General features: G+C 66.9%; 48 protein-coding genes (1 of these 48 cut by a window edge). 22 read left to right on the top strand and 26 right to left on the bottom strand.

From position 1 onward, the window contains the following. Positions 1–756: 756 nt before the first annotated feature. Positions 757–1,170, top strand: coding sequence for a hypothetical protein (locus AC07RV_RS18300; RefSeq protein ID WP_444814188.1), 414 nt, complete (start codon positions 757–759; stop codon positions 1,168–1,170). A 417-nt stretch (positions 1,171–1,587) separates the two neighbouring features. Continuing rightward, positions 1,588–2,157, top strand: coding sequence for a sugar O-acetyltransferase (locus AC07RV_RS18295; protein WP_444814189.1), 570 nt, complete (start codon positions 1,588–1,590; stop codon positions 2,155–2,157). Positions 2,158–2,603: 446 nt separating this feature from the next. On the opposite strand, the gene AC07RV_RS18290 is transcribed toward AC07RV_RS18295, so the two are convergent. From AC07RV_RS18290 to AC07RV_RS18280, 3 genes are all read right to left on the bottom strand, one after another. Beyond that, positions 2,604–5,201, bottom strand: coding sequence for a YadA family autotransporter adhesin (locus AC07RV_RS18290; RefSeq protein ID WP_444852594.1), 2,598 nt, complete (start codon positions 5,199–5,201; stop codon positions 2,604–2,606). A 3,422-nt stretch (positions 5,202–8,623) separates the two neighbouring features. Further along, positions 8,624–9,664 (bottom strand): ParB/RepB/Spo0J family partition protein, encoded by a 1,041-nt coding sequence (locus AC07RV_RS18285; protein WP_444814191.1) that lies wholly within the window; start codon positions 9,662–9,664, stop codon positions 8,624–8,626. Between the two features lies 1 nt (position 9,665). Beyond that, positions 9,666–10,862, bottom strand: coding sequence for a ParA family protein (locus AC07RV_RS18280; RefSeq protein ID WP_281081777.1), 1,197 nt, complete (start codon positions 10,860–10,862; stop codon positions 9,666–9,668). Between the two features lie 617 nt (positions 10,863–11,479). Between AC07RV_RS18280 and AC07RV_RS18275 the strand changes: the two genes are divergently transcribed. Then, entirely contained in the window at positions 11,480–12,865 is a 1,386-nt protein-coding gene (locus AC07RV_RS18275; RefSeq protein ID WP_444814192.1) for a replication initiation protein, read from the top strand. A gap of 286 nt (positions 12,866–13,151) precedes the next feature. After that, positions 13,152–13,454: a hypothetical protein gene (locus AC07RV_RS18270; protein WP_444814193.1), complete on the top strand. Its 303-nt coding sequence runs from the start codon at positions 13,152–13,154 to the stop codon at positions 13,452–13,454. A 392-nt stretch (positions 13,455–13,846) separates the two neighbouring features. Here AC07RV_RS18270 and AC07RV_RS18265 read toward each other — a convergent pair whose 3' ends face one another. Further along, positions 13,847–14,401, bottom strand: coding sequence for an Rrf2 family transcriptional regulator (locus AC07RV_RS18265; protein WP_444814212.1), 555 nt, complete (start codon positions 14,399–14,401; stop codon positions 13,847–13,849). 453 nt (positions 14,402–14,854) lie between these two features. Continuing rightward, entirely contained in the window at positions 14,855–15,265 is a 411-nt protein-coding gene (locus AC07RV_RS18260) for a hypothetical protein (protein WP_208509565.1), read from the bottom strand. Positions 15,266–15,618: 353 nt separating this feature from the next. Here AC07RV_RS18260 and AC07RV_RS18255 point away from each other — a divergent pair, with 353 nt between their 5' ends. From AC07RV_RS18255 to AC07RV_RS18240, 4 genes are read left to right on the top strand one after another with little or no spacing between them, the layout of a single operon-like run. Continuing rightward, positions 15,619–16,194, top strand: coding sequence for a DNA-3-methyladenine glycosylase (locus AC07RV_RS18255; RefSeq protein WP_444814213.1), 576 nt, complete (start codon positions 15,619–15,621; stop codon positions 16,192–16,194). Positions 16,195–16,216: 22 nt separating this feature from the next. Continuing rightward, entirely contained in the window at positions 16,217–16,519 is a 303-nt protein-coding gene (locus tag AC07RV_RS18250) for a DUF3253 domain-containing protein (RefSeq protein ID WP_444814194.1), read from the top strand. Continuing rightward, positions 16,516–16,845, top strand: coding sequence for a hypothetical protein (locus tag AC07RV_RS18245; RefSeq protein ID WP_408908311.1), 330 nt, complete (start codon positions 16,516–16,518; stop codon positions 16,843–16,845). The genes AC07RV_RS18250 and AC07RV_RS18245 overlap by 4 nt, the downstream gene beginning before the upstream one ends. 23 nt (positions 16,846–16,868) lie before the next feature. Next, positions 16,869–17,249, top strand: a complete 381-nt coding sequence (locus tag AC07RV_RS18240) for a hypothetical protein (protein WP_492713894.1) — start codon at positions 16,869–16,871, stop codon at positions 17,247–17,249. Between the two features lie 81 nt (positions 17,250–17,330). Here AC07RV_RS18240 and AC07RV_RS18235 read toward each other — a convergent pair whose 3' ends face one another. After that, complete coding sequence (locus AC07RV_RS18235) at positions 17,331–18,575, bottom strand: CaiB/BaiF CoA transferase family protein (protein ID WP_444814196.1); 1,245 nt, start codon at positions 18,573–18,575, stop codon at positions 17,331–17,333. A 297-nt stretch (positions 18,576–18,872) separates the two neighbouring features. Between AC07RV_RS18235 and AC07RV_RS18230 the strand changes: the two genes are divergently transcribed. After that, positions 18,873–19,631 (top strand): short-chain dehydrogenase/reductase, encoded by a 759-nt coding sequence (locus AC07RV_RS18230; RefSeq protein ID WP_444814197.1) that lies wholly within the window; start codon positions 18,873–18,875, stop codon positions 19,629–19,631. Positions 19,632–19,685: 54 nt separating this feature from the next. Here the strand turns inward: AC07RV_RS18230 and AC07RV_RS18225 are convergent, their stop codons facing one another. The 4 genes from AC07RV_RS18225 to AC07RV_RS18210 all read right to left on the bottom strand — a co-directional run bounded on the left by AC07RV_RS18225 (position 19,686) and on the right by AC07RV_RS18210 (position 24,239). Next, complete coding sequence (locus AC07RV_RS18225; RefSeq protein WP_444814198.1) at positions 19,686–20,672, bottom strand: tripartite tricarboxylate transporter substrate binding protein; 987 nt, start codon at positions 20,670–20,672, stop codon at positions 19,686–19,688. A 107-nt stretch (positions 20,673–20,779) separates the two neighbouring features. After that, the gene (locus AC07RV_RS18220) at positions 20,780–21,397 is read right to left on the bottom strand and encodes a TetR/AcrR family transcriptional regulator (protein ID WP_422098474.1); all 618 of its coding nucleotides are present in this window, start codon (positions 21,395–21,397) and stop codon (positions 20,780–20,782) included. Between the two features lie 73 nt (positions 21,398–21,470). Next, positions 21,471–22,433, bottom strand: coding sequence for an NAD(P)-dependent oxidoreductase (locus AC07RV_RS18215; RefSeq protein WP_444814199.1), 963 nt, complete (start codon positions 22,431–22,433; stop codon positions 21,471–21,473). A gap of 108 nt (positions 22,434–22,541) precedes the next feature. Further along, positions 22,542–24,239 (bottom strand): sigma-54 interaction domain-containing protein, encoded by a 1,698-nt coding sequence (locus AC07RV_RS18210; RefSeq protein WP_444814200.1) that lies wholly within the window; start codon positions 24,237–24,239, stop codon positions 22,542–22,544. A 170-nt stretch (positions 24,240–24,409) separates the two neighbouring features. On the opposite strand from AC07RV_RS18210, the gene AC07RV_RS18205 reads away from it, so the two are divergent. Beyond that, complete coding sequence (locus AC07RV_RS18205; RefSeq protein ID WP_444814201.1) at positions 24,410–25,315, top strand: TRAP transporter substrate-binding protein; 906 nt, start codon at positions 24,410–24,412, stop codon at positions 25,313–25,315. A gap of 19 nt (positions 25,316–25,334) precedes the next feature. Here AC07RV_RS18205 and AC07RV_RS18200 read toward each other — a convergent pair whose 3' ends face one another. Then, positions 25,335–26,594 carry a porin gene (locus AC07RV_RS18200; RefSeq protein ID WP_444814202.1) on the bottom strand — a complete coding sequence of 420 codons (1,260 nt, stop codon included), beginning with the start codon at positions 26,592–26,594 and terminating at the stop codon, positions 25,335–25,337. A gap of 369 nt (positions 26,595–26,963) precedes the next feature. Here AC07RV_RS18200 and AC07RV_RS18195 point away from each other — a divergent pair, with 369 nt between their 5' ends. From AC07RV_RS18195 to AC07RV_RS18145, 11 genes are read left to right on the top strand one after another with little or no spacing between them, the layout of a single operon-like run. Beyond that, positions 26,964–27,743: an enoyl-CoA hydratase-related protein gene (locus AC07RV_RS18195; protein WP_444814203.1), complete on the top strand. Its 780-nt coding sequence runs from the start codon at positions 26,964–26,966 to the stop codon at positions 27,741–27,743. Between the two features lie 19 nt (positions 27,744–27,762). Then, positions 27,763–29,445, top strand: coding sequence for a class I adenylate-forming enzyme family protein (locus AC07RV_RS18190; protein ID WP_444814204.1), 1,683 nt, complete (start codon positions 27,763–27,765; stop codon positions 29,443–29,445). Then, positions 29,442–30,209 (top strand): enoyl-CoA hydratase/isomerase family protein, encoded by a 768-nt coding sequence (locus AC07RV_RS18185; RefSeq protein WP_444814205.1) that lies wholly within the window; start codon positions 29,442–29,444, stop codon positions 30,207–30,209. The genes AC07RV_RS18190 and AC07RV_RS18185 overlap by 4 nt, the downstream gene beginning before the upstream one ends. Further along, positions 30,209–30,949, top strand: a complete 741-nt coding sequence (locus tag AC07RV_RS18180; protein ID WP_444814206.1) for an SDR family NAD(P)-dependent oxidoreductase — start codon at positions 30,209–30,211, stop codon at positions 30,947–30,949. The genes AC07RV_RS18185 and AC07RV_RS18180 overlap by 1 nt, the downstream gene beginning before the upstream one ends. A gap of 1 nt (position 30,950) precedes the next feature. Beyond that, on the top strand, positions 30,951–32,117 hold the full coding sequence (locus tag AC07RV_RS18175; protein ID WP_444814207.1) for an acyl-CoA dehydrogenase family protein: 1,167 nt from the start codon (positions 30,951–30,953) through the stop codon (positions 32,115–32,117). Between the two features lie 40 nt (positions 32,118–32,157). After that, positions 32,158–33,033 carry a 3-hydroxyacyl-CoA dehydrogenase family protein gene (locus AC07RV_RS18170; RefSeq protein WP_208510844.1) on the top strand — a complete coding sequence of 292 codons (876 nt, stop codon included), beginning with the start codon at positions 32,158–32,160 and terminating at the stop codon, positions 33,031–33,033. Positions 33,034–33,036: 3 nt separating this feature from the next. After that, complete coding sequence (locus AC07RV_RS18165; RefSeq protein WP_444814208.1) at positions 33,037–33,702, top strand: 3-hydroxyacyl-CoA dehydrogenase family protein; 666 nt, start codon at positions 33,037–33,039, stop codon at positions 33,700–33,702. Then, a complete protein-coding gene (locus AC07RV_RS18160) occupies positions 33,699–34,841 on the top strand; it encodes a CaiB/BaiF CoA transferase family protein (protein ID WP_444814209.1) in 1,143 nt (380 codons plus the stop codon). The genes AC07RV_RS18165 and AC07RV_RS18160 overlap by 4 nt, the downstream gene beginning before the upstream one ends. Next, entirely contained in the window at positions 34,838–35,980 is a 1,143-nt protein-coding gene (locus AC07RV_RS18155; protein WP_492713887.1) for a Re/Si-specific NAD(P)(+) transhydrogenase subunit alpha, read from the top strand. The genes AC07RV_RS18160 and AC07RV_RS18155 overlap by 4 nt, the downstream gene beginning before the upstream one ends. A 32-nt stretch (positions 35,981–36,012) precedes the next feature. Then, complete coding sequence (locus AC07RV_RS18150) at positions 36,013–36,342, top strand: NAD(P) transhydrogenase subunit alpha part 2 (RefSeq protein WP_093350473.1); 330 nt, start codon at positions 36,013–36,015, stop codon at positions 36,340–36,342. Further along, entirely contained in the window at positions 36,339–37,766 is a 1,428-nt protein-coding gene (locus AC07RV_RS18145; protein ID WP_431513305.1) for an NAD(P)(+) transhydrogenase (Re/Si-specific) subunit beta, read from the top strand. Before AC07RV_RS18150 ends, AC07RV_RS18145 begins: the two co-directional genes overlap by 4 nt. 100 nt (positions 37,767–37,866) lie before the next feature. Here the strand turns inward: AC07RV_RS18145 and AC07RV_RS18140 are convergent, their stop codons facing one another. The 9 genes from AC07RV_RS18140 to AC07RV_RS18100 form a co-directional block, all read right to left on the bottom strand. Further along, complete coding sequence (locus tag AC07RV_RS18140; protein WP_492713884.1) at positions 37,867–38,961, bottom strand: helix-turn-helix transcriptional regulator; 1,095 nt, start codon at positions 38,959–38,961, stop codon at positions 37,867–37,869. A 212-nt stretch (positions 38,962–39,173) separates the two neighbouring features. Then, positions 39,174–41,264 carry a carboxypeptidase regulatory-like domain-containing protein gene (locus AC07RV_RS18135; protein ID WP_492713882.1) on the bottom strand — a complete coding sequence of 697 codons (2,091 nt, stop codon included), beginning with the start codon at positions 41,262–41,264 and terminating at the stop codon, positions 39,174–39,176. Positions 41,265–42,219: 955 nt separating this feature from the next. Further along, complete coding sequence (locus tag AC07RV_RS18130) at positions 42,220–43,218, bottom strand: ABC transporter ATP-binding protein (protein ID WP_492713880.1); 999 nt, start codon at positions 43,216–43,218, stop codon at positions 42,220–42,222. Positions 43,219–43,226: 8 nt separating this feature from the next. Next, entirely contained in the window at positions 43,227–44,300 is a 1,074-nt protein-coding gene (locus tag AC07RV_RS18125; RefSeq protein ID WP_492713878.1) for an ABC transporter ATP-binding protein, read from the bottom strand. Then, positions 44,297–45,223, bottom strand: coding sequence for an ABC transporter permease (locus AC07RV_RS18120; protein ID WP_492713876.1), 927 nt, complete (start codon positions 45,221–45,223; stop codon positions 44,297–44,299). Before AC07RV_RS18120 ends, AC07RV_RS18125 begins: the two co-directional genes overlap by 4 nt. Positions 45,224–45,226: 3 nt before the next feature. After that, entirely contained in the window at positions 45,227–46,183 is a 957-nt protein-coding gene (locus AC07RV_RS18115; RefSeq protein ID WP_492713874.1) for an ABC transporter permease, read from the bottom strand. Positions 46,184–46,198: 15 nt separating this feature from the next. Further along, a complete protein-coding gene (locus AC07RV_RS18110) occupies positions 46,199–47,812 on the bottom strand; it encodes an ABC transporter substrate-binding protein (protein WP_492713872.1) in 1,614 nt (537 codons plus the stop codon). A gap of 206 nt (positions 47,813–48,018) precedes the next feature. Further along, entirely contained in the window at positions 48,019–48,768 is a 750-nt protein-coding gene (locus tag AC07RV_RS18105; RefSeq protein WP_492713870.1) for an isochorismatase family protein, read from the bottom strand. Between the two features lie 205 nt (positions 48,769–48,973). Beyond that, positions 48,974–49,741, bottom strand: a complete 768-nt coding sequence (locus tag AC07RV_RS18100) for a TraX family protein (protein WP_492713868.1) — start codon at positions 49,739–49,741, stop codon at positions 48,974–48,976. Positions 49,742–49,900: 159 nt separating this feature from the next. Between AC07RV_RS18100 and AC07RV_RS18095 the strand changes: the two genes are divergently transcribed. Next, positions 49,901–50,494: a hypothetical protein gene (locus AC07RV_RS18095; protein ID WP_492713866.1), complete on the top strand. Its 594-nt coding sequence runs from the start codon at positions 49,901–49,903 to the stop codon at positions 50,492–50,494. Positions 50,495–50,578: 84 nt separating this feature from the next. On the opposite strand, the gene AC07RV_RS18090 is transcribed toward AC07RV_RS18095, so the two are convergent. The 6 genes from AC07RV_RS18090 to AC07RV_RS18065 all read right to left on the bottom strand — a co-directional run. After that, entirely contained in the window at positions 50,579–52,426 is a 1,848-nt protein-coding gene (locus tag AC07RV_RS18090) for a type IV secretory system conjugative DNA transfer family protein (RefSeq protein WP_492713864.1), read from the bottom strand. Between the two features lie 22 nt (positions 52,427–52,448). Then, a complete protein-coding gene (virB11, locus tag AC07RV_RS18085) occupies positions 52,449–53,594 on the bottom strand; it encodes a P-type DNA transfer ATPase VirB11 (protein WP_281076892.1) in 1,146 nt (381 codons plus the stop codon). Beyond that, entirely contained in the window at positions 53,557–54,897 is a 1,341-nt protein-coding gene (gene virB10 / locus AC07RV_RS18080; protein WP_492713862.1) for a type IV secretion system protein VirB10, read from the bottom strand. Before virB10 ends, virB11 begins: the two co-directional genes overlap by 38 nt. Further along, entirely contained in the window at positions 54,894–55,733 is an 840-nt protein-coding gene (locus tag AC07RV_RS18075; protein ID WP_492713860.1) for a TrbG/VirB9 family P-type conjugative transfer protein, read from the bottom strand. Before AC07RV_RS18075 ends, virB10 begins: the two co-directional genes overlap by 4 nt. Next, entirely contained in the window at positions 55,733–56,461 is a 729-nt protein-coding gene (locus tag AC07RV_RS18070; protein WP_208507269.1) for a VirB8 family type IV secretion system protein, read from the bottom strand. Before AC07RV_RS18070 ends, AC07RV_RS18075 begins: the two co-directional genes overlap by 1 nt. Before the next feature lie 168 nt (positions 56,462–56,629). Then, positions 56,630–56,714 carry the 3' portion of a TrbL/VirB6 family protein gene (locus tag AC07RV_RS18065; protein WP_208507270.1) on the bottom strand. 962 nt of this gene lie beyond the right edge of the window, so only the last 85 of its 1,047 coding nucleotides appear in the window; the start codon falls outside the window, past its right edge; the stop codon is at positions 56,630–56,632.

Below are 56,714 nucleotides of genomic sequence, written 5' to 3'. Positions count from 1 at the left end.
GGGGAGGCGTCGAGACACGGCACGCTGGATCGCCGGCTCGTTCAGCGCCCATGGTCGGAAGAATCCAGTCAGTCGGCGGGGGCAGTGGCTCGCGTTTCGGCCGCCTTCTGCGGAGGGCGCAGGCGCCGACGGCCTCTTTCCTCATGGACAGGTCTCGCCGAAGGAGGTGCCAGTGTCGTCTTGGGAGGCGATTGGCGAAGATGTTTCGCCGCACATGGGAGCCCGCCGCGAGGTTCGGCGTGTTCGCGCCCGATGACCCCTGGTGTGTTCCCGGCGGCTCGATGCGAGCTGAGCTCCACAGGCAACCGATCGATTGCTCGCCTCGTCGAGCACCCCTGCCGGCTGTTCGAACGCCGACGAGTCCCTGATGCCCGCGCTTTTATGAGTTAGTGCTCACCTAGTTCTACTCCCCGATGCCCGATCCGACGCACTTGTTCCAGCCCCACGCCACGATCGCCTCGTCCGCTTGCATCCGCGCGATCAGCGCAAAGTGTTTCTCCGCTTGTCGCCTTGAGCGAGACGACGTCCGACGGGCGAGCGGGGCAAGCGACATTGCGCCGAACCAATTCGGCATCGTAGGCCAGCTGTGGAGGATGATGCGCGGCGCGGTTGTGCGGGCACTTTGGTTGTCGCGACCCACTACGCACGCCAAGCGGCCCTCGGAACGCCTTGCGGTTCGGCTGGCTTAGGATCTGGTCCAGATCTGATATCACCTGGTCGCGAAGTGCTATGCCGCACGCTGAGGACGCCGAATCCATGCTCCGTTACACAACCATCCAGTTCGGCCTTCCGTCCACCGACACTGCTGACATCGGCCACGTCGACAACGCTGAAGCAGCCATCACTCTGATCAGATCCGTCGATTGGCGCAATGTCATGAGCGCGTGGCACGAAACCCAGGAAGGGCCGTTGCCGGCCATCGTTTTTCAGGCTCCGGCTGCCAAGGCCGAGTTGCGCGTGAGCCATGTGCCGATGGATGCAGCGCCGTACGATCAGCTGCACTTCGTGCAGATTGAGAAGGCCGGCTGGCTCCGCTCACGAAAGATCACCATCACCGCAGAGGTGCACTCTCAGTCTCTGCTTGCGCAATGCCTTGCCGAGTGGGAATCCGGACGCTGGGAGTCGCTCGTGCAGCTCTTGCGCGACCAGGGGGTGAACGTGCTGGACTGAGGTCGTGCCGACTCCTCAGTACGAGAGGCCTACCTTCCAACGCGATCCGGCCGGGCCGCGGTCCGAAAACCTCATCCGGGAGGTGGCCGGCAGGCATGAGAGCGCCCCCACCCGGCAGGTAACCGTGATGGCCACGCATCGCACGCATCGCTGGGCCTTCGCCCAGACGCTCGTGCCTTTTGGGGGCGCCGACCTTTTTCGCACTTTGAGGCCGACCTTTGAGTACTTCGGGAAGGGGCCAAGCGCACAGGGAGACGTTCGCGCCCTTAACGCCGAGATGAAGGCTGTCCTCTCCTTCGATCGGCCGGTTGACTGCGCCCGGGCTCCTACACCAACAGCTGCTCCGGGCGCTTAGGCTTGCCTTCAGCCGGCCATGGCCTGCATGGCTGGCGCGACCGACGACATGGAGTGCCTTCGATGAAATCCGAGAAACAGAAGATGCTGGCCGGCGAGCTTTACGACGCAGGCGATGCCGAGCTTCAGGGCGACCTGGCGGCAACCCGGGAGTGGCTGGTGCGCTACAACGCCGCGCTGGGCATGGCCACCGCCGATCGACGCGTGCTGCTGGCCGAGCGGCTGGGCTCGGTGGGAGATGGCTCGACGATCCGGCCGCCCTTTCACTGCGACTATGGCTACAACATCCATCTTGGATCGGGCGCGTTCCTCAACTTCGGCTGTGTCATCCTGGATGTGGTGGAAGTCTACATCGGGGACAAGACGCAAATCGGGCCCAACGTGCAGATCCTGACCGCGGACCACCCGCGCACCGCTGCGGAACGCGAGACCGGCCTCGAGTTCGGCCGCCCTATTCGGATCGGGCGCAACGTATGGATCGGGGGCGGCGCCATTTTGTTGCCCGGCATCACGGTAGGTGATGATGCGGTCATCGGAGCCGGGAGCGTGGTCACCCGCGACGTGCCTCAAGGCGCGACGGTGGTCGGGAACCCCGCGCGCATTAAAGCCCAGACCTCGCCCGCTCGCTCATAGCCCTGGCGGGCATCCGGAGGTCGAGTGCATTCGCAACCGATGCCATGACTGCGGCTTTGCGCAAAGCCAGAACGGTCACGGGTGCACGTCGTCTCGAAACGCAGGCCGCTATTGCGGAGCGACACCGCCCTCCGCCAACTTGCCATCAAACTTTTCTCAGCCCGCGCGAGAGTCCGCCGAGGGCACTCTATCGTGCCGGCTGGGCGCGGCACGATGCGACCTGAATCCAGAACCGGCCTCAAGCCGTCATTGCATCAGTCTTCGCAAAGCAGCATCAACGTCTCGTTGTCGCTGGGACTGCACCTTCGCGCCCCTCTTCTCCCGTTTGGGGGCATGCGATTGGTATGTGGCCATCTTTGCAGGCGCTCTACCAACCATGATGGAGCAGTGAGTCACGGCGAGACGGTGTCGCATGCAAGACGCACTGCGACACCGTCAAGCATTGCTTACCAGGCGTAGCCGACCTGCACCCGCGTGGCCACGTGGTTGGCGCTGCCGCTGGTTCCGGTCGACACGCCCAGCCCCAGGTTCAGGCGCTCGCTGACCTGGTAGCCGAAGGCCATGCCCAGCGCGGAGGCGCCCGCGTAGTTGCCGACCGCGGCGCCCACCCAGCGCTGTCCAGGCGCGAGCATGGGGATGCTGGGCATGGCCAGTGCCGACGCGATGCCCTGCGCGGCGAAGCTGCGGACTTCGTTGGTCGCGGTGGCGACGGCCTGCTGCATCTGGCCGAGGTTGACGGCATCGCCGGGCAGCACGCCCGGCGCGACGTTGGTGATGGTGCGTGCGAGCCCGGTGGCCTGGTTGCCCACCGACACGCTGTTGTCGCGCGTAGCGACCGACCCCTGGCCCAGTGCCACGGCATTGCGGCCGGTGGCGAGCGTGTTGGCGCCGAGCGCGACCGAATCGTTGCCGAGGGCCTGGGCATTGTTGCCGACCGCGGTGGTCGGATCGGCCAGCGCGCGCGCGCCCGCGCCGATGGCGACCGAGCCCGCATGGCTGGCCTGCGCGCCGTTGCCGACCGCCACGGTGTCGTTGCCGTTGGCCTGCGCATTCGGGCCGAAGGCGGTGGCGCCCTGGCCAGTGGCGCTCGCGCCCGTGCCGCAGGTGACGTTGCCGCCCGAGAAGCTGCACAGCCCGTTCGAGAACGCCTGATTCATGAGCGTCTGCAGTGCCATGACCTGCTGGCTGGTGAAGTTGTTCGCGCTGGTGATCGCGCCTTGCTGGGCCTGCTGCACTTGGCCCACATTGGCCGCATCGGTGAGCGCCGCGCCGGCACGCACGTTGCTGATGGTCGAGCCTGCGCCGCCGTTGGCGTTGAGTTGCAGGTTGGTTCCGCCGGCGCTGTATTGCGCCGAGTTGTTGGCCACGCCCAGGGCGGTGTTCGCAGTCGTCTGAGCTGCGCCTGCAGCTGCAACGCCTGTGTTGGCCGTCGTTTGTGCTGCGGCGGCCGCGCTCACTGCGGTGTTCGCAGTCGTCTGTGCGTTGGCAGCCGCAGCCACGCCTGTGTTTGCCGTCGTCTGTGCAGCAGCAGCAGCGGCAACGCCGGCGTTGGCAGTTGTCTGCGCAGCGGCAGCCGCAGCCACGCCTGTGTTTGCCGTCGTTTGCGCAGCCGCAGCAGCAGCAACACCGGCGTCAGCCGTGGTCTGTGCGTTGGCAGCCGCGCCCAGAGCCGTGTTCGCGGTTGTTTGGGCATTGGCAGCAGCGGCCACGCCTGTGTTGGCAGTCGATTGTGCAGCCGCGGCCGCGCTCACCGCCGTGTTGGCCGTGGTCTGTGCATTGGCGGCAGCGCCCAGTGCGGTGTTCGCGGTCGTTTGTGCGTTGGCAGCAGCGGCCACGCCTGCGTTGGCCGTCGTTTGTGCGTTGGCAGCCGCGCTCACCGCCGTGTTGGCCGTGTTCTGTGCGTTGGCGGCCGCGGCAACCCCGCTGTTCGCCGTCGTCTGTGCAGCGGCGGCAGCGGCAACGCCCGAATTCGCGGTCGTCTGCGCGTTGCCGGCTGCAGCGAGGGCGTTGTTCGCAGTGTTGTTGGCCGTGTTTCCCACGCCGAGAGCCACGCCAGCCAGGTTGTTGGCCGTGTTGGCTGTCTGCTGGGCACCGAAGGCTGCCTTGTCTGCCGTCATGGCGGCAGCAAACGCGCTGTCGGCAGTGGACTGCGCGTTGGCGGCGGCGCCCTGAGCTTTGCTTGCCGTCGCCTGTGCGGCATCCGCGCTGGACTGCGCCACCCCTGCCGCCGCCGACGCGCCTTGCGCGGTGCTCAGCGCATTGTTTGCCGTATTGTTCGCCGTATTGCCAACGCCGAGGGCCACACCGGCGAGGTTGCTGGCGGAGTTGGCTGTTTGCTGCGCGATGAACGCGGCCTTATCAGCCGCTTGCGCCGCTGAAACAGCGCCGTCAGCGGTACTTTGTGCATTGCCGGCCGCGCCCAGCGCTTTGCTGGCGGTGGCCTGGGCGTTGTCCGCGGCAGCTTGCGCCGTGCCTGCTGCCGTCGTTGCTGCCTGCGCCGTGCTTAGCGCATTGGTGGCCGTGGTCTGAGCCTTGTTGCCGACGTCCAGTGCAATGCCCGCAATGGAGTTTGCTGCGTTAGCAGACTGCTGGGCTGCATTGGCATCTTTGCCCGCCTGACCCGCAATCGCCGACGCAAATTCGGCTGTGGCCTTCGCCTCGTTCGCGGTCTGCTGCACGCCGAACAACTGACCGCCAGTGACGGCGTCCGTGCTGCCACTGGCAACGTTTCCTGAAGCGACATTGGTGAGTGTACGGGTCACACCATTGCCACCAACCGACACGGTGTTGGCTGCGCTGGCCACGGAGCCGGCCCCCAAGGCCACGCTGTTGGTCGCAGCCGCAGTGACTTGGCTGCCAGCGCCCAACGCAACGCCGCTGGCGGCCGCGGCGCTTGCGCCACTTTGCGTTCCAGACGCGCCACCAATCGCCATGCTCGATTCGCCCGAGGCGACTGCACCTTGTTTTCCGCCAGACGCACTTCCAATCGCGATTGCCGACGCGCCGCCAGCCTGCGCGCCGGATGCAGAGCTGCCGCTGCCCACAGCAATAGATCCTGTTCCAGCAGCAGCAGCACCTGCACCGCCAGCGGCCGCTGTTCGACCATTCGAACCTGCGTCGCCCGATCCTCCCGCGCCGATGGCCGTCGCTCCAGCGCCGCTTGCCACGGCACCAGCTCCTCCGTTGCCGCCGGTTCCGCCGGTAGTCGCACCGCCACCGTTGCCTCCGGTGCCGATCGCCGTCGTGCCCAACCCGCTTGCGGTCGCGCCTGCGCCCCCAAGTCCGGCGGTTGCCCCATTGCTTGCAGAGCCGCCTGTGCCGCCAGCACCGATCGCTGAAGCGTTGGATCCAGCGCTTGAGCCGCTGCCACCCGAGCCAGCAACCCCACCTGAAGTTGCCGATCCTCCATTGCCCCCGGCGCCTATGGAGGTCGCAGCATCCCCTGCCACAACAGCCGCGGAGCCGCCCGCGCCTGCGGCGCCGCCGCTGTTTGAGCCGCCAGCAGTACCGGCTGCACCCAAATTCAGACTGGCGCCGAAGGCAGTGCCGGAAGCCAGCAGAACGGCGAGAACGGCGGATGCGGCAGCGGTGCGGCGGAACTTCGAATTAGTCATGTCTCTTCAGTTGTAAATGTTTCAGAAAGATACATCATAAAACACATACATAGAACTTTGGCGCTAATCGGAGGACAGCTGTGAGAAAAACACAGAGAACCTTCTCTGCCCTGCCGCGGCGCCCGTGTGCCTGTGGTTCGGAACCACAGCTGGTCAATGACAGCTAGCGAGCCTTGGCTTAAAGGGCTGTGGCGTGCTGCCCACGGGCGCGCGGGTGCATTGCCAGTCCGCGGGATGTGTTGGGGGAAGCCTCGCGTCACGAGGGCGCTTGCGCGTGGAGCGACCAGCTACATGATCGACACCACAGGCAGCGCTCTGAATTGGCTCGGGCTCTTGCACCACGGCTGGCCCGACGAAGATGAGCTGGTGAGCATGGGGGAGCCTTTTGCGCGCGCGGACCGCCTTGGGCACAAAAAACACCGGTCGAGAACCCGCAGGCGGTCCTGACTGTGGCGCGCTGTGCGACGGTCAGGTAGCGCTCATAGCGAAATGAACGCTGGTCCGATGCTGGGTGCATGGGTTGACGGGCGTTGGGTGACTACTGCCTGTCCTGATCACTGGCCACCGGGGCTCGGACCCGCTAGTGGTTACTGACTGAAAACGCCAAGGCGCGATCTCGGCGGGCTCGCCCTAACCGCCGGCGCCGTCGTGGCCTACACAGTGGATTCAGCGATGCGGGCGCCGCACTCGCATGCGTACAAGCGTGCAGTCGCTGAGCTTCAGCCACGGCTGAGAGCGTCTATGCCCTGTCAGCTGTCCTTGGGAGCTGCGCGCCACGTCCAATAATCATCCGTGCTATTTTTCGATGCACAAACCCCTCATGCAAAAGCAGGTTCACCGAATCTCCAGGTAAATCAATGACTTAGCGCCCACTTTTGATGCCGACGAGTGGCGGCTCACTTTGTCCCGATTCACCATCAAGGCCGCGCTTCGCGTTCCGTTGAATACTTCAGGACGAATCAGCGCGGCGCTGCATGGCGAGTCATTTTGGCTTTACCGATGGGAATGTGGCCTAGCAGAGCGGACGTCCCATCCTCGAGGTCCACGGATCACTGCGCCAAGTCTGCTGCGCTCGCTCGCTGTGATCGAACAATTGCACTGACGGCCGGAGACGTCACGGCTCTCTCGCGCCACCAGGAATCCGCGGCTGACTTGCCTAAAGAGTAAGTGCACACTTTAATGCTGGCAATGGCGCTTAGACATGACGGATGTGCGCCAGGGAGCGCTTTCCGTCCAGAAACTAGTAGCTGCTTGGACACGACGCCATTGGAGCTCGAGCAGGAAATGCCGGTGCTAGCTACTCGATGCGCTTGCACTTGACAGCAATCAGCGTCTCTAACCGTCTATATCCCGATCTCACGGCGACAGTCAGGATGAAGGTTTCGCTCCGCGCAACTGGATGTCAGAGGCGTCGGGGGATTGAGTCAAGAGGCGATGCAGTGACTCGGTTGTGACTTCGACAGCTCCGAATTAAGGGGAAAAGTATGCGGCGACCCATGAACTTGTGCCCGCCGACCATGTTTGGGGCCCACCCCGAAGAGAGCGGGAGCAGCTACGCCACGACAGCAGTTCAGGGCCGAGTAAAGCACGGACGGTTTGTTCGCTCTCGCCCCTCATGGGTCGGAACGCGTCGCGGGCTGCGATGTGGCTTCGAGGTATTGCTGGCGAGCCTCCAAGTAGGGGCAAATGTTCGGCAAAGCACCGATCTGCGAGATCGTTCAGCGCGTAAAGAAAGTTGGACGCTTCACACCCCGAGCTAATCCGTCATTGGGTTTAGGGGGTGTGGTTCGGAACCACACCCCACCATGGCTGCTTGGAGCGGCGCTCGATCTACAAAATTGAGGGGTTGGAGGCGGCTCGTCCTAGCAATTGCGCAGTCGGCTCCTTGCGCAGCGTGCTCCGCAGCGGGTGCGGACGGGCAGGCAAGTCACCGTGGATCTTGTTTTCCGCGAGGGAAAGTCGCATGCCTGCAACTAGGCGATCGGAGCCAAGCTTCGCCATGTCTGGCGGTCTTCGTATGGCTCGGCAGCCGTGCGAGCGATGCAGCCAGACTTAGTGCCGAGGCGTATGAGCTGGTACCGGGCACTGGGTTAGAGTCGCGCACACGTTGCAATGTTCTAGAAATCGCCTTTCAACCTGGTGCAAACAAGGGGTGTGGTTCGGAACCACGCCCAAGGGATTGATCGGATTATTTGGCGGCATCCCGGGGTGCGTGAATCTCGGCCGGAGAGCGGCCTGAGGAACGCCTGTGTCCCATGACAGTTTGGGCTATGACAGGTCCGGAAATCCCGAAAAAAATAGAACCGACGCGGCTTCGCACCCCCGGGGCGAACTCCCACAGATCGGCGACACAGGGCATTTCCGGATCTCCCTGACCCCCGGGAGAGCAAGAAGGGCTGCCGGTACACCTAAACCGTGGTCCCACGAAATCCTCTTGGTCGCAAGGTCGAGGGGGTGTGGTTCCGAACCACCCCCCTGAACTCTGATCGATTGAATTGGAGAAGTCGAAGCGGGTGCTCAGTTCGACAAGTCGATCGCTCCCGAAACCTAGTGGCTGTGCCCCTGCAGACCAGCGCTTACGTTGCGTGGTTCAGAACAATTAGCGGACAAGCGAGCATTCCCAACACTCATCTGTGCGTACGTCCAGCCCCAAACGTCGCGGCCCTCGCCCACAGCTTCGCCCCGCGCCCAATTCCGCTCTACCCTTCACGATCAGAAGGCATTGCACTGAGACATAGCTGGTTGCCGAGGCGAACCGCGGAGGCGCAAAGCGCAAGAGGCAAGAAAAAAGGGGGGTGGTTCCGAACCACACCCCTTTTTCTTTCCGGCGTTACTGCCGCTGGGCAGTCTGTTTAGGCGTTATCCAGAAACTCCGCCAACAGCTTCTCCAGGGACGCGCGGCGCTCGGCAGACAGGGGCACGTGGATGCGCACGTTCGCCCGGCCGTCCGCATCGAAGCTCAGCGTTGCTGCCTTCTTGTTCTTGACCGTCAGCGTGTGGGGTTTCGCATCGACTTGGAGTTGGGTGTCGGCGACCAGAAGCTTGGCCAGCACTTCCTTGGCGGCCGGTCGCGCCGATTGGGTCAACAACTTTTCGGCCCGGGCCCGCACGCCTTCCGCGTCCGACTCAAGCGCGCGATTGAGCAAGGGCGCCCAGCGCAGTTGGATCTCGAGTGGCGAGCGGAAGGCAGCGACTACTTCGTCCGGAAGCCGCGCCAGCGCGAGCGACTTGCCCACGTTGCTGTGATCGATGCCCAGCGCCGTGGCCAAGGCGCGGTTCGAGGTGAAGAGGCCCAGGTCCAGCGCGCGCCGGTACATCATTCCCTGCTCCCACGGCGACAAATCCTGGCGCTCCCGGTTCTCGCGCTCCATCTCGACGAAGAGCGATCGATCATCGAGGTTGTCGATGACGGCCAGCACGGGAAGGCCGAGCTGCGTGCACGCCTCGAGACGGCGGTGGCCGAAGACCACCTCGTAGTCGAACTCGCCGCCCGGCTTGCTGGCAGGACGCACCTTGATCGGCTGCACATTGCCGCCCGACTCCTGGATCTCGCGCTTGAGCCGTTCGAAATCTTCACCCACAAAACTGCTCTCATGCCGGTTCGCGTACCGACTGCGCCCAATGCGCTTGGGGTCCAGGTGACGCGTCGCGCGAGCGCCCTCCCAGCCTTCGAGCTCCGTGCGGACTTCCTGTAGCTGTGCCTCGAGGCCCGCAGCCTTGTCCGCGGCTTCCTTGAGCATCTCGTTCTCGCGCAGAAGGTCCGATCGCGCGTCGTTCGCGAAAGCCATCATGGCGCCAGGCGCCGTTTTGGGCTGCTTGGTTTCGGGCGTCACCGAAACGGGGGCAGTCAGCGAAGCAAAGTCGATCTTGGAAGCTTTGTCTCTCAAGCCCATATCAATCTCCTGCCACCAGCATGGCGTTTTCGGACAGCTGACGTGCCCAGACTGCCCGTATCTGTTGCTCCACCAACTCGCACATCCTGTCGTACGCATCGCGCGCCCGCGCGAAGGTCTTCGAACTCACTGACCCACGCGGAAGGTCGTACACGGTACCGAACTCGGCGCTCGCCGTGGCCGCAACAGCCGTCTTCGGAATCTCGATGGGCAGCACCTTGTCGCCGTAGCCCTCGAGCACCCATTGCCGGACCACCGAACTTGCGGCATCCGAGGCTTCCACCCGCGAGAGCAGCACGTCGATGAACTCGAAGCTCTTGTTCTTGCCACGGCTGCGGATCAGTTGATTGCACAGGTCGGAGAACAGGTCCCAGAACTGTGCGGAGCTTGCGAAGTCCAGTGCAGACGGGGGCAAGGGCATGATCACGCCATCGGCCGCCATGAGCGCGTTGATGGTGACGTAACTCAGCGAGGGTGGGGTGTCGATGACGATTACGTCGTAGGCCTCGCGTAGGGTGTCAAGACCACGGTCGAGCACGCGCCAGAACTCGAAGCCCGGGTCCTTGGCTTGCCGTGCAGGCAACACGAACTCGGCACCGTAAAGCAGCGGGGCCGCACAGACCAGGTCGATGCTTGGCCAGTAGGTCGTACGGATCGCATACGCCAAGTCGTCCTCATCGCCCGCAAAGAGTGGCATCGCGGTGTGCTCGGTGTCGACCTCGGCATCGGGCAGCACGCCGAAGAGCGTGGTGGCCGAGCCCTGGGGATCCAGATCGAGTAGCAGGACTTTGTGACCCCGCATCGACAAACCCTGGGCGAGGGTCACGGCGGAGGTGGTCTTGGCCACGCCACCCTTGAAGTTGGCCACCGTGATGGTGATGCCGGCGGCACCCTTGGGTCGCATGTGCTCACTGCGGAAATCGCGCGACCACAGTTGAGCTTCACCCATCGACCATTCGCGGCGATTGCCTTGAATCGACCCTGCAGGCAGATCACCGCGGGTGAGGCGATAGGCGATCTTCGATTTGTCGACGCCACACAGGTCAGCCAGTTGCGCAGAACCCAATGCCGGTGCAAGCTTGGTGGCGGTCGGCGCCAGCATCGCGGTGCGGATGTGATCCATCATGCCTGCGATGCGTTGCGCCTGTGCCTCGATATCTTCGAGGGACTGACGTTTGATGGTTTGTTTGATATCCACGAGCGAAACTCTCAAAGTGCTGATGTCATGCGATTATGCCCAGCACCCGTCGAAATTCGAAGAATCTGCAATCCATCAGAGAAGGTTTCGCTGAAGTTCTCTCTGATTGTGGACAACTTCTCCCGAGTTTAAGAAGGTATTAATACCTTTAAAGAAGTTAGCAGCTACTCTTATTCGGATTTTTCCCTTTAAAATCAACAGCTTACGATGATTTTTAGAGGCGAATTGTCTGTACTTTACGCGGATGCGTCCGCGATCTACTCGGATCCGTCCGTGCCCTGCTCGGAAGTCGTCCGTGGTCTAACGGCACCCCCGCCGGGTTGTCCACAGGACGACGGGGTGGCCCCCAAGCCGCGTTTTTAGCTCGCGTCCGTGATCTAACCAGGGGCGAATCGACCCAAAACAGGGGGGAAGCGGTCTCGTGTCCGCGTTTTACTCGCCGGCGTGAGGTGCTGGACTGTCGTCGAATTCGCCCCGCGTCCGTGTTTTACTCGCGCTGAAAGTGCATCGCCGTGCGAAGTGTCCGCGCTTTAACCAAGCTTCGGACACTTGCCACCGCCAAAATCGGTAGGCGGCCCAGCTTGGTGTCCACGTCGACTTGGACATATGATCGCGAGATGACAGCTTCCAGCCCGCTTTCGTCCTCGGCGCCCACCCGCGTCGTGGGCACGGACGGGCTCGAATTGCGCAAGCCACACGAGATGATCGTGATGGTCCCGCGTTCCGCGCGGGTGACGTTGACCGCTCGCCGCATCTACACGGTGCTGCTGCAGGTGTCACAGGCTCGCCTCACCGCCATGGCCTCGATGCCGTTGGCAGACTTCATGTTCGAGGCACCCCTGGCGGCCGTGCTGCGCACCACCGGGTCCGATGGCGCCGACCGTACGGCCGCCAAGCGCTACCTCGGCGAAATGAGAAGCCTGGAGGTCGACTGGGAATCCACGGCGCCGGGTGACGGGGTCAAATGGCGCGGTTTCTCCATGCTGTCAGAAGTCGCGCTGGAGGTTCGCCGCGGCGAGACCTGGGTCAGCTGGTCCTTCCCCCCGTCCATCATGACGGCGCTGCGCGAGCCCTCGCGCTGGGCCCGCATCGAGCTCGACGTGCTTGCCCGCTTGAGCACCTATGCCGCGATCGCGCTGTACGAGATCTGCGTGCGCTACCGGGACAATCCCGGCGGCGTGACGAGCCGCAAGCCGGTGGGGTGGTGGACCGACGCGCTGAGTAATCTGCCTGGTGGCGACCGCCGCGAATGGCGCAAGTTCAAGAACGAGCGCGTGAAGGAGGCGGTGGCCGAGATCAACCAGGAGACGGATCTGGAGATCGAGCTCATCGAGCATCGCCAGGGCAGGGTGGTCGACGAAGTGCAGTTTGCGGTTCGCCGCCGTGCCCGTTCGCCCTTTGCGACGAGCGCGGACAAGCCGGTGGACGCCAACCTTGTGCTTCGCGCAGAAACATTGGGCATTCGAGAGATCAAGCTCGATGGCCTGATCAAGGAGTTCGGCGACGACCGTGTGCGCGAGCAACTCGACGCATTGGAAAGGCGTGCGGCCAACAACTCGCTGCGCGCCGTGGACAACGCCTATTCCTATCTTCGCTCGTTGCTGCGCAACGAGCGCGAGGCGCCTGCGCCGGCGGACGCAGACGAAGAGCCGGATCTTGAGTCGCCGCCCGCACAGACCGCCGCGGAGGCTGTCGCACCCTCGGTCGCAGCTGCCAGCACGACGGCCGCCACGGTCGCCACACAGTCCGCCACTCTCACCACTCCCGCCGACTCCGCCGGCGAGCGGATCCGCATGATGCGCCGGGAGATCGAGGCGTTGCCGCAGGCACAACGTCAGGTGTGGGTGGATCGCGCGCTGCAGGCGCTGGCCGCCAAGGGGATGTTGACCGCGATCGTGAGTCGGCGCGCGGCGCAAGGTGACGTGATGCACGGCCTGCTCGGCTCGATGGTGGTCCAGACCTATGCGGCCGCCACGTACGGCGCCGACTGGAACACGGCGTAGACGCTCCTGAGCTGCTCGCCGTGGCTGCGTCACGCGGCCGGTGCTGCAAAGCCGAGCAGACACCTGGCCGTCAGATCATTTGATTCGCCACAGCGCGCGAGGATGAGGTCATGCTGGGGATGGGAAACGCCGGGCAAGCGGCGTGGAAAGCATCGGGTCCGCTACGATGCCAAGCAGCCGCCATCGGCCAGGCGCAGTCACTTTCAGCACCCCGACCTCGGCCAAGGCCCGACAGCGAACTTCTACCTTCACTGGTGCCAGTGATTCATCAACTGCCTGCAGAAATATGTCTGATGCCTGGGCTTTCGAAGATGCCCCGAACGTTGCCTGCTTCACTGTGAAGTCCATCATGAATGGGACTGTGCCAATCCTGCAGGTGTTCCACGACGAGGACGACGGCGCTTGGCAGATGCTGCCCGGCAGCGGTGCCAAAGCGTCGGAGGCGATGATCGTGGGGCTGGGCCAGTTGGTGCAGTTGGACCAGACGCTCGTAGAACTCGCGAACCTGCCGCTGGGTTGGGTTGCTTGGCGCGAACGCAAGAACTCGCCCTGGCTGCGCCGGCCAACGTCGCAACTGCCAGCGGCCTGAACGGCGTGTGTGGTGCGCCCGTTCGAGCGCTGATTGCGTCGCGGCAGATGCCTGAAAGGGCTGGCGCCCCCGCGCACATCGCATTGCGTTCCGCGCAGCTTGTTCAGCGCGTCCCGTGCTTGCTCGTGAAGGGCGATGACCCTTCCACTCGCGGCCAGCCGGGCCGCGGCCTCTCATTCAAAGGACGCAATCAGCAAGGCCATCGCGCCCACTGACGCCGCAGTGAGCGCTCAGAGCCCGCACCCCCGAGTAGCTGCGCGGCCCCATAGGGGGATGCTCGTCGACGACACCTGCCTTCAGATCGCGACGCGTTCAAGGGCGACGGTGAGGCGCCTGAAGTGAAGCTTGTGATGGTGGCTTGCACCTGGCTAGAGATGCCTCGAGTGACGGCATCAGTGCTTGGACATCGCATTGGCCAGCGCGAAGACCGAATTGGGGGCGCGGGTGCGCACAGGCTTGACGGGGGCAGGCGAGGTGATCGCACTCTTGGCCGGAGTGGGTGCTTCAAGTTCTACGCCCTTGGCAACTTGGTCTTCGACGAGCTTTTGCAAAGTGACCGTTCGCAGAAAATCAAGCATGCGCTGATTCAGCGAGGCCCAGAGTTCCTCGGTGCTGCGCGCCAGTGAGGTCGGCGAGGCGCCTTGCGCACCCAAGTCGTCTGCATCATCCGCATCGTTGCCAAGGGCGGCTCGCTCATCCACCGCCGCAATGATGTCGGCCACCGAGATGTCGGCGCTGTGGCGCGCGAGATGGTAGCCCCCGCCAGGCCCACGGACCGACACGACGAGATTGTGCTTGCGGAGTTTGCCGAACAGCTGCTCGAGGTACGACAGCGAGATCTGCTGCCGTTGGCTGATGGCGGCCAGGTTCACAGGTCCGAGTCGTTGGCGCAGCCCGATGTCGATCATCGCGGTCACCGCAAAACGACCCTTGGTGGTCAATCGCATCGCAAGCTCCTTCTCATCGATCCGGTTCGTGGGAACACGTCGCGTCGGCAGATGGACCGTCGCGCCTTCCCGGAGGCCGACGTCGGTCCGGTTGCACCAGCGCGACTTCTGCCAACGACGGTACTTGTGCTCGGGGTGCAGGACCCAAGACATCGGCGGGATCAGCCGTCAGATGAGGCGCTACGGGCTTTCCCGTGCAAAGCTGGGGACCAAGCCGACATGCACCTGTCGGTGTGCTCCGGACATGGCGCTCGGTCAACGTCGACGATGGATGCGGGCCGAGGGAACGCTATCCCCTACACGCCGTTAGCATATTTTCGAGCGCTCTGTTCGGCGGGATTGAGCGGCTGAGAACAGGTTGAAGCCACAAAAGAATGCCCCGCACAAGGCGGGGCAGGAGGGCAGGGGTACGCATGATCGCGTACCTGCTTGTATTGCCGTCTGGAGAGGGGTTTAGCCCTTCATCGCCTTGATGTCGGCCTTGGCCTTGTCGTGATCAGCCTTGGCTTGGCTCACGCAGGCGTTCTTGGCATCGCCCGACTGGTCGTCGCACTTTTCCTTGGCAACGTCGTAGGTCATGTCGGCCTTTTCCTCGGCGACCTTCTTGGCGTGTGCGGCGCTGGGCTTGTAGTCCTGCTCCAGCTGCGCCTTCGCCACATTTTCGGTGCCCTTGGCTTCCTTCTCGCAGACGTCCTTGGCGTTGTCCTTGAGCGTGTCGCACTTGGCCTTGGCGACCTTGTAGTCGGCCTCGATCTTTTCCTTCGCCACGTTGTACTGGTCCTTGGTCATGCCTTCGGCAGCGCTTGCGGCGTTCATGGCGAAGCAGGTCGATGCGATGGCGAGAACGAGAAGATGTTTTTTCATGAGTAAGTCCCCTGAACTTGAAGTTGGTGGAGCTGCCCTGTGCGTCTCCAGTGAGCGTGAATCTACGAACCCGCTCACGTGCGGCGGGTAGGACGACGGCGGGCGAAGCATTCGGTCCAAAGCGCGGCGGCGTGCAGGGCCATGGCATGCCGGCATCCAGTCGCGATGCAACGAGGCGCCGCAGGTGGCGTGCGCACGGTCATGCCCTCAGCGTCATGGACCGCTGCGCGGTCTGCGGGCGCCGCCCTGGGCGGAGAAGTGGCCGCAGTGTTCTGCGCCGCTGGACGCGCGCCTACATGCACTGCGTCTCGATCGCCGACATGCGCCGTGCGTGCGAATATCAAGATGAGGGCATGCTGAGCGCTGCTTCCGCTCCCATCCTCGTTGACTTCGATGCGTCCTCGCCCGAAGTAGCACGTGCGCTGATCGGGGCGCACTTCCGAGTGGACGGTGTCGGTGGGCGCATCGTCGAGACGGAGGCTTACGACGTCCTCGACCCTGCATCCCACAGCTTTCGCGGTCCCTCTGTGCGCAATGCGACGATGTTTGGTCCTTCGGGATGCGCCTACGTGTACCGGTCCTACGGTTTGCACTGGTGTCTGAACTTCGTGTGCCGTGAGGTCGGCCATGGCGCGGGTGTTCTCGTTCGCGCACTGGAGCCGCTCGAGGGCATCGAGGTGATGCGGGACCGGCGCGGCGTGGCCGATGCACGACTCCTTTGCGCCGGGCCCGGACGGGTCGCGCAGGCGCTCGCGATCACAGGGGCGCACGACGGGCTGCGCCTCGATCAGGCGCCCTTTGTGCTGGAGATGGCGTCCACGCCGCAGGCGCTGGCGGTGGGTGTTCGCGTCGGCATCTCGAAAGCGCGGGATGTTCCCTGGCGCTTCGGGCTGAAAGGATCGCGCTTTGTCAGTCGTCCCTTCCCCTAACCCGGTTGGCGGAGACCGTGCCATGGACGAGCTGGACACCGGCAGAGTCACCGATGCGCGCATCGAGGCGCACATCTTTGCCCTGTTGGCGGACCGAGAGCCAGGCGCGAGCATTTGTCCGTCTGAAGTTGCCCGCGCGCTGACAACGCCGACCCGCTGGCGGGCGCTGATGCCGCGGATCCGGGGCGTCGCAGGCCAACTCGCCGCTGTCCAGCGGCTGCGCGTGACGCGCAAGGGCCTGGAGGTGGACGCGCACAGTTTGGGTGGACCGATCCGCCTGGCGCTGCCGACTCCACGCGGGGCCGCGCCTTCGCGCCGCGGATGAACGCGTCCCCGATCGTGACGCCGGATGGCCGCTATCTCGTGGTGCGCGGGCGGCTCTGGCGCGCCGCCAATCCCAATCTGCCGCCGGAGGAGAAACACCTCCTTGTCCAGCGGCTCATGAAAGCACGCCGGGCGCTGCGCGGCGGGGGACCGATCGAGGCGCGCATTGCGGCGCGAGCGCTGGTCGATGACACGAAGCGTCGACTGGGCGAGCGTGGTCCGCCCTGGTGGACCGACGGCGCGCCAGACCTCAATCGCAAGCTGATCAAGAACACGCCTTACGCTGGTTGGTACGACGACCAAAACGCGCTGAGTACAACGCCCTGAAGCCTGGCGCTCGACCGCGCCCGATGTTTGAGACGTTGGTGGTTGCAACGCCGGTCAGCGATACGCGCATGTCGTTCTGGCTGGTGGAGATTCCTACGGGCGCGGGCGAAAAAATCCTTCACTTAGGAACCACATGCTTGAATGCCAATCCACAGCCACGGGATACGTGCTCCTTGTTCACGAGGCGTTTGCTGATGTCAAACTTTGACGAAAAGCTGTTTGAGGACTGGGCTGCGACCGAAGCGCAGGTCTACGCACTGCTCGGGCGCCTGGGTCCTGCCACCTCTTTGAGCCGACTGCGGGAGCTCGAGCAGCTCAAAGCCCAGGCGGACCGCCAATTCATGGCGCTGTGGGAATCGCCCGAGCATCCGACAGCGGGTCATCCAACCGGCCCGCCACCCTGAGCGCCACTCGTCGTTGCGCAAACACGTCTCTACCGACGGGCAAGCGTCGTCGCGGCTTTTGCGCAAGCGCGATCGGGCGTGTCAAACCACCTGACGGGCGCGCAGCGCTTCGATGTGCGCAGGGTCGACGTCAGCCCACTGCGTGAGGATTTTCACCGTGTCGGCGCCCAAGGCCGGCGGTGGCCGCGTCGATCCCTCCGACATCCCGTCAAAGCGGATGCCCAGGCCCATCTGCGGCAGCACGCCCCGCTCGCTCTCGACCGCGTAGACAAATCCTCGCGCGCTCAATGCGGGGTCGTTGGCCACCTCGTGAACGTCCTGGATCGGTCCCGCGGGCACGCGCTCGCGCGCAAAGATGGCAAGCCAATGCGCGCGCGGCCGGGTGGCAAGAAGATCGGCGATTTGTCGGACCAGTGCTGCGCGATGCGCGCGCCGCAGTGCGTTGGTGGCGAACGCGGCGTTCTGCGCCACCTGCGGTTGCCCCACGGCTTTCCAAAACCTGCCCCACACCGCGTCGTTGCCCAGCGCCAGCGTGATGGGCTTGTCCGCCGTGTCGAAGACCTGGTAGATCGCGATCACGCTGTCGCGGCCGCCCGAGCGCCGCGGCAGGTCCCCACCGCCGAGGTACGAAAGAATGCGCGGGGACATGAAGCGCGTCATGCTCTCCACCATCGAAATGTCGATCGCGCAGCCAGCCCCGTCTCGCCCACGTCGGTGCAGCGCCGCAAGCGTCGCGAGCGCGGCATCCTGGCCGGCCAGCAGGTCCGCCGCGGGAGTGCCGATCTTCTGAGGGGGCGAATCGGGCTCTCCGGTCAGTTCCATCACGCCCGAATAGCCCTCGGCCACCAGGTCATAGCAAGGCAGGTCGGCACGCTCGCCGTCGCAGCCGAAGCCGGTGAGGGACACATGGATCAGGTCGGGGTTGAGGGCCGAGAGTGTCTGGACGTCCAAGCGCAGTTTTCGCTGGATGCGCGGCACAAGGTTCACGATCACGACATCCGCCTGGGTCACCAGCTTCTGAAAGATGGCATAGCCCTCGGGCTGCGCGTGGTCGAGCGTGATGCTGTGCTTGTTCCGATTGACGCTCAGGTACCAGAGTGACTCGCCGTTCAGGAACGGTGGGCCCCATGCGCGCACGTCGTCACCCTTGCCCGGTGGTTCGACCTTGACGACGGTGGCGCCCATGTCGGCCAGCAGTTGTGCGGCGTAGGGGCCCGCGATGGACGAGGTGAGATCGAGAACACGGATGTCCTTGAGCAGGTCCAGAGAGGGGGTGTTCTTGCGCGGCACCGTGTCGATCAGTGCCGGAGGTGGTTCGAGTGACATGCCCGCACTCCGCAATGGGCATGCCAACTGTCGGATCCATCGTGGCGCTGCGACAGCCCTTCGAGAACGCCTTGACGTCGAGGCGAGCGCACTGCCTTTCGTACGCACACTGCGCGCCTTCCGGTCGATCGATGACCGCCATGGCGACACAGTGCGGGAACGGAGAGGCCGATTTCACAAGGACCGCATTGTCTTGCGCATGGCACGTGCATTGCGCAGCACGCGATGGCGGCCGAGGTCTCGTGATCGCATGAGGCATTGGCAATTTCTGGAATCGAATCACTGGAGTTCATAGACATGGATTTGCAACTGTCCGGCCGAACGGCGCTCGTCACCGGCGGATCGAAAGGCATCGGCTTCGCCTGCGCGAAGGCATTGGCCGCCGAGGGCTGCCATGTGCGGCTGGTCGCGCGCGACAAGGCCGCGCTCGTCGAAGCGCGGGACGCGCTGCGCGCCGCACACGACGTGTCGGTCGAGATCTTCGAGGCCGATCTCTCGCGCCTTTCCGACAGCCTCCTGGTCGACGCCTTCCCCGAGGTCGATATCGTCGTCAACTCCGCGGGCGCGATCCCGCGCGGCGGCCTGCTCGACGTCGACCCCGGCGCGCTGCGCGAAGGCTTCGAAGGCAAGCTCATGGGAACGGTCGCGCTGTGCCGCGCCTTCTACCGCCGCATGCGCGAGCGCCGGCGCGGCGTGATCCTCAACATCATCGGCATCAGCGGGCTGCGCCCGAATCCGAAATCGATCGGCACCTCGTCCGCGAACGCGGCGCTGATCGCGCTGACCCAGGCACTGGGCGCGGAAAGCGTCGATCACGGCGTGCGCGTGCTCGGCGTGAACCCGGGCCTCGTGCGCACCGGCCGCACCGCCTCGTTGCTGAATCCCACGCAGGCCGCCGACAAGGCCTACGACGCATTGCTGGCCTCGCTGCCCTTCGGCCGCATGGCCGAGCCCGCGGAAGTGGCCGACCTCGTGAGCTTCCTGGTGTCGGAGCGCGCGTCCTACCTCAGCGGCGAGGTGATCTCGATCGACGGCGGCTCGCGCTTCCGCTTCTAGCCCGGGCATCGCCCCGTCGGCACGCGCAGCATTCGGCGTGCCGACGGGGCCGGCTCATTCGAGCTTCACGCCCACCTTGCGCACCACCTCGCCCCAGCGCGCGGTCTCGCCCGTCACGAAGTCCGCGAACTTGGCTGTGTCCATCGCGGGCGACTCGGCCCCGATCTCCGCGAGCCGCTTCACCATCGCCGGGCTCGCCATGATCCGTCGCACCTCGGTGTTGATCCGTTCGACCACGGCGCGCGGCGTGCGCGCCGGCGCGAAGAGGCCGTACCACTCGTTGAGGTCGAAGCCCGGGTAGCCCGACTCGGCCAGCGTGGGCAATTGCGCGAACGCCGCCGGCCTGCGCGCACCGGTGGTCGCCAGCGCCCGCAGCCGCCCCACGTTCACGAAGGGCATCGCGCTCACCGGGCTGTTGATCAGCACCTGGATGTTGCCCGCGGCCGCATCCGACAGCGCGGCCGACCCGCCCTTGTAGGGCACGCTGACGATGTCCACGCCCGCGACCTGCTTGAGCAGCTCCATCGACAGGTGGCCCGACGAGAGCTGGCCCGCCTGTCCGTAGGCCAGCGCGCCAGGCTTGGCTTTCGCGAGCGCGATGAGTTCCTGCACGTTGCGCGCCGGCACGCCCGGATGCACGGTGAGCAGGCCCGGCATCAGCGCCACCATCGCGACCGGCGCGAAGTCCTTCAGCGAGTCGTAGGGCAGTGCCTTGTTCACATGCGGATTGATCGCGTGGGTGCTGATCAGCAGGCCCAGCGTGTGGCCGTCCGGCGTGGCGCGCGCCAGCGCGTCGGTGCCGATGATGTTGTTGCCGCCGGGCTTGTTGTCGATGATGACGGGCTGCCCGAGCGCTTCGGCCAGCTGCTGGCCGACCGCGCGCGCGAGCACGTCGGCCGAACCGCCCGGCGCCAGCGGCACGATGATGCGGATGGGCTTCGACGGATAAACCTGTTGCTGTGTCTGTGCCTGCGCGCCGCCGGCTGCGAGCAGCAATGCCGCGCCTCCCGCGGCCAGAAGAATTCGTCGCTTGTCTCTCATGATGTTGTGCTCCGCAAAAATCGCAAAGGCGTGGACCGATCGCCACGCCTGCGAACCGCAAGCAACATGCCGAGACCGATCCGATACGAGCCGTATCGAAAAAAAGCTCAGCGTTTGGGTGCGCGCGACGGCGGCTTCACCGAGATCCCGTCGAGGACGATCTGCAGCAGCGTGTCGATGAAGGCGACGTCGAGCGCCGCGTGGCCGATGATCAGGCGGTGGAACAGCGGACCGTAGATCGCATCGATGACGCGTTCGAGGTCGAGGTCGTCACGGAACACGCCGTGCTCGACGCCGCGCATCAGCGCCGCCTTCGCCACGCCGCGGCGCGGGTTGAGGTAGCCGTCCGACAGCAGCTGCATCGTGCCTTCATCGGCCAGGCCCGAGCCGATGATGGTGCGCAGCGTCTGGCCCTTCTGTCCGCGGTACACGCGCGCGAGCCGATGCACCTGCACCTCGATGTCGCGGCGCGGATCGTCGGTCACCGGAAAGGCGATGCTCGGCGCCACGGCCGTCAGGTAAGCCTCGACCGCGAGCGCGCCCTTGTGGGGCCACCAGCGGTAGATGGTCGCCTTGCCCACGCCCGCACGGCTCGCCACGCCCTCGATCGACAGCTTGCTGTAGCCGAGTTCGTCGAGCAGTTCGTGCGTGGCGGCGAGGATCGCTTCGTGCGCGGCGGTGTCGCGCTGGCGGCCCGGCGAGCGGGGAGTGGCGGAGGTGGTCATGGCGTGGAGGAGGGGAGCGAAGGCATCGTAGCGTCATCCCCGCGCGCCGCCGCCCGGCACCCCGCGCCGCGCGTCAGGAGGGCAGGGGCAGGGCGGTGGCGTGCAGGTCGGCCGCGCGTTCGAGTTGGCGGATCACGGTGGTCATGTCGGCATCGGGCCCCTCGATGCTGGCCGCGCGCCGGTAGCTTTCGATCACCGCGCGCGCCACCTCGACCGGCACGCCCGCCGCATCGGCGTCGCGCAGGAACTGCGCGCCATCTTTCAGCACGATGCGCAGCGCGGCGCCCCAGTCGAAGCTGCGTGTGAGCACGGCCGCGGGAATCTTCGTGAGCGTCGCGCTGTTCTGGCCGCTGCCGCGGTTGAACACCTGCACGATCATCGCGGGGTCGAGCCCGGACCGGGCGCCGACCACCAGCGCTTCGCAGGCCACCGCGAGATTGGCGGCCGAGACGATGTTGTTGATCAGCTTCATCTGCTGCGCCGCGCCGGGCCGTTGCGACACCACGATCAGGTGGGCCGAGTAGCTTTCGATCATGGGCCGGCAGGTGTCGAGGGCCTCGGTGCTTGCCGACACGATGGAGGTCAATCGGCCTTCGACCGCGTTCGCGGGACCGCCGGTGACCGGGGCATCGATGGTCATACACCGCGTTAGTGTATTTTCGAACTCCTCCACCAGTGCCGAGCCGGTGGTGCCGAGATGCACGTAGTGCGTCATGCGCCGGCCCTCGCGCAGTCCGTCTGCGCCGAGCACCACGGTCCGGTAGGCCTCGAGGCTCGGCAGGCAGCAGAACACCACCTCGCAGCGTTGTGCCACCTCGCGCGGCGATGCCGCCGACTGTGCGCCGAGGGCCGTCACCGCCTCGGGGCTGGTGTCGTGCACCACCAGCGCATGGCCGCGTGCCATGAGCCGTTGCGCCATCGGAAAACCCATCGCACCGATGCCGATGAAACCCACCGGCGCCGCGCCGCTTGCCTGTATCGCCAATTGCCTTCTCCAGATGCCTGTGGCGCTCGAAGGGTGCAAGCGTTGTGCCATCGCGAAGCAGGGGAGGGAACGCCACGGTTCGTGCGCGTGGTGTGCACGGCGCGGGCAGACTGTCGTTCGCCGCGGCACGCGCGCAGACAGAGGCGGACAGCGCGCGCTTCACAGCGGTCCCATCTCCGCGAGCCGCTTGTAGAGGTACGAGCGGGAGATGCCGAGCTCCGACGCCACGCGCAGCTTGTTGCCCTTGAAGCGCGCCATGCCATCGCGGATCAGCGACATCTCGAGGCTGCTGACCGCTTCGCGCACCGGGCCCGTCGAGATGGTCGACGCGACCGAAGGCAGCGGCCGTTCGCCCGGTCCGCCCGGTCCGCGTGGCGCGAGCAGCGAGGCCACCGCCGAGCCTCCGATCTCGCCCTCGCCGAGCAGGCCGAGGTCGCCGGGACCGATCTCCTCGCCCTCGGCGAAGATCACGCCGCGCTCGAGCGTGTGGATCAGCTGGCGCACGTTGCCGGGCCACGGCTGGCGCACCAGCAGCTCCATCGCGGCGGCGCTCACGCGCTTCTTTGCGGTGCCGTGGCGCTGCGCGAAGTTCTCGAGTGCGTGCTCGACCAGCAGCGGAATGTCGTCGCGGCGCTCGCGCAGCGACGGCACGTGCAGCGTCACGCCGCTGATGCGGTAGAACAGGTCGAGGCGGAAGGACTTCTCGGCAATCATCCGCTGGAAGTCCACGTTGCTCGCCGATATCAGGCGGAAGTTCGAGCTGCGGCTGCGCTCGCTGCCCACGCGCTCGAAGGCGCCGTCCTGCAGCACGCGCAGCAGCTTGACCTGGATCTCCAGCGGCATGTCGCCGATCTCGTCGAAGAACAGCGTGCCTTCGTTGGCCTGCTCGAACTTGCCCTTGCGGCCCTTGCGTTCGGCGCCGGTGAAGGCGCCGGCCTCGTAGCCGAACAGCTCGCTCTCGACCAGCGTCGCTGGCAGGGCCGCGGCATTGACCAGCACCAGCGGGTTGTCGCGCCGCATGCTCAGCAGGTGCAGCGCATGCGCGACCAGCTCCTTGCCCGTGCCGCTTTCGCCGACCAGCAGCACGGGCACGTCGAGCGGCGCCACCTTCACGATGTCGTCCTTGAGCTTGCGGATCACCGCGCTGTTGCCCACGATCTGCTCGAGGCCGAGCGAATTGGTGCGCCGGTTGGTGAGCTCGCGCCGGTAGAAGGCGACCTCGGTGCGCAGCTGGCTCAGCTCCGCGTTCATCGACTGCAGGTGCTCGGGGCCGCGAAACATCACCTGGCCCACCGCCCCCACCAGCTCGCCGCCGCGCGCGCGGATCGGCACGCGCGAGACGATGCGCGTGGCGCCGCGCATTTCCTGCGTCTGGCCGATCTCGGCCTTGCCGGTGCGCACCACGGTGTCGAGCCGCGTGTTCTCGATCACCTTGGTCACATGCTTGCCGATCCAGTCGGCGCGCTCCATGCCGAAGAACTTCTCGTGCACCGGGCTCAGGTAGCGCACCACGCCCGCGCTGTCGACCACGGTCATGGCCTCGTAGGGACTGGTCAGCAGGTGGCGCAGGATGTCGCCCGCGAAGGGCACGGCGTTCACGAAATTGAGCAGCTCGTCGTTGCAGCCGTCGCTCAGGGCGAAGAAGGCGCAGGCCTGGTCGGCCTGTGTCGCCAGCACGCACAGCGACATGTCGCCGCTGCGCACGCTCCACAGCGCGCCCAGCGCGTCCTCGGCGCGGCGCCAGCGCTGGATCACCGCGGTGGCCACGGCCGCGCGCGACATCACGCCCGAGGAGAAGACGATCGTTCCGCCCTCGTCGACGACGAGGACACCCATCATCCCGTGCTGTTCGGTCATCGTTTCGTCCTGTCATGTGGCGTCGGCGCGCCGTTGGCTTCCGCTCGATACGCCACGGTCTATTGCGTTTCGAGCCGTATCGTATCGATAATATCCGCCACTGTCGCTGGCGAATGCACCCGATGCGGGTAAACACGAAGGTGCCGGCGACGCCACCGAGGCAACGGGACATGCACAGCGAAATAGAACTCAAGGCGGTGACCGACTTCCCGCTCGCGCATCCGCGCGCGCCGTACTTCGAAGCCTTCGCGCGCCGCTTCGCGCAGCTCGGTGAAGGCAACGCGCGCATCCGCCTCGAGTCCGACCCGCGCCATGCCGAGGCCGCGGGCCTGCAGCGTGTGCGCGAGGGCGAGGCCGACCTGGCTTGGGTCAGCGTGGCCTACATGGAGCAGCTCGCGCCCGCGCTCGGCGCGGCCACGCTGCCCTTCGTTCTCACCGACAGCGCGATGGCGCGGCCCGGTGCGCTCGCGCGCGCGATGGCGGTGTTCAACTGCGTGCTGGCGCCGCAAGGCCTCGCGCTGCATGCGGTGATGCGCGGCGCCGAGCAGCTGATGGTGTTTCGCACGCCGCCCGATGCGCGCGGCGCGCGCGAGGCCGACCTGCATTCGCTGCGGCTGCGTGTAACAGGGCCCGGCCATCTTGGCGAACTGGTGCAGGCGCTGAATGGCGAGCCGGTGCCGATGCCGATCCACCGCGTCGGCGCGGCGCTGCGTTCCGGCGAGATCGATGGCCTGATGTCGTCGCCCGGCGTCTGGCTTACCGTCGCAGCGCAGCAGGCACCGGTGGCCTGGCGCGTCGAGGAGATGAGCCTGCTGACCTACTGGCTGGTCGGCCGGGCCGAAACGCCGGGCCCGGCCGAAATCCGCGCGTGGCTGCAAGGCGCCGCCGACGAGGCGGTGAATGCGCAATGGAACGCGCTGCGACAGGACGACGAACGCGTGCTCGCCGACCTGGCCGCGCGCGGCCTCGTGCTGCGCACGATCACCGACACGGCGGCCTGGCGCGCGCGACTGGCGCCGATGGCGCGGCGCTTCGAGCGCGCGCACCCGGGCGTGATCGCCAGCCTGCTCGAGTGACGTTGAACGTGGCGCGTCGTCAGAACGCGTGCCGGATGCCGAAGTCGTAGCCGCGCGAGGACCGCGGCTGGTAGTTCGCATTGTTGATGAAGGCCGGACCGTTCACGACCAGGGCCGCGCCGTTGCGGTTGTTGACCTGCGCGACGGTCGCATAGAGCGCCGTGCGCTTCGACAGGTTGTGCACGTAGCCCAGCGCGATCTTGTGGGCACGCGGCTGCGGCTGCGCGAGACCGGGGGCCGTGCCGAGGTCGTACTTCACCGCCGAATAGCCCGCGCGGATCAGTCCGGGCCCGATCGGCGCGCTCAGACCGAGCGAGTAGCCCTGGACCTCGACATCGGCGCGCCGCGCCGCGAGTGGCGTGAAGTCTTCATGCGAGCGTACCGACGTGGAACGCGAGTATTCGGCGAAGAGCTTCACCAGACCGAAGTCGTACGACGCTCCCGCGTTGAGGTTGCGCACCCGGTCCGTGGTGCCCGCGTAGTAGCTGTCGCCCGTGACGAAGGAGGCGGCCGAGATCGCCACGTCGAGCGGCCCCGAGGCATAGCCGAGCCGCCCGGCCACGTAGCTGCCCGCGCGCACCGACGCCACTGCCCCGGGGTTGACCGCGCCGTTGGCAGCGAGGCCCGGCGGCGTGGTGCCGCCCGGCGAGAACTTGTCGCGCTCGTGGAAGGCGTACTGGAACTGGCCGTAGACGCCGCCCAGCGTCGGCGGCAGGAAGTACGAGATCGAGTTGCCGATGCGCGTGTAGTTCGCGTTGGCGCCGAAGCCGCCCGCGGCGCCCGAGGGCTCGAAGATGTTCGCGGTGTAGATCAGGGTCGTGCCCACGCCGTTGACGCCGAAGGGGTCGAAGGCCGAGTCGTTCCAGAAGGTGGTGGTGTAGTCGCGGCCGATGCGCACTTCGCCGAAGGCGCCCGACAGGCTCACGGTCGCGCGCCGCGCGAACGAGGCGATGCCCTGCTGCCCGTCGTCGTTGGTCACCGGTGCCTCGAGCCAGAAGCCCGCGGCCAGACCGCCGCCCAGGTCCTCGGTGCCGCGAAAGCCGATGCGGCTGCCGTTGTAGCCCGAGTTGCGCAGCTCGGTGCGACTCACGCCAACGCGCTCGGGCCGCAGTGCCAACGCAGCCAGCGTCGGCGAGCGCGCATCGGAGCGGCTGCTGTAGCCGCTGAGCGTGGCGTCGATCACGCCGAAGACGGTGACGCTGGATTGCGCGAACGCGCCGCCGCAAGGCGCGGCCAGCACGGCGAGGAAGGGAAGGTGGGCGCGAAGGGTTCTTTTCATGTCTCGGATTTCCTGGTTGATGGTGCGGAGCTGAAGGCCGTTGCGACGAGGCGCGAGGCCGTCGAGACCTGTTGGGGGCAAGCTCCATGCCACGCGGGCTTCGCTGCATCGACGCCAGTGACGGCACCACGCGCCGTGGCGCGCGCACTGTCGGTGGCGAAGACAGGCGAGCGGCGATCTGTCCGGCCTGAATGCAGTGGCGCGCAACGAAGCGCACGCGTCGCGGGTGATTCGAGACCCTGCGTCTCGGTGAAAGCCGCTGTCCTCTCCGAGGAGAGCGCCTGACCTCCGGCCTCTCGCGGCGCGCATGCCTCGCTCGTGGCACGGCGATTGCGGAGACAGCGCACGCAACCCATCGGAGACAGATCAATGGCCTTTGAAGAAATCACCTACGCGGAGGACGGCCCCGTCGGCACGCTCACGCTCAATCGCCCGCACGACGGGAACATGTTCACCGAGCGCATGTGCCACGAGATCCGCGACTGCATCAACCAGGTCCGGCGCGAGACGCACACCCGCGTGCTGGTGATCACCGGCGCGGGCGAGCGCTTCTTCTGCCTCGGCGGCCGCAAGGACGGCATGGAGGACACGCTGCTCTATGCGGGCGTGCTGCCCACGCTCGAGATGTACGAGAGCATCGACCGCCTGCAGAAGCCCGTGATCGCCTCGGTCAACGGCCTGGCCGTGGGCGGCGGCAACGTGCTGCAGATGGTGTGCGACGTCACCATCGCCAAGGCCGGCGCGGTGTTTCGCCAGGTCGGCCCGATGGTCGGCAGCTTCGATGCGGGCTATGGCACCTGGTACCTCGAGGACCTGGTCGGGAAGAAGCGCGCCAAGGAGATCTGGTACAGCAACCCGAAGATCCCGGCTGCCGAGGCGCAGGCCATGGGCCTGATCAACCGCGTGGTGCCCGACGACACGCTGCAGCAGGCCACGCGCGAGTTCGCGCTCGAGATCGCCGAGCGCGGTGCCTTCGCGCTGGCCTCGATCAAGGCCGCCTTCAATGCGCGCCACGGCGGCGTCGGCGGCCTCTCGCGCATGGCGCACGACCTGCTGCTGCGCGGCTACCTCAACACCGACGAGCATGCCGAGTTGGCCGACGCCTTCGCCGCGCGGCGCAAGCCCGATGGCTCCAAGTTCGGCCACTGACCCGCGCGTGGAGCCCAACGTGACCCAGATCCTCACGCTGCACGACCCCGAGACGGCACGCGGCCACTACCTGTCGGGCGTGTGGCAGTCCGACACCCTCTACGGCCTGCTGCGGCGGCATGCCGAGCTGCGCGGCGCCGCGCTCGCCGTGCGCGACCTGCACCATCGCTTGAGCTGGAAGGCGCTGCACGAGTGGGTCGACGTGCTCGCCGACGAACTCGACCGCGCGGGCCTGCGCGCCGGCGACCGCGTCTCGGTGTGGATGCCCAGCCGCGTCGAGGCCGTGGTGGTTTTTCTCGCCTGCTCGCGCAACGGCTATGTGTGCAATCCCTCGCTGCACCAGAACTACACGCTCGACGAGGTCGTCGGCCTACTGGAACGCATCGGCTGCGCGGCCTTCTTCACGCAGGCGGGCTATGGTGCCGATGCCGCGCGGCACGATGTGCTCGCGCGCGTCACGGCGCTGCCCAGCCTGCGTCGCACCTGGTGCGTGGCGCCGCCGGAGCCCGGCGCGCCGCAGGTGCCGCCGGCCCATGCCTTCCCTGCGCGCCCGCGCGAGCGCGAACGCAGCCGCTGGGGCCGCGCGCCGCACACCAACCCCGACAAGGTCGTCTACCTCGCCTTCACCAGCGGCACCACCGGCCTGCCCAAGGCCGTCATGCACAGCGACAACACGCTGCTCGCGAATGGCCGCGCCATGGTGGCCGACTGGGGCCACGACGAGTCGACGGTGCTGCTGAGCCTGAGCCCGCTGTCGCATCACATCGGCACCGTGGCGATCGAGCAATGCCTGGTCAGCGGCTGCGAACTGGTGCTGCACGACCCGGCCGCGGGCCTGTCGCGGCTCGACTGGATCGTGGAGTCGGGCGCCACCTACGTGATGGGCGTGCCGACGCATGCAATCGACCTGCTCGACGACATGGACCGGCGCGATATGAAACACCTGGGCCGCGTGCGCATCTTCTACATGGCGGGCGCGCCCATTCCCGAGGAGGCCGCGCGGCGCTTCCTCAAGCTCGGCATCCAGCCGCAGAACGTCTATGGCATGACCGAGAGCGGCTCGCACCAGTACACGCGTCCGGCCGATGGCGTGAAGGTGGTCACCGAGACCTGCGGGCCGGCCTGCCTCGGCTACGAGGTGCGGCTGTGGTCGCAGCAGGACCCCGACCTCGAGGCGCAGCCCGGCGAGGTCGGCGAGATCGCCGGGCGCGGCGGCGTGCTGATGCTCGGCTACTTCGGCGACCAGGACGCGACCGAGCGCTCGTTCAACGCGCACGGCTGGTTCATGAGCGGCGATCTCGGCCAGCTCGACGCGGCGGGCAACCTGCGCATCGTGGGCCGCAAGAAGGACCTGATCATCCGAGGCGGCCACAACATCCATCCGGCGCGCATCGAGGACCTGGCCTACCGCCATGCGGCGGTGAACAAGGCCGCGGCCTTCGGTGTCGCCGACGAGCGCCTGGGCGAGAAGGTCTGCCTCGCGCTGGTCTGCGCGGGCGAGCCGCCGAGTGCGCAGGAGATGCTCGCGCACCTCGATGCGCAGGGCCTGTCGAAGTTCGACATGCCCGAGTACTACCTCGTGCTGCCCGCGTTTCCGCTCACCGCGAGCGGCAAGATCCTCAAGCGCGAACTGGCCGCCTGGGCCAGGGCCGGCAGCGTCGTGCCGCAGCCGGTGCGCTTCGTGGCCGGAGGCACGCGATGATCGCGCTCGATCGCGAAGCCGAGTTCGCGGTGTTGCGCATCGACCGGCCGGCCGCGCTCAATGCATTGTCCTTCGACCTGATCCGCGACCTGGGCGATGCGATCGCGCGCGCCGAGACTTCGGGCGCACGCGCGCTGATCGTGACCGGCGCGGGCGACAAGGCCTTCTGCGCCGGCGCCGACGTACAGGAACTGCGCGGGCGCGACCTCGTGGCGCAACGCGAGGGCGCTGAGCTCGGTCAGGCCGTGTTCGCGCGCCTCGACCGGCTGGCCATTCCCTCGATCGCGCTGGTCAACGGCTATGCCTTCGGCGGTGGCATGGAGCTCGCGCTGGCCTGCACTTTCCGGCTCGCGCAGCCGCATGCGAAGTTCGCGCTGCCCGAGATCAAGCTGGGATTGATTCCCGGCTATGGCGGTACGCAACGGCTGCCGCGGCTCGTGGGCGTGGGGCGTGCGCTGGAGCTCGTGATGAGCGGGCGCAGCGTGGGCGCGGACGAAGCCTTGTCCATCGGCCTGGTGCAGCGCGTCGTCGCGCGCGAGGAGGGCATCGACGCCGCCATCGCGTTCGCGCGCAGCTTCAGCGGCTTCGGCCTGCGCGCGCTGCAGTTCGCGCGCGACGCCGTGCTGCGCGGGGCCGAGACGCCGCTGGCCGAGGGTTTGCGCATCGAGGCCGACCTGTCGACGCTGGCCTACCGCACCGCGGACGCCGAAGAGGGCATGCGTGCCTTCGTCGAGAAGCGTTCGCCCGTTTTCCAGGATCGATGATGAACCACACCAAGCAATGTATCGTGGTCACGGGCGCGAGCCGCGGCATCGGCGCCGCCATCGCGCGCGCGATGGCCGAGGCGGGGCACGCCGTGGCCTGCGTCTCGCGCTCGGGTGCGCTGCCCGAGGCCAGTACCGCCAGCGCCGCGCGACTGTTCGGCGTTCGCGCCGACGTAGCGCAGGCTGGCGCGATGGCCGAGGCCTGCCGCGAGATCGCGGGGCGCGGCCATCGCATCGCCGGGCTGGTCAACAACGCCGGCGTGCACCTCGAGTCGCCGGCGGCGCAAACACCGCTCGATCAATGGCATGCCGTGATGGACACCAACGCCACCGCCACGCTGCTGGCCGCGCAGGCGGTCCATCCCCACCTGGTCGAGGCGGGCGGCGGGCTGATCGTCAACATCGGCTCCTTCTTCGACAAGCTCGGCGTGAAGCGCAACGTCGCCTACTGCGCCTCGAAGGCCGCGGTGGGCGCGATCACCCGCTGCCTCGCGGTCGAGTGGGCAGCGGCGGGCATCCGCGTGATCGACGTCGCGCCCGGCTATATCCAGACCGATCTCAACGCCGAGATGCTCGCTTCGGGCCCGCTGCGCGCCTACCTGCAGAAGCGCATCCCGTCCGGCGAGCCCGGCACGGCCGAGGACGTCGGCCGCTTCGTCGCCGCGCTCTATGCGCAGCCGGGCGGCTTCCTCAGCGGCGAAACCATCTACCTCGACGGTGCCCAGGGCATCGCGCACTGACATGAACCTTCTCCAACGACTGGATGCCGGCATCGCGCTGGCCGATGACGAGCGCATGCTGCTCGACAGCGTGCAGCAGCTCGCGCGCGAGGCGATCGCGCCGCGCGCCGAACACCACGACCGCACGGGCGAGTTTCCGGCGCAGAACCTGCGCGACATCAACCGGCTCGGGCTCAACGCGATGTTCGTGCCGGCCGAGTACGGCGGAGCGCCGCTGTCCTACCTCTGCTACCTGGCCTGCGTGCGCGAGATCAGCAAGGCCTGCGCTTCCACCGGCATCGTGTGGGCCACCAACTACCACGCCATGAAGCCGCTGATCGACTGGGGCAGCGAAGAACAGAAGCAGCGCCTGCTGCCGCGCATCGCCGAAGGCGGCCTGGGCGCACTCGCGATCACCGAGCCCGGCGCCGGCTCCGACGCCACCGGCATGCGCACCACCTTCCGCGAGGAGAACGGCCAGATCGTCATCGACGGCGGCAAGAGTTTCATCACCAACGGCGATGTCGCCGACCTCTACCTGGTGTTCGGCAAGTGGGCCGGCATCGCCGATGCCAAGGCCGCGATCTCGGTGCTGGTGCTCGAGAAGAACACGCCGGGGCTGTCGGTGGTCCGGCTCGAGGACAAGATGGGCACGCGCGCGTCGAGCACCGCCACGCTGGCTTTCGACGGCTGCCGCGTGCCGCGCGCCAACCTGCTGGGCGAGCCCGGCGACGGGCTGAAGATCCTGTTCGCCTCGCTCAACAAGTCGCGCCCGAGCGTCGCCGCGCATGCGCTGGGCATCGCGCGCGCGGCCTTCGAGGACGCGGTGGCCTACATCAACCAGAGGCGCCAGTCGGGCCGGCGCATCCTCGAATTCCAGGGCGTGCAGTTCATGGTCGCCGACCTCGCGGCCGAGATCGCGCTGGTGGAGTCGTGGCTGTGGTCGCTGGCGCAGCGCGTGGACGCGGGTGAACGCGACTTCGGCATCGAGGCCTCGGTGCTCAAGCTGCGCGCGACCGACCTCGCGATGAAAGCCTCGACCGATGCGGTGCAGCTGCTCGGCGGCTACGGCTACTGCAAAGACTACCGCGTCGAGCGGCTGATGCGCGACGCCAAGATCACGCAGATCTGGGAGGGGACCAACCAGGTCCACCGCCAGCTCATCGGCCGCAGCTTCCTCGAGCGCTAGGCGAATGCACGGCGCAACGCGATCAACCCAAGGACCAACGATGAGCGAGATCAAGACAGTGGGCGTGGTGGGATGCGGCACGATGGGTGCCGGCATCGCCATCGTGTGCGCCCGGGCGGGCTTCAGGACCCGCGTGTTCGACCTGCGGCAGGACGCGCTGGACCGCGCCCGCGAACAGACGCGGGTCTTCCTGGAGCGTTCGGTGAAGAAGGGCAAGTTGCCGCCCGACGCGCCCGGGCGCATCCTCGAGGGCTGGCAGGGCACCACGGAGCTCACAGACCTTGCCGACTGCGACCTCGTGATCGAGGCGGTATTCGAGGACCTCGGCGCCAAGCACCGGATCTTCGAGCAGCTGCATGCGGTCTGTGCGCCGCATGCGATCTTCGCCTCGAACACCTCCACCATCTCGATCACCGAGATCGCCGGCGGCAGCGGCCGCTCCGACCGCTTCGTCGGCATGCACTTCTGCCTGCCCGCGCAACTGATGAAGCTGGTGGAGATGTCGCCGGGCCTGAACACCAGCGAGGCCACCTTCGAGCGTGCATGGGCCTTCTGCGAGGCGCTCGGACAGAAGCCGGTGCGCACGCAGGACTCGCCGGGTTTCATCCTCAACTACTTCCTGATCCCGTTCAACAACGATGCCATCCGCCTGGTGGAGCAGGGCGTGGCGAGCGCCGAGGACATCGACACCGCGGTCAAGGCCGCGCTCGGCTATCCGATGGGCCCGCTCGAGCTGCTCGACCTGATCGGCCTGGACACCCAGCGCCTGCTGTGCGAGGCCATGCACGGCCTTACGCACGAGGAGCGCGCGGCCTGTCCGCCGCTCGTGCGCCGCATGATCGCCGCCGGCCGCCTGGGCAAGAAGTCGGGCCGCGGATTCCATGCCTATGCCGACAACGCGCTTCACGGAGCCTGAGCCATGACAACCACTTCCTATCGCATCGTCCATGGCGGTGACAGCCGCTCCTTTCCCGCGCCCCATGCCTTCCTCGAGGCCGCCACGCCGCAGGGCGAAGCGCGCGTGTTCCTCGGCGCGCAGGCCGGCGCTGCGCTGCACGGGGCCCGGCAAGCACACTCGCTCGACGCCTGTCCCTTCGTCGCGGTCGAGCTCGGCAGCGAATGCCTGGGCGTGCACGGCGGCGAATCGCGCGGGCTCGAAGGCTCCAACCTCGTGGGCTTCGCGCGCTTCCGGCTCGGCGACGCGGCGCCGTCGAACCTGGTCGAGGTGGTGCGTCAGCCCGGCACGCAGGCCGAGTCGCTCGCGGCCGCCTGCGAGGCCTTCCGCGCCGCGGGGCTGGCGGTGGCCGTGTGCGCCGACTTCCCCGGCCGCATCGTCGATCGGCTGCTGCGCCCTTACCTCAATGCGGCGCTGCGCCGGCTCGACGAGGGCCTGGCGAGCGCGGACGATCTCGACAAGACCTTGCGGCTCGGCCTCGGCTATCCCGAGGGACCGATCGCGCTGCTCGAGCGCACCGGCCTTGCGGCGCACTTCGAGGTCACGCAGGCGCTGCATGCGGCGCTCGGCCAGGCCGCGTATGTGCCCGCGCGCCGCGCACAGGTCGCCGCGCAGCGCGCCGCCGCATGATGCCGCCGCTCGAGGGCATCCGCGTGCTCGACCTCAGCACCCTGCTGCCGGGGCCGCTGTGCACGCTGCTGCTGGCCGATGCCGGTGCCGAGGTCATCAAGATCGAGCGGCCCGGGCGCGGCGACGAGATGCGCTCGTACGAACCGCGCTTCGGCGGCGACAGCGCGAACTTCGCGCTGCTCAACCGCGGCAAGCGCTCACTCGCGCTCGACCTCAAGCAGCCCGACGATCGCACTGCCTTCCTCGAACTCGTGGCGACGGCCGACGTGCTGGTCGAGCAGTTCCGCCCGGGCGTGATGCAGCGCCTGGGTCTCGATCCCGCGGCGCTCGCGCGCGTCAATCCGCGGCTGGTCTATTGCTCGATCACCGGCTATGGCCAACACGGGCCGCTTGCCGAGGTGGCGGCGCACGACCTCAACTACCTCGCGCAAAGCGGCATGCTGGGCCTCTCGGCGGGCGCGGACGGCACGCCGCCGCTGCCGCAGGCGCTGGTGGCCGACATCGGGGGCGGCTGCTATCCGGCGGTGATGAACATCCTGCTGGCGCTGCGGCAGCGCGACGCCACGGGCACCGGCTGCCATCTCGACGTGGCGATGGCAGACAACCTGTTCACGCTGATGTACTGGGGCCTGGCCGAGGGGCAGGCCACCGGCCGATGGCCGCGGGCCGGGCGAGGCCTGGTCACGGGCGGCACGCCGCGCTACCAGGTCTATGCGACGCGCGACGGCCGCCATCTCGCGGTGGCACCGCTCGAGGACAAGTTCTGGCACGCCTTCCTCCAGATCATCGAGGCGCCGCGGCTCGAGGATCCCGCGCTCGATCCGCAGGCCACGCGTGATGCGGTGGCGCACGCGATCGCGCAGCGTACGGCCGACGAATGGCTGCAGCGCTTCGAGGGCCGCGATGTCTGCGTGGCGCTGGTCGCGACGCTCGAGGAGGCGGTGACCCATCCGCACTTTCGCGCGCGCGGCCTGTTCGATCGCCGCGTGCGCAACGCCGATGGCGCCGAGATCGCGGCGCTGCCGCTGCCGGTCGACGCGCGTTTTCGTGCGGGAGGCACGAGTGCGTCCTACCCGACGCTGGGCGAGGCCCGACCCCAGGAGTTTGCCGACACACCCGACGCAGAGAGGTTCCGATGAAGATAGGCGTGCCTGCCGAGACAACGACAGGCGAAACCCGAGTGGCCGTGACCCCGGAGACGGCGAAGAAACTGGTGGCGTTGGGGCACACGGTGCGTGTGCAGAGCGGCGCGGGAGTGGCGGCCAGCGTGACCGACGCGGCCTATCAAGCGGCCGGTGCCGAGATCACCGACCAGGCCGGTGCCTTCGGCGCCGAGATCGTGCTCAAGGTGCGCGCGCCGAGCGACGCCGAATGCGCGCTCGCCAAGTCCGGCAGCGTGCTCGTGGGCATGCTCAACCCCTTCGATGCCGCCGGCCTGCAACGCGTGGCCGCGGCCGGCCTCACCGGCTTCGCGCTCGAAGCCGCCCCGCGCACCACCCGTGCCCAGAGCATGGACGTGCTCAGCTCCCAGGCCAACATCGCCGGCTACAAGGCCGTGATGATCGCCGCCGACAAGTACCAGCGCTTCTTCCCGATGCTGATGACCGCCGCCGGCACCGTGAAGGCCGCGCGCGTCGTGATCCTCGGCGTGGGCGTCGCGGGCCTGCAGGCCATCGCCACGGCCAAGCGCCTGGGTGCGGTCATCGAGGCCTCGGACGTTCGCCCCAGCGTCAAGGAACAGATCGAGTCGCTGGGCGGCAAGTTCATCGACGTGCCGTACGAGACCCAGGAAGAGAAGGACGCGGCCGAAGGCGTGGGCGGCTATGCCCGCCCGATGCCCGCGAGCTGGCTCACGCGCCAGCAGGCCGAGGTCGCCAAGCGCGTGGCGCTGGCCGACGTCGTCATCAGCACCGCGCTGATCCCGGGGCGTGCCGCGCCGACCCTCATCACCGAGGACATGGTCAAGTCGATGAAGCCGGGTTCGGTCATCGTCGACATCGCCGCGGGCAAGGGTCCGGTCAATCCAGATGGTGGGGTGGGCGGCAACTGCCCGCTGTCCGAAGCCGACAAGACCGTCGTCAAGCACGGCGTGACCATCGTCGGCGAGACGAACCTCGCCGCGCTGGTGGCGGCCGACGCCTCGGCGCTGTACGCGCGCAACGTGCTCGACTTCCTCAAGCTCGTGCTGACCAAGGAGGGCACGCTGAAGATCGACCTCGAGGACGACATCGTCGCCGCCTGCCGCGTCACGCAGGACGGCCAGGTCACGAAGAAGTAAGCGAACCGCCGAACACGCGAGGAGAAGAAACCATGGACATCGTCTCTCACACCGTCATCAACCTCATCATCTTCGTGCTGGCCATCTACGTGGGCTACCACGTCGTGTGGACCGTCACGCCCGCGCTGCACACGCCGCTGATGGCCGTGACCAACGCCATCTCGGCGATCGTCATCGTGGGCGCCATGCTGGCCGCCGCGCTCACCGAGACCGGCCTGGGCAAGACCATGGGCGTGCTGGCCGTCGCGCTGGCGGCGGTCAACGTCTTCGGCGGCTTCCTGGTCACGCGGCGCATGCTGGAGATGTTCAAGAAGAAGGAGCGCAAGGCCGCGCCCGCAGCCGCCGAGGGAGCTTCCAAGTGAGCATGAACCTCGTCACCCTGCTGTACCTGCTGGCCAGCATCTGCTTCATCCAGGCGCTCAAGGGCCTGAGCCATCCCACCACCTCGATCCGCGGCAACGTCTTCGGCATGACCGGCATGGCGATCGCCGTGCTGACCACCGGCGCGCTGATCTACAAGCTCGCCAGCGGCAACCTCGAGGGCCTGGCCTACGTGCTGGTCGCGCTGGTCGTGGGCGGGGGCCTCGGGGCCTACATGGCCAACAAGGTCGAGATGACCAAGATGCCCGAGCTGGTGGCCTTCATGCACAGCATGATCGGCCTGGCGGCCGTGTTCATCGCGGTGGCCGCCGTGGCCGAGCCGCATGCCTTCAACATCGCGCTCAAGGGCGACCCGATCCCCGCGGGCAACCGCCTGGAGCTGTTCCTGGGTGCGGCCATCGGCGCCATCACCTTCAGCGGCTCGGTGATCGCCTTCGGCAAGCTCTCGGGCAAGTACAAGTTCCGCCTGTTCCAGGGCGCGCCGGTGCAGTTCGCGGGCCAGCACATGCTCAACCTCGTGCTGGGCCTGGCGACCGTGGGCCTGGGCCTCGTGTTCATGGCGACGGAGAACTGGACCGCCTTCTTCGCGATGCTCGCGCTGGCCTTCGTGATGGGCGTGCTGATCATCATCCCGATCGGTGGCGCGGACATGCCGGTGGTGGTGTCGATGCTCAACAGCTACTCGGGCTGGGCGGCCGCGGGCATCGGCTTCAGTCTGAACAACGCGATGCTGATCGTGGCGGGCAGCCTCGTGGGCAGCTCGGGCGCGATCCTGAGCTACATCATGTGCAAGGCGATGAACCGCTCGTTCTTCAACGTGATCCTGGGCGGCTTCGGCGGCGACGCGGCCGCGGCCACGGGCGGCGCGAAGGAGCAGCGCCCGGTCAAGAGCGGCAGCGCCGACGACGCGGCCTTCGTGCTGGGCAATGCCGAGACGGTGGTGATCGTGCCGGGCTACGGCCTGGCCGTCGCCCGTGCGCAGCACGCGGTCAAGGAGCTCGCGGCCAAGCTCACCGAGAAGGGGATCACGGTGAAGTACGCGATCCATCCGGTGGCCGGGCGCATGCCGGGGCACATGAACGTGCTGCTGGCGGAGGCCGAGGTGCCGTACGACCAGGTGTTCGAGATGGAGGACATCAACGGCGAGTTCGGCCAGGCCGACGTGGCGATCATCCTGGGCGCCAACGACGTGGTGAACCCGGCCGCGCACACCAAGGGCAGCCCGATCTACGGCATGCCGATCCTGGAGGCCTACAAGGCCAAGACGGTGATCGTGAACAAGCGCTCCATGGCCGCGGGCTACGCGGGCCTGGACAACGAGCTGTTCTACATGGACAAGACCATGATGGTCTTTGGCGATGCCAAGAAGGTGGTCGAGGAGATGGGCAAGGCGGTCACCGATTGAGTGCATCGACCGCGGCGGTTCAGGGCGTGTTCAACAAACTGGCGAGGCTACGCGACCGACGGAGTGATGTGACCCGAGGCGGCCATCGTTGCGCGGTCCCCTATGAACTGCCGCGCACATTCATCGCCATCCTGACAAGTTCCACCTGCCGCTTGCAGTCGAGCTTTCCCATCAGCATGGCGATCTGCTTGCGTACCGTGTGGATCGAAATTCCCCGGCGCGCCGCGTAGTCAGCGGCCTTCATACCGCTTGCCAGCGCGTGAAGCACTGCAGCCTCGGCGCCTGTGACGCTCAGCGCACCGGCGAGTGCCTCCGGGCTCGCGAGCAGCGGCTCCTCTTCTTGGCGCATTCGAACGAAGAGCAGCGGCTCCGCCGCCAGCCGCAGGATGGGATTTGCCTTCGTCACGTCGATGCTCAGCACGCCCGCGCCCGCCGCCATGGGAAAGGCCATGGTTCGAACGACGCCATCGGCACACGCCGCGGCTAAGCAACCGTCCAGCGTGGCCTGCAGGCGCGCATCCGTGGCGGCAAGACGCCCTTTGCGCTGCAGCAGACCCCTGCGCTCATCGAGCAAGGCTCGCGCCCTGGGCGAAGCATGTACGAGCAGACCATTACGGTGCACGAGACAGCTTGCCTCATCCAGCGCATCGAAGGCCACGTCACTGACGCTCAGCCAGGAGAAGGCGCGTGCCCTGCGCAACGCCATGGCGTCCTGCAAGGCTTTGGAATATCTGCAAATCCTCGCTCCTCGAAGTCTCTCGCTCAGCGTGTCGGATGCGATCTCCCGCTGGAAACCCAGACTCACGCGCCGTCCCGGCCCGTTCTCGACCATGTAGGAATAGAGCTGCCGCATCCGATGCCTGGACATGAAGTCCACGTAATAGGCGTTGCGCTGCCGAAGCGGCTCCGGAATTAGTTTTTGCGTGTCCAGCCAGGTCCCGGGATCGCGCACGACACCTGGCAGGGTCATGACGTCCTGCGCGTGAAAGTGGTCTGCGTAGTCGCGCATGGCACCAAGGTCCGCGCCGAAATTCTGCATGTCGACAAGGCCGTCTCCGTCATAAACGATCATCACCGCGGCATCGCTCTCCACCAGTCTGTTCGCGGTCGATAGGACATCACGCCAAGGTACCTGGACATCGGTGATGGCTCGAACGGCCTCCAGTGCACGCATCAAGTCGACATCTTGTCGCATGGGACTTCTCCTCCGGCAAGCGATGATGCGCCTGGGAGATCGATTCGTCCATCCAGGGCCGGCCTGCCCCATCCGTGCGGCCCCAGCCTTAGGGAATGCTGGCAAGGAGGGGGAGGACTCTTTCTTGCCGGGAGTGTTGAACATTCACCGTGCGGCCACATCACTCAAATTGAGTATGCAGCAGCTACGGGGAACTCAAATTCGGCACGCGACTAGTGCAATTTGTACAGCGCGATGGCCGCGCTGAATTCCGCCTGCTTCTGGTTTGTCGCCTGCAGCAGGAAGGAGTTGAAGGTTGTGTTTTTCGCATACATGGTGGGATCGGTGGTGTCGCAGTGCCTGTCTGCAGAGGTCTGTCGTGAGCAGTACACGACGGCCCTGCGGGCGCTGCTCGGAAAAGTGGCGGAGTCGTTGAAGCCCGCGCCGCTCGTACCCGGTGTGGTGCTGCCAAAAGGCGCCGTGCCGAAGACATTCAGTTGGGTCGGCGCGGGCGCACCGGCGGGTACCGACCAGCCGTCCTTGTCGCCGGGCGGCGAACTGAAGTTGACCCAGATCGGGTTGGCAACAAGCAGGTAGCCACCGCTTGCCGAGCTCGTTGTCAGGAAGTCCCTCAACCCGTCTGACAGCTGTGCCAATGGTTGTTGCCGCAACTCGGCCATCGTCAGCGTGCGCGAGAGTGTCCGTGCGGTCTGAATGACGTTCGGCTTCGTCGCATCGGCGTGGTGGAACTCCACGGTCCAGATGCCCTGGTCGGTGATCGCGCGGATTTGTGCGTCATCGAGTTGCGGTTGCGCATAAGTGAGCGATGTCTCTTTCGCTGCGGGATTGCCGGGCGTCGCCGCGTTTTGATACTCGCCACGCAGCCTGTAGACGGAGCTTCCGGTGATGATGCCGTCGGCCCGAGCGAACCGCAGTGTCGAGTAGCCTGCGCTCGGCAAGAAGGTCAACGGCGTGCCCCACGGCGTCGTGACCACTGCCTTGGCGAAGATGGGCTGGCCTTCGCCATCGGTCAGATTCGGGATCGTGATGTCGTATCCCGTGCCGTAGTTGTTAAATGCCGGCGTGTTCAGGAACTCGCGAAGCTGCGCGTAGGGCTGTACCGTGGCCCGGTACGCGTTGCCGTTGCCGACCAGCTTGAGCGTGTTGCCGACACGGCGTGCGCCCAGTAGATCGAAGGCAGTGTTCCCTTGAGGGTCCCTCGTGCGGTAGCTCAGCACCATGTCTCCGTTGGCGCGGAAGAATTCCACGCTACCCTGCTCCCAGCGAAGTCCTTTCGCGCTCGCGCGAAACAGGCTGGCGTACGCACCCGCGTTCGAGGACGAACGACCCACGTTCGTGCCATTGCTGTAGAAGGTGGATGGATCGTCGTCGAGGAAGAGTTGCCGACATGTCGGTGCCGCGACTGCGGACGGACCGCCGACCGCGTCCGTGTCATCGTTGGACGCCGTGCTGACGCGCTGCGTCAGCGGCAGGGCGTAGCAATCGGTGAATCGCCGGAGCAGGTCCGCCACCAGTGCGGGAGGCGGTACAGCCGCGACCTGCACGCCCGCACCGATCGGCGGAATGCTGCCGTCGCTGCTTCGGAATTGGACGGAGACAGGCGTCCCGTCGGCCGTCTTCACCGTGATCTCGATGTTGGCCGCCCCGCCCTCGGGTCGGACGCTCACGCTCAACACATCGAGCAGCCTGTCCTGCCCTGTGCCGTCGGCCACCAGTGCGTCGAACAACGGGTGACCGATGGCCAAGCCCAGACTGTCCAGCACAGGCTGCAAGGCCGCCTTGAGTTGCGCAATCTGCTGGGAGATGCTGTCGGCCGTGATGATCTCGGGCCGGCTAGACAGCACGCCCGCGAGCTGGGCAGGGTTGCCCGCGGGAGACAACCGGGTGACCACGATGTTCGTGAGCGGCGTGACATTGGCGATGCCCGAACTCTGGACCGCTGCGCTATAGAGCACCTGGTCGTCGCGCAGCGCGCGAATCACCAGCGGTGCCTTGGCCGTCGCTGGCAGCGTGCAGGTGTAGGCGCCGCCGGTATCGGTCTGCGCCGAGCAGACCATGGTGCCGCTGGCATCGGTGACGGTGATCTGCGCGCCGGCGAAGGCTGCTCCGGTCGCTGCCACGCCGCTCAGCGTCGTTCCGGTGGAAGGGTTCGGCGCCGGCGCCGGCGGTTCCCCTGTCGACCCGCCCGTCGGCCAAGGAAAGCCTCCAGCCCCGCCCCCTCCACCCCCGCAGCCGGCCATGACCAACAACACGGCCATCGCCAGATACGACAGCGGCCCCGCCTTCCTCATCGATATTGTCATGTTCTCTTCCTTCGCAAATGTGGCTCGGCCCAGGATGACCCTGGCGCCTGCGAAGGCAGTGTTGCGTAGACCGTGCGCGACGGCATCACCAACTTTAAGTAAGGCGAAACCGCATCTGAGGTGTTTGCGCACCGAGCGTGCGATGGCGGATCGCCAGCCAGAACCGACGCACTGGCTTGTCTTGAACCTGACAGCCTTTGCGGCTCCCGGGGGCGCACGAAGCAACAAGCTCTACGGTCTCGCGCGCCTGAGCTACCCGACGAAGCTGCGGATGTCCCCTAGGACAAATTCCGGCTCGATCAAGAGCGCGAGACTTCGGATCACCATCGCGTCGGCTTGGCTCACACAGACAGCGCCGCTTGGTGCAAGCTGAAAAAGCAAAGGATCGTCATCAAGGTCCCAAATCACCCAGCTCTTCCATTTCGATGAGTCTTCTCATCACAACAGCTTTATCGGCAAGCCAATCTACTGCGATGAAAAGTAGCGCACCTGTCACTTCTGCCTCTGCGGAGGTCCCTGACGGAGCAGGCCCGGGCAGGTATCGCGGGATTACAACTGGCGGCGTCTCGCGTCAATGCGTGCCTGCATGCGATCAAGCACTTCGTCCACAGGATGCGAAACACCAGTTCGTAGATATTCCTGCCAGGCGGCCTCCCCACGCGCGTAGAACCCCGTCGGGGCGCGGCGGAAGTCGACGGCTGGACGCACCGTATCAGCCACGACGGTGCTGATGGTTTCGTCCGCACCCGGGACCTCTTCGAGCCCAGCATGCAGTTCCGGCTCCACGCGAGCGACATGCAAGATGCATGATTTCATGACCGAAGTTGTAGCACGTCTGTAAGGCATTCACCACCGCGGCCCGTCGTGCTTTGCACGCATGCGCACGGCGAGAGCGTCGCCGACCGAACCGAGACCGAACGCCAGGCCAAGGCGAACTGGGGCGCCTCGCGCCGCCTCAGGCCGCGAGCCGCACGCAGCGCGCGAGGTGCGCGCGTCCCACCTCGAGATTCGGCGGCACGCCCATCGCGCAGCGCGGCTGCACCCGGGCGCAGCGCGGCGCGAAGGCGCAGCCCGGCGGCAGGTCGTTGAGGTCGGGCACCGAACCCGGAATCGAATCGAGCGGGCGGCCACCGGTGCCGCCATGCACCGTCGCGCGCAGCAGGCCCTGGGTGTAGGGATGGCGCGGCGCGTCCATCACCTCGGCCACCGGGCCCGATTCGACGAAGCGCCCCGCGTACATCACGGCGATGCGGTCGGCGACTTCGCAGGCCACGCCGAGGTCGTGGGTGACGAAGATGGTGGCCATGCCGAGCTCCTGCTGCAGCTGGCGCAGCAGCAGCAGGATCTGGATCTGCACGGTGGCGTCTAGCGCGGTGGTCGGTTCGTCGGCCAGCAGCAGCCGCGGGCGGCAGGCCAGCGCCAGCGCGATCATGGCGCGCTGGCGCAGCCCGCCCGACAGCTCGTGCGGGTAGGCCTCGAGGCGCCGCTGCGCGGACGGGATCTGCACCAGCTCGAACAGCTCCAGCGCACGCCGATGGCCGTCCTTCACCGAGACGCCGTCGTGGCAGGCCACGGTCTCGGCGATCTGGCGCCCGATGCGGAACACCGGGTCGAAGGCCGTCATCGGTTCCTGGAACACCATCGACACCAGCCCGCCGCGCACGCTGCGCAGCCGCGAGGCCGGCAGGTCGAGGATGCGGATGCCGTCGATGAGGATCTCGCCACCGATGCGCGCCGTCGGCGGGAACAGCCGCATCAACGCGCGCAGGGTCACGCTCTTGCCCGAACCCGATTCGCCGAGCAGGCAGAGCACCTGGCCGCGGTGCACGTCGAAGCTGACGCCGCCGACCACCGGGATGTCGAGATCGCGCGAGACGAAGCGCACCGTGAGGTCGCGTACCTGGACCAGCGGCGCGTCGGCCGAGGAGGGGAGGGCAGAGGAGTGGGATTGCATGGTCCTGCTCACGGTCGATTCGGATTCGAAGGGCTGGCGAGGCTGTGGCCCGAGCCCGCCGTGCAGGCGTTGCAGGCGACCACGTGCCCCGCCTCGGCGCTGGCGAGCGGCGGTTCGGCCGCCGCGCACACGGGCTCGGCGATCGCGCAGCGGGTGCGGAAGCGGCAGCCCGAGGGCGGGTCGACCGGGTTCGGCGGATCGCCCGCGAGCGGCGCCTTCTCGATGCGCCGGCGCGGGTCCATCGACAGCCGCGAGGCCAGCAGGCCCTGCGTGTAGGGGTGCAGTGGCGCCTCGTAGAGCCGCCCGGCCGGCGCCACCTCGATCACCTTGCCGAGGTACATCACCATCACGCGGTCGCTGACGTGGCGCACCACGTTGAGGTCGTGCGAGATGAAGAGATAGGTCAGGCGCAGCCGGCGCTGGAGCTCCTGCAGCAGGTTGAGCACCTGGGCCTCCACCGACTTGTCGAGCGCCGAGACGGCCTCGTCGAGGATCAACACGCGCGGGCCCAGTGCCAGCGCGCGCGCGATGTTCACGCGCTGGCGCTGGCCGCCCGAGAGTTCGTGCGGATAGCGCTGCGCGAACAGGTCGGGCGCGAGGCCGACCAGCCCGAGCGTCTCGCGCGCGCGTTCGCGCGCCATGGCGGTGGGCGTGCCGGCGGCCTTGAGGCCGAACATCACCGAATCCTCGATGGTCAGCCGCGGATTCAGCGAGGCATGGCTGTCCTGGAACACCATCTGCATCTTCTTGCGCATCGCGCGCGTGGCCGCGCTGGTGGCGTGGCCGGCCACGTGGCCGTCGACCTCGACCACGCCTTCGTCGGGTTCGATCAGGCGCATCAGCAGCCGTGCCGAGGTGGACTTGCCGCAGCCCGATTCGCCGACGATGCCGAGCGTCTCGCCGTCGTGGACCTCGAAGCCGATGCCGTCCACGGCCTTGACGTGGGCCGTGACGCGGCCGAGCAGGCCGGACTTGAGCGGGAAATGCTTGCGCAGCCCCGCGACGCGCAGGATGACCGGGCGCGGCGCGGCCTCGGGCGGAGCGTCGGTGGCCGCGGGGGTGGGGTGCGGGAGGGAGTTCATGCGTGCACGTCCATGGCCGCGCGAAGGCCGTCGCTGATGAGGTTGGAACAGATCGAGGTCAGGAAGATCATCACGCCCGGCAGGATCGCGTTGAGCGGCGCGACGTAGATCGACTGGCGCAGCGTGTTGAGCATCAGCCCCCACTCGGCTTCGGGCGGCACCACGCCCAGGCCCAGGAAGCTCAGGCCGGAGGCGATCACGATCGAGACGCTGACCAGGCTCGAGGCATAGATCAGGATCGGCCCGAGCACGTTGCTCAGCACATGGCCGAGCACGATGCGCAGCGCCGAAGCGCCGGTGGCGCGCGCCGCGTCCACGTAGTCCTGCGAGCGCACCTGTGTGGTCACGCTCTCGGCCACGCGCGCGATCGGCGGTACGAAGATCAGCGTGAGCGACACCAGGCTGTTGAGCATGCCCGCGCCGAGCACGCCCGAGATCGCGACCGCCAGCAGCACCGAGGGGAACGCGTAGAACACGTCGACCACGCGCATGATCGCCATGTTGAGCGCGCCGCCCGCGTAGCCCGCCACGATGCCGAGCGTGGCGCCGATCAGCGTGGCGAACAGCACCGGCATGAAGCCCATGAACAGCGAGTTGCGCCCGCCGTGCAGCAGGCGCGAGAGCAGGTCGCGGCCGAGCTCGTCGGTGCCGAGCCAGTGGCTGGCATCGCCGGGCGGCAGCAGCCGCCGCGTCATGCTGGTGGCGAAGGGGTCGTGCGGCGCCACCCAAGGCGCGAACACGGCCAGCGCGATCACCAGCAGCAGCACGGCCAGGCAGGTCAGCGTGAGCGGATCGCGCGCGAGCCGGCGCGCCACCTGCTGCCAGAAGCTGCGCGAGACCGGCCGCCGCGATGCGGCTGCGGGAGCGGGCACGGCAGATGCCGATGGCACGGCCGCGGGACGAAGAGGAAGAATCCGGTTCATGGCTCAGCTGCGCTTGATGCGCGGATCGAACATCGTCTGGACCAGATCCACGGCGAGGTTGATGAAGACGAAGAACATCGACAGCACGAGGATGGTTCCCTGCAGCACCGGCAGGTCGCGCGTGAAGATGGCGGTGTTCAGCAGGAAGCCGGTGCCCGGCCACGAGAACACCGTCTCCACCAGGATCGAGCCGCCGAGCAGCTGCGCGAGCTGCAGGCCGGCGATGGCCAGCACCGTGGGCGCCGCGTTCTTCACGATGTGCACGAACACGCCGAAGGGCGGCAGCCCCTTGGCATGGAGCGTCTGCACGAACTCGCGCTTGCACACCTCGGCGACCGTGCTGCGCACCGTGCGCGCCACGATGCCGGCCGGGATCACCGCCATCGCGATCGCGGGCAGCACCAGAGCGCGCAGGCTGTCGGCACTCAGCGAGAAGGTGGTGTCGGCGCCCTGCGAGCCCATGCCCATCGCGGGCAGCAGGCCCAGGTTGACCGAGAACACCACCACCAGCACCATGCCGAGCCAGTAGTGCGGAATGCTCACGCCGGTGACCGCCACGGTGGTCACCGCGCGGTCGAGCGTGCTGCCGCTGCGAAAGCCCGCCACCAGCCCGAGCAGCAGGCCCGCCGACATGCCCAGCAGCGTGGCGGCCGCGGCGAGCGCGAAGGTGTTGACCACCGCGGGCGCCACCTCGTCGAGCACCGGGCGGCGCGTCACCGTCGACTGGCCGAAGTCGCCGGTGAGCACGTGGCCCAGCCATTTCAGGTATTGCTCGGGCAGCGAGCGATCGAAGCCGTAGGCGGCGCGCACCTCGGCCACCAGTTGCGGGCTGGCGCTCTCGGGCAGCACCGCGCTCAGCGGATCGCCCGGTGCCAGGTGGATCAGCGCGAAGCAGAACAGCGACACGCCGATCGCGATCGGCACGGTGTAGAGCAGGCGGCGCAGGAAGTAGACGAACATGGCGGTGCCCGGCGCTCAGTCCACCACGACCGGCGTCAGGTCCTGGATCCAGCTCTGTGCCTGCACGAAGCCCTTGACGCGCGGCGACAGCGCGCGCGGGTTCACGTCGTGCACGACCCAGATCCACATCGCCTGGTCGACGATGCGCGCATGCAGCTCGGCCAGGATGCGGTCCTGCTCCTTCGGATCGAAGGTGGTGCGCGCGCGCGTCACCAGCTCGTCGGCCTTCGGGTCGTTGAAGCGGCCCCAGTTGTAGCCCGTGGGCACCGGCTCGAACGAGGCCGCGGTCTTGATCAGCGCGATGTCCGGGTCCCAGAAGCCCCAGCTGTTGTTGACGCCATGGCGGCCCTTGTTCTCGGGTGCCCAGGCGCCGGCGCGGCGGCGCGCGCGCAGCGCTTCCCAGTCCATCACCTCGAACTCGAGGTCGATGCCGACCTGCTTGTAGTTCTCCTTGATCAGCTCGTTCATCGACAGCGGCTGCATCTGGCCCGAGCCCGAGGGCGCGATCACGATCTTGATACGCGCCGGGTTGCTCTTGCTGTAGCCCGCCTCGGCCAGCAGCCTGGTGGCGGCGGCCGGGTCGTACTTGATGTCGAAGGCCGGGCTGCCGAACCACGGATGGCCCGGCGTGACCATGCCCTTGGCCGGCAGCGCGAGCCCGCCCAGCAGCTTCACCATGCCCTCGCGATCGATCGCGAGGTTGGCGGCCTTGCGCACGCGCACGTCCTTCAGCGGCGAGTCGTCGAGCAGGCTGATCTGGTAGGCCCAGACGTGCGGGTACTTGTTGGTCACGATCTGCATGCCGGCCTGCCGCAGCCGTGGCACCGCGTCGGGCGGCGGCGCTTCCACCCAGTCGACCTGGCGCGACAGCAGCGCGGCCACGCGCGTGTTCGGATCGGGCATCGGCAGCAGCACCAGGCGGTCGGATTTCGGCACCCGCGCCGCGTCCCAGTACTGCGCGTTGCGGACCAGCTCGGCGCGCTCGCGCGGCACCAGCTTCTGCAGGATCCACGGGCCGGTGCCCGAGGGCTGGGCGGCGAACTTGTTCCAGTCCTTGCCCACCTCGGCCCAGCGCTTCGGGCTCGAGAAGAAGATGTTGACCAGGTTGTAGGGCAGCACCGCATCGGGCTTGGCGGTGCGGATCTGCACCGTGTGGTCGTCGACCTTGGCCCAGCCGCTGATCGCGCTGTAGTACTGCGAGCCCTGGGTCGACTGGGCCTGGTCGAACTGCGGCGCGTCGCGCTTCATCAGCTTCTCGAGGTTCCAGACCACCGCGTCGGCGTTGAACTCGGAACCGTCGTGGAACTTGACGCCGCGGCGCAGCTTGAAGGTCCACAGCGTCTTGTCGGTGGCCGAGACCGACCAGCTCTCGGCCAGCGCGGGCCGCAGCACCGCCGTCTTGTCCGCGCTCGACAGGTCCCAGCTCACGAGCGAGTCGTAGACCGTGCCGCCCATGAAGCGCAGCCCCTCGGTGCCCTGGCTCGGCTGTCCGGTGGTCAGCGGGATGTCGGCCACGGTCATGCCGACGCGCAGGACCTTCTCGGCCAGCGCCGACAGCGGCAGCAGGCCCGCCGCGAACAGGGATGCGGCCAGCAGCCGCGACGCGAAAGCGCGAGTTCTCGATCTCATATGTGCTCCTCTACGATTCGATGCGACCCCGCTGGCATCGGCTCGGCGGCCGTGTCTCGCGGGGCGGGTGGTGATGCCAAGGGGCAGGTTCCGTGCCAGCGGAACCCAGGCCGCGCGGCGCCCGGTGGCGGCCGGGTCTGTCTGCCGCGCAGACAGATCGGGCGCCTCGGCTGTCGCGCGCGCGTACAGCCGGACACCCGGAACCCTCAGGCCATCGCGGGCTGCCCGTCGGGCAGTTCGAACTGGCCGGCGGGCAAGGTGCCGAGGTAGTCCAGCAGCTCCGCGGTCTTCACCACGTCCGCGTACTTCGCGTGCATGTCGCACAGGTTGATCGCGTGGCTGGCCTGCGCGCGGTCGAAGCAGCCGTCCTCCGCCACCGCCACGCGGTAGTTGAGGCTGAAGGCGTCGATCACCGTCGCGCGCACGCAGCCCGAAGTAGTGGTGCCGGTCACGATCACGCTGTCGCAGCCCAGCAAGGTGAGATAGCTCGCGAGGTTGGTGCCGAAGAAGCCCGAGGGCTTCTGCTTGAGGACCACGAGGTCGCGCGGCCCCGGCGCGATCTCGGCGACGATCTCGTTGGCACCGCGCGAGGATTTCGCGATCTGCTCGCCGTCGTCGCTCAGGCGCGCATCCTTCCAGCGCCAGCTGCCGCCGTCCCAGCTGTCGGCGCGGCGCACGCCGGTGGTGTAGATCACCGGCACGCCGCGTTCGCGGCTCTTGTCGATCAGGGCGCGGATGTGCGGGATCGCGAGCCAGGCGTCCTCGCCGCAGGAGGTGTGCCAGTTGCGTATCGATTCGAGGATCGGCACCGGCTTCTCGTCGCAGAAGGCGTAGCTCACGTCGATGACCAGCAGCGCCGGCCGCTTGCCGAAGCCGCCTCTCGCGCCGAAACCGGAGGTGGTGAAGACCTCCTTGTCGCGCGTGGTGAGAAACTTGTCCCATGGACGTTCTTGCATGTTCGAGGCTCCAGGTGGTGTTGAGAGTCACTCGTTCTGCAAACGTCGTGCCCCGGTCGCCGCGCTCGTGCGCAGTGCGAGATCACATCCCGATTTCCCTCTGAAAGCACGTCTGCGTGCCAGCGTACGAGGTGTGTGGTGGCTGCCCTTGCCATGTGTGCAGCGACGACACTTGTGCGCCGCGCTGTGCGCGCGATCGACACCGCTATGGATTCAAAGCACCGTGCGGGATGCCGGCGAGGTGCAGCACAAGGGCAAGGACGAGCAGGTGTGCGGGGTAGAAGACATAGAAGACCCATCGCCACCGTTCAAGGGGGACATGGATGCGGCTGACCCCCCAGATCAAGGGCAGCGCGGCGAGGGCAGCGAAGTTGCCGTTGACGAGCCACAGGGACGCGGTCGCAAGCAGCCATGCAGCTGCGGTCCTGAAGCGCGGGCGGCGAATGAAGGAGCGCGCGCCCAGGCAGCACAGCAGTCCCGGCCACCAGAATTCAACCACCGTGCCACCAACCACAAAGGTGACCAGTGCCAGACATCGATGGCCAACGGTCCGGAGTTCCAGCAGCCAGGCGATCAGAGTCGCGACGAGCAACGTCGCCATGATGTTCAGTGGCCACCATCCGACAAGCAGCACGAACGCAGGCGTCGCGAGCACACTGAAGGCCGCAAGCCGCTTCACTACACGTCGATGAACACTCGCGGCCTCCATGCGAGGGCGCGCGAGGTTGTACATGAGCACAAAGCCAAAGAGCGGCATCGCCATGCGACCGAGCAGGTAGAGCGTCGCGACCTGCCCGCCCAGAAGGTACTTGTTGACGTGGTCCCCCACCATCAATGCCAGCGCGAGCCACTTGAGCGCCTCGAGCGATCCGTCCGCCAGGTGCCAGCGGCCGCTGGCCGCCGCTTCGCCGGTGCCGTCCCCACGTGTCGTGGGCATCGAGGTCTTGGTGCGAGCATCACGACGCATGGTCATCAGGCAATGTACGGGGCGAGCCTGCCGGGCCAGCCGGAGGGGGCGCGCCTCTGCCTTGCGAATTCACGGCCGCTCATGGGCATGTCTGTCCCACTCGGCAGCGCGTCCCGGTCCTGGCAGGATGGGCGCTCGCGCCATCGCCACCCGCCTGTCTGGGAGATGGATGTCCAGTCCATCGGCGAGCGCGTCGGCGATGCGATGGCGAATGGATGCGAGCAACTGCTGCTGAGAGCGCGGATCGGCAGTGAGGCGCTGGGCGTACTGCGCGGCCAGTCGCAGTCCGGCCATGGCGTATGTCAGACGGGGGTCGCGCTGCATCGTCCCTGGCGACGGCGTTCGATCGGCCCGCAGCTGCTGGGCCTCTTGCGCGAGCATGTGCATATGGTCTTGCGTCTCGATACGCCATTGGCGCCGCTGCGCAAGCACCCGCTCTTCGCCGATAGCGTCTGCATGGCCATCCTGGGCGGGAACGCGAAGCCGGACGGGTTTCGTGCCCAGGGGCAAGACGACGACCTCGTCTCCGATGCGTGGCTGGGATACCGCTCGCTGGAGAGCCGCTTCCAGGCCGGCGCCCCAAAGCCTGCGTTTTCCAACCTCCGTGCGCAGGGTCACGTAAAACGAGCGTCGCGCTGCCGGATCGAATGGATAGGGCGCCGCGGCGGCCTCCAGCAACACGCCGCGCACCGGCGCGTGACGCCCGAGTGGACGCCTCGTGCTGACGGTCCCCTGTGGATCGGACCCCGATGGCGGTGAAGGCGCGGCCCCTGGCGGCGGCCCGTCGAGTGGGTCGACGTTGGATGTGGAGTGCATGCGATGGCTTTGGTTGGACCGGACCGCTCAGACCAGCAGGCGGGCCATGAACTCGTCGGTGCGGCATTTCATTTCCGCCTCACTGAGTGATTCGGTGGGGATGTCGACGTCGTCGAAGTCGAAAGAGAAGTCCTTCAGATCCAAACTGCCGTCGAGCACGGCATGGGCTATCTGCAGCTCATCCTTCGCCAACGCATGGCCCGTGCTCGTGGCGGGTGTCGTCGAAGTCGCAGCGCTCGCTCCTGCCGGTGGCGCAGGCGCGGCCATCACAAGCTTCGGGACTTCGGGCGGGGCGATTTCCCGCCGAGCAAAGGATTTGTCCTTGAAGTAGATGATGCGGTGAGCGAGGACGGGCCTGAGTCCTTCGTAGAAAAGGATCATGCGCGCCGGGTCGAGCTCCTTGACTTCCTGGGGCAGCAGCAGCCGGCGCGGCTGTTCGCTGATGCTGACGCTGCCCGATGTGCCTGAGCCGCCCCATATCGGCCGACTGACGCTCTTTTGGCGGACCGTGTAGGTGCCGAGTTCGCGCGAGATGGCCTCGGCATCTTCATACTCTTTCGGCGGAAAAACGATGCGCGCGGCGAGCATCTTGCGAATCGATTTGGCACCCTCCACGCCGTACTTCTCGATCAGCTGCGAGTTGGACTGGACGATCACCACGGTGCGCACGTTGTAGCCGGGCAGGAACGCCGTGGATTCCGCGATCACCGGAATGCGCCCGAGCGCGGGGAACTCGTCGAGCATGAGCAGCAGCTGGTGCTTCAGGGCCGGGTTGCTCTCGGGCAGTTCACGCGTCTGCAAACCGATGGCCTGCTGGAAGAACAGGTTGAGCAAGGGCTGCAGACGCGCGATGTTGTCTGGGTTGATCTGCACATAGATCGAGATCGGACGCTTGCGCAGGTCGCGAAGATCGAAGTCGTTGGCCGAAGTGGCCGCGTCGATCATGGGGTTGAGCCACAGATCAAGTCGACTCGTGAAGGTCTTGCGGATGCTCGAGGCGGTCGTTGGCGCGAGGTCGATGACGTCGTAGAGACTGCGCACAGCCTCCTGCGACAGCGGGTAGCCGGCGCGCTCGCACGATTCGATGACGCGCTTCCAGTGTTTCTGGAAGCCCTCCGCGTCGCTCGCCATGCCTTGGCGCAGGACTTCACCCAAGGTGCGTGTCGCCCCGGGTGTCTCGAACAGGTACAGCGCGATCCCAAGGAACAGCGATCGCGCGGACGAGGTCCAGAAGGGATCGCCCGCCAGGGGATCCGGGAACAGCATCGTTCCGATGCGCTGCAGGTCGTCGATGCAGCGGTAAGGCGTTTGCGACACATAGCCCAGCGGATTCCAGCGCGAGGAGCGCTCCTGCTCGGACAGGGGATCGAACAGGTGCACTTCCTGACCCTTGGAGAGCCGGAATCCCGCCGTGCGCATGAAGTTCTCTCCCTTCACGTCGCTCACGATGGTGGAACCGGGCCAGTTCAGCAGGTTGGGCACCACCACGCCCACGCCCTTGCCGCTGCGAGGAGGTGCTTCGACCTCGGCGCCTTGCTGACCGGCGAGCACGAGGTAGCGCGCGCCCAGGCGCCCGAGAACGATGCCGTTGTCTGCGAGCAGCCCGGCCTTTCGGATCTCGCGGTGCGTGGCGAAGCGGGCCTCGCCATGCAGCGCGCGTCGGCGTGGGACCATCGCGATGGCGACGCCACCGAGCGTGATCCCTTGTGCTCCCACCAAAGCGGCCAGCAGCGATCGACGAACATCGGGTCGATCACCGTAGACAAGCCAATAGTCAACGATCGTCGACAGCGTGGCGCTCTGGGGCGGCAGCTTCATGAGCATCAAGAAGGCGTAGCCGGCAGCCCACAGACCGACCACGGCGGCAACGAGCAAGGCGCCCGCGATCCTAAAAGCACTAGGCCAAGGCTCGACGCTTGGTGCTGGGGTCATGCCAGATCTCCTGCACGATGCGTCGCTGCCGCACCCGTGCGCATTGGATGACGATGTCCACGCTCAGCTGAGAAAGCTCCACGCCTTCACGCGTGGTCATGCCTTGGCCGGCGGCGCTGCGCTTCATCAACTGAGCGAGTGCCACGAAGGCCATCTGGGCACTGTCGGCATGGACGCTGGTGATCGAGCCCGGATGGCCCGTGTTCACGGAGACGAGGTAGTCATAGACTTCATCGCCGGTTCGCAGTTCGGACAGGAAGATGCGGTCGGGACGCTGGCGCTTGGCGCCAGCCAGGAGCTGCCCAGGCGTCACGATCGCCTGTCCCTGAGCACCCTGGGAGTAGAACAGACGCACGTGATTGGGCTGGTTGCGAAGGGACAGCTCCCTGACGTCTTCGATGGTGATCAGCCGGTCCTCGGGGGGCACTTCGAGGATCAACGCCTTGCTCAGCGTGGTCTTGCCCGAGCCGGTGGCGCCCGACAGCAAGATGTTGCGGCGCAGTTGAACTGCGCGGCGCAGGAAGTCTACGAACCTGCGTTCGCGAAGCAGGCCCGCAAGCTCGCAGTCTTCGAGGCCCGCCGAGCCCGCCTCCGATGCTGCCTTCAATGCCGCTTCGTTGTAGCGTGTCGGCTCAAAAACGCCCATCGATTCAAGTTGATCGAGCGACCACAGTGCACTGGAGGGACGACGGATCGTGATCGAGACGGTCCGTTCGGAGGTCGCCGGCGGCAACACGATCTGTATGCGTTCGCCGCCAGGCAAGGTGGCCGACAACAACGGTTCTTGGGCCGAGACGCGCTGCTTCGTGAAGTTGGCAACGAGCTTGGCGATCGACATGCACCAGTCGAAGCTCGCGAACGCGAGGATCTCGCGTGTCCATCCCGTCTGCCGTTCCACAAAGGCGATTCCCGGTTCGTTGATGCAGATCTCCGTGACCTCGGTGTCCTCGAGCATCGGCATCAGCGGGTCGAGGAACAGCGCCAGCGAGGAGGGCGGCGTTGGCGTGGCTTCTGTCGACGAGCCAGAGAGGTCATCGGCCGCAAGGCAGGCGGGGCGCGAGGCCTCCGCTCCCTCAGGGTTGGGCTGGCGCGACGCGTAGGGCATAGACATCGCGGAAGTCCACGTCCCGGGCCACCAGGATCTGGATGCGTTCGCCTTGGTTCTTGATCACGGTCGGAGGGATCGCAATGGTGCTGCGCAGTACCTCGGTCAGGATGTCGCGGCTGCCTTGGGGACCGATCACCAGCGCACCGCGGTTGGTCAGGCCCGCGCCGCCTTGCTGCTGCGCTGTCAGCGCCTGCATCGTGCCGTCAATGACCGACAGCAACATCGCCGCGCCGAAACGCTCCCAGAAGTGGGTGTCCACGAAACCCGGCAAGCCGTTGCGCCCCAGCTCGTCGGTGCCCGGCGATGCCAGCTGGACCACCACCCCGGTGGGTGTTCTCGCCTCGCTCCAAAGCACGAAAACACGGCCCTGCCCCTGACGGGGCGAGCCGCGCTGCTCACCCACGTACTTCGTGCCGCGCTCGAGCAGCACCACCTTGCCGTCGGCACTGTAGACGTCGCTGGCACCGATGCAGGTGGTGAGACCTTCGTAGGTCGAATCGATCGCGGTCTCCAAGGTGCAATCGATGAACGCGCCCTTGGGCAGAAGAAAACGGCGCGTCGGCAGAACCTGTGCTGTAACGGCGGGGGTGCGGGTCGGCCGGAGACTGCCCTCGAGGCCGGGAGGGCTGGGAGGGGCGGAGGGTGGCGGCTGCAAGGCCCCCAGGATCTGCGCCATGTTGGGTATGCCGCTTGCCGGCGGCACGGCGGGGCCGCCGACGAAAGCGGCCGCTGCTGCGGCTGCGTCAGGCGACGGCGCGTGCCGCATCACGGGCGTTCCGAGCTTGCGCTCGAGCGCAAGCTGGGCCGGTGTCTTTGACGGGGGGCCGCCCGGGGGTGTCGCCGCCGCTGCGGCCGGTGAAGCGCTGGGTGGCGATGCGGAGGCCTGGGGTGGCGTCGGCGGCGGGTCGATCCGGCCCAGCGGCGGCACCTTGGTTTCGCCGCCCGCGCGGGCGGCCGAGGCCTTCTGTGCGGCCAACTGCGCCTCGCGGCCCTTGGCATATTGGGTGCTGTAGTACCAGAACAGGAAGCCGGCACCCAGCAGCAGCATGGTGCCGATCGCCACGAAGCTGCTGATCCTCGACTGGATCGTCCGTTCCCGATTCACGGAGGGAATGGTCCGCTCCCCATCGATCGCATGGCCGCGCTCGGTGTGGGCGGCATGCGTGCGTTCGGCGCGGCGGGGAACGGAATGAAGTTCGCCGGTGTCGGGGTCGACCGCGCCCGCGCGGCGGCTTCCTTCGAGCGCTTCGTTGTCGGCGGATGAATTCGCCGGTGGGTTGAGTCCCGGATTCGGTGCATCGCTCATGGTTGCTCTCCCACGGTTGTGCGTTGCACATCGGGCGCCACCGTCGCGCCGGGCGTGCGCGCGCCGCTTGCGAATGCCTTGTTGACCACGCACCCCACGAGCTGACCCCGGCGCAGCACGAGGCGACGCGCGAGGCGATGGATCACGATCTCGTCGGCGTCGATGTTGAAGTTCAGCAATGACTCCGTGCCGTCGTCGTTCTGAACGAACATGGCCGGCAGTTCAGCCTGGTCGGCGAAACGAAGGCGGATGTGGTGGCCGTCGTCGAAGGCGCGGGTCGGCTTGAGCGACTCACCTCCGCAGAACCAGTAGTCCCAGTTGCGCGTGGCTGCCGTGCGGGTGAGCTTCGCGTCCACCTCAGCGCGCTTGCTCGCCTCTTCGGCAGCGCGCCGCGTGTCGGCCGGATAGTTGAACCGGATCGAGTAGATCATTCGTCGCGCCGCGGCCCCGGCGGGCGCCCGGGCTGAGACGATGTAGTCGAAGTGATAGGTGCGACGGTCGGTGAGGATCGTGAGGTTCGTATTGGCCTGCGCCTCCTTCGGCTTGAGAAAGAGGTGGTTGCGCTGCGCACCCACATCGAAGGAGCCGTTGTCGCCGGAGCCTAGGTTCACGAAGGTCTCGCCTGCGGCGAACTGCAGGTGAATCTGGTAGCCCACGTAGCCATGCAGGCTGATGACGTCTTCCGGGTCGTAGTCGATGGTGCGCACGCGCGCATCGACGTGCCCCTCGGGCGGGATCGTTGCGGCGCGCACCGCCGTGTGGGTGGTGCACAGCCAGCCAAGGATGAGCACCAGCACGATCGCGGGCTGGCGGAAAAATGCAAGACGATGGTTCATCAGCGCGCCTGCTTTGCGGGGGAGAGGGGGACGGCGACGGTCGGTGCGACTTCGGGCTCGCGCCGATACTCGACCACCCTGAAACCCAGGGGATTGAGCGAGCGCCATTTGTCATCCTTCGATGGCGGCACGTAGGCGAACTCGATCGTCGCCACCCAATGGGTCGTCTGCTCGTCGCCCGTGCCACCGGCTCGGGCGTAGCGGCTGAAGCGAACTTGTGCAAGCTTCTCCTTGCCGCTTTCCAGCTTGAGGAAGGTGACCGAACGCACCTGCGCGCGAATGGCCGTGCCGTCCTTGAAGGTGTTGAGAGGCGAGAGCGGATTGTTGGTGGCCCAGGACGCCGCCCAGGCCTGGTTCAGGCGAGGCGAGTTCTGAGAGGCGACCAACTCGTAGTCGGCTTCGGCGGTGGCGTAGAAGTAGCGCTCGCGCGCAATGACATAGTTCTGCAGCAGGTTACGCGTCACGACCTCTTGAATGTCGGTGGTGCCTTCATAGGTCGGCACGATGTCGACGATGCCACTGCTGCTGTCCACGCGAACGATTACGGGCACCGGCTGCTTGAGGGGCGTGAGTCCGGCGACGGCGGCCACGGCGAATACCGCGACGGCCGTGGCGGCCGCGGCCACGACCCAGGCGGTTTTGGCCGACCCTTGGGCGCGACGTGCGCGATCGAGCTCCCAGCTCTGAGCTTCGAGCGTGTAGCGCTCGAGCGCCTCGTCACGATGCATCGGAGCCTCCTGCAGGAAGGGGTGCCGGGGAGCCATTGATGGGTGTGAGGGCGCCTTCGCAGGTCGGAGGACGGGGCGCTCGCGTGCCGCAGCCGCCAAGCGCGAGAGTGAGCAAGAGTGCGACCATGAATCTCACGTGAGAGCTCCTATAAAGTCTTTTCAGAGGGGTCAGGTCCGAGAGGAAGAGGGGTTCATCACTCGGTCTCTGGGCAGGGTGGGGCGCTGCGCGCCTGCACCCCTGCCGGCCAGCGAA

The organism is Variovorax sp. GW821-FHT09B01, assembly GCF_059418345.1.
This window is presented reverse-complemented; position numbering and strand designations above follow the sequence as displayed.

What these genes read in the sequence shown, in the direction of transcription:
- AC07RV_RS18300 (WP_444814188.1), top strand. Translation starts at nt 757, where the DNA reads ATGCTCCGTTACACAACCATCCAGTTCGGCCTTCCGTCCACCGACACT.
- AC07RV_RS18295 (WP_444814189.1), top strand. Translation starts at nt 1,588, where the DNA reads ATGAAATCCGAGAAACAGAAGATGCTGGCCGGCGAGCTTTACGACGCA.
- AC07RV_RS18285 (WP_444814191.1), bottom strand. Translation starts at nt 9,664, where the DNA reads ATGGGCTTGAGAGACAAAGCTTCCAAGATCGACTTTGCTTCGCTGACT.
- AC07RV_RS18275 (WP_444814192.1), top strand. Translation starts at nt 11,480, where the DNA reads ATGACAGCTTCCAGCCCGCTTTCGTCCTCGGCGCCCACCCGCGTCGTG.
- AC07RV_RS18270 (WP_444814193.1), top strand. Translation starts at nt 13,152, where the DNA reads ATGTCTGATGCCTGGGCTTTCGAAGATGCCCCGAACGTTGCCTGCTTC.
- AC07RV_RS18265 (WP_444814212.1), bottom strand. Translation starts at nt 14,401, where the DNA reads ATGCGATTGACCACCAAGGGTCGTTTTGCGGTGACCGCGATGATCGAC.
- AC07RV_RS18260 (WP_208509565.1), bottom strand. Translation starts at nt 15,265, where the DNA reads ATGAAAAAACATCTTCTCGTTCTCGCCATCGCATCGACCTGCTTCGCC.
- AC07RV_RS18255 (WP_444814213.1), top strand. Translation starts at nt 15,619, where the DNA reads ATGCTGAGCGCTGCTTCCGCTCCCATCCTCGTTGACTTCGATGCGTCC.
- AC07RV_RS18250 (WP_444814194.1), top strand. Translation starts at nt 16,217, where the DNA reads ATGGACGAGCTGGACACCGGCAGAGTCACCGATGCGCGCATCGAGGCG.
- AC07RV_RS18245 (WP_408908311.1), top strand. Translation starts at nt 16,516, where the DNA reads ATGAACGCGTCCCCGATCGTGACGCCGGATGGCCGCTATCTCGTGGTG.
- AC07RV_RS18240 (WP_492713894.1), top strand. Translation starts at nt 16,869, where the DNA reads ATGTTTGAGACGTTGGTGGTTGCAACGCCGGTCAGCGATACGCGCATG.
- AC07RV_RS18235 (WP_444814196.1), bottom strand. Translation starts at nt 18,575, where the DNA reads ATGTCACTCGAACCACCTCCGGCACTGATCGACACGGTGCCGCGCAAG.
- AC07RV_RS18230 (WP_444814197.1), top strand. Translation starts at nt 18,873, where the DNA reads ATGGATTTGCAACTGTCCGGCCGAACGGCGCTCGTCACCGGCGGATCG.
- AC07RV_RS18225 (WP_444814198.1), bottom strand. Translation starts at nt 20,672, where the DNA reads ATGAGAGACAAGCGACGAATTCTTCTGGCCGCGGGAGGCGCGGCATTG.
- AC07RV_RS18220 (WP_422098474.1), bottom strand. Translation starts at nt 21,397, where the DNA reads ATGACCACCTCCGCCACTCCCCGCTCGCCGGGCCGCCAGCGCGACACC.
- AC07RV_RS18215 (WP_444814199.1), bottom strand. Translation starts at nt 22,433, where the DNA reads ATGGCACAACGCTTGCACCCTTCGAGCGCCACAGGCATCTGGAGAAGG.
- AC07RV_RS18210 (WP_444814200.1), bottom strand. Translation starts at nt 24,239, where the DNA reads ATGACCGAACAGCACGGGATGATGGGTGTCCTCGTCGTCGACGAGGGC.
- AC07RV_RS18205 (WP_444814201.1), top strand. Translation starts at nt 24,410, where the DNA reads ATGCACAGCGAAATAGAACTCAAGGCGGTGACCGACTTCCCGCTCGCG.
- AC07RV_RS18200 (WP_444814202.1), bottom strand. Translation starts at nt 26,594, where the DNA reads ATGAAAAGAACCCTTCGCGCCCACCTTCCCTTCCTCGCCGTGCTGGCC.
- AC07RV_RS18195 (WP_444814203.1), top strand. Translation starts at nt 26,964, where the DNA reads ATGGCCTTTGAAGAAATCACCTACGCGGAGGACGGCCCCGTCGGCACG.
- AC07RV_RS18185 (WP_444814205.1), top strand. Translation starts at nt 29,442, where the DNA reads ATGATCGCGCTCGATCGCGAAGCCGAGTTCGCGGTGTTGCGCATCGAC.
- AC07RV_RS18180 (WP_444814206.1), top strand. Translation starts at nt 30,209, where the DNA reads ATGAACCACACCAAGCAATGTATCGTGGTCACGGGCGCGAGCCGCGGC.
- AC07RV_RS18175 (WP_444814207.1), top strand. Translation starts at nt 30,951, where the DNA reads ATGAACCTTCTCCAACGACTGGATGCCGGCATCGCGCTGGCCGATGAC.
- AC07RV_RS18170 (WP_208510844.1), top strand. Translation starts at nt 32,158, where the DNA reads ATGAGCGAGATCAAGACAGTGGGCGTGGTGGGATGCGGCACGATGGGT.
- AC07RV_RS18165 (WP_444814208.1), top strand. Translation starts at nt 33,037, where the DNA reads ATGACAACCACTTCCTATCGCATCGTCCATGGCGGTGACAGCCGCTCC.
- AC07RV_RS18160 (WP_444814209.1), top strand. Translation starts at nt 33,699, where the DNA reads ATGATGCCGCCGCTCGAGGGCATCCGCGTGCTCGACCTCAGCACCCTG.
- AC07RV_RS18155 (WP_492713887.1), top strand. Translation starts at nt 34,838, where the DNA reads ATGAAGATAGGCGTGCCTGCCGAGACAACGACAGGCGAAACCCGAGTG.
- AC07RV_RS18150 (WP_093350473.1), top strand. Translation starts at nt 36,013, where the DNA reads ATGGACATCGTCTCTCACACCGTCATCAACCTCATCATCTTCGTGCTG.
- AC07RV_RS18140 (WP_492713884.1), bottom strand. Translation starts at nt 38,961, where the DNA reads ATGCGACAAGATGTCGACTTGATGCGTGCACTGGAGGCCGTTCGAGCC.
- AC07RV_RS18135 (WP_492713882.1), bottom strand. Translation starts at nt 41,264, where the DNA reads ATGACAATATCGATGAGGAAGGCGGGGCCGCTGTCGTATCTGGCGATG.
- AC07RV_RS18130 (WP_492713880.1), bottom strand. Translation starts at nt 43,218, where the DNA reads ATGCAATCCCACTCCTCTGCCCTCCCCTCCTCGGCCGACGCGCCGCTG.
- AC07RV_RS18125 (WP_492713878.1), bottom strand. Translation starts at nt 44,300, where the DNA reads ATGAACTCCCTCCCGCACCCCACCCCCGCGGCCACCGACGCTCCGCCC.
- AC07RV_RS18120 (WP_492713876.1), bottom strand. Translation starts at nt 45,223, where the DNA reads ATGAACCGGATTCTTCCTCTTCGTCCCGCGGCCGTGCCATCGGCATCT.
- AC07RV_RS18115 (WP_492713874.1), bottom strand. Translation starts at nt 46,183, where the DNA reads ATGTTCGTCTACTTCCTGCGCCGCCTGCTCTACACCGTGCCGATCGCG.
- AC07RV_RS18110 (WP_492713872.1), bottom strand. Translation starts at nt 47,812, where the DNA reads ATGAGATCGAGAACTCGCGCTTTCGCGTCGCGGCTGCTGGCCGCATCC.
- AC07RV_RS18105 (WP_492713870.1), bottom strand. Translation starts at nt 48,768, where the DNA reads ATGCAAGAACGTCCATGGGACAAGTTTCTCACCACGCGCGACAAGGAG.
- AC07RV_RS18100 (WP_492713868.1), bottom strand. Translation starts at nt 49,741, where the DNA reads ATGACCATGCGTCGTGATGCTCGCACCAAGACCTCGATGCCCACGACA.
- AC07RV_RS18095 (WP_492713866.1), top strand. Translation starts at nt 49,901, where the DNA reads ATGGATGTCCAGTCCATCGGCGAGCGCGTCGGCGATGCGATGGCGAAT.
- virB11 (WP_281076892.1), bottom strand. Translation starts at nt 53,594, where the DNA reads ATGTCTATGCCCTACGCGTCGCGCCAGCCCAACCCTGAGGGAGCGGAG.
- virB10 (WP_492713862.1), bottom strand. Translation starts at nt 54,897, where the DNA reads ATGAGCGATGCACCGAATCCGGGACTCAACCCACCGGCGAATTCATCC.
- AC07RV_RS18075 (WP_492713860.1), bottom strand. Translation starts at nt 55,733, where the DNA reads ATGAACCATCGTCTTGCATTTTTCCGCCAGCCCGCGATCGTGCTGGTG.
- AC07RV_RS18070 (WP_208507269.1), bottom strand. Translation starts at nt 56,461, where the DNA reads ATGCATCGTGACGAGGCGCTCGAGCGCTACACGCTCGAAGCTCAGAGC.